The following is a 57061-nucleotide window of genomic DNA, read 5'->3' as shown; positions in this document are numbered from 1 at the left end:
AAAATCACTATTTTTGTTCAAACGAAGATTGTGATGTAGTCTATTTTGATACGAATAATAAAAAATACTTTGTATCTGACATAAAGGTAGCTGTAAATCAAAAAGATGACTCAGCAACTACACCAATTTGTTATTGTTTTGATTGGACAAAAGAAAAAATCAAACAATATGTGAAAAATGGACTTACTCCTAATCCAGTAGAGCATATTCGCGAAAACATAAGAGAAAATCGATGTGGTTGTGAAGTAAACAATCCACAAGGTAGTTGTTGTTTAGGCAATGTTACAACTTATATTAGAAAAATGTCATAAGGAACTTAAATGTTGCTTTTTTTCACCAAAATACTTTGGGGTATTTCAAAATCTCAAGTCGATGGGCATGTGACGTTGCCTCATGCTCACCAAGCTAGTTAGGGTATGTTAAGTAAACCTTATGGATTTGTATATCTCATCCATCCACTTTCAGATTGTTTCGCTTTATACTTCCCATAAGACAGAAGCTTCATTGCCGAGCGATTGGCCGCATGAAAAACCAAGTTCAGCTTCCATTCTTCCTCCATTTCACTGGGATAGGTGGTAGATTCATAAACATAATAACCCGCCATGATACAGGGGATTACTTGCTCCGGTTCAAATCCATAAGCAGTTGCATCATCCACAACCAAATCAATGATGCATCGGTTTCCATCTTTAACTTTTTTCTGTAGTAATTTTTTTACCGATCCTGGTACTAATTCTAATATTTTATCCTTCATGTCAGTCACCTCATCTTTTATCATGTCCAGATAGCCTGGGGATATGTGTCAAACAGAATGAAGTTCCAACCGTAATTACACTGGTTTAACAAGATCTTAAGGACTATATCACCCTAAAAGAGAAAATGGCTTTAAATAAAAGAAATCCCGATTGTCTGCGGGGCTCCTAAGGTTAATCGTCAAGTAATGACGTACTCGACTAATTAACGATATCATGAATTTTTTGGTAAAAATAATGGTAAATGTGTCCGAATTAATGAGGGCATTATTTGGAACAAAAACGCTATTTTAATTTCAAACAAAAGAACAGTCAGCAAAAGCTAACTGCTCGGTTCTCCAAGGGGGAACAAGGAGAAAGTAACTTAATCGGTTGTCTACAGTATTGACGGAATATTGAATTTTATTCAGGGGACTATGTTATATGATTGATAAAAAATCCCTTTATTAGCAGTAAAACTCCGAGGAGAGACAAGACTTCAATTGAGAACCAAAACATGCTTTTTTGAGGTTTTTTAAACTCCATTATTATGGAAGAAAATAAAAAGGTTGCAATCATCATGATAATTAAGAGACGGATTATATCAGACATTAATAGCACTCCTAATATTTAATCAGTTTCATTATATAGTTATTTCCAATGAGATGGAATTTAAGAATTGTTTTATTGAAATTCGAACAAAAAAGGTCCTGTTGTCTCCAACAGAACCTTTTCTAAAATGGCAAAGAGTAACTCTTACCTTACTCTTCTGCTATATAATACACAAAACACGTATAGATGTGTAGAACAAGAAATTCCAATATAATTATTTGAATAAAGTGTTTAAAAGTATCTTGTCGGGGTTTAATATAAGTAATTAAATTACAAACGTTGATTTATCAATGGATATTAATGATGAACTAGAAAATGGTAGTTAATAAAGAAATATTACAATAATTAAATATGAAATATTGCATATTCAATTGAAATAGAAATTTACAAGTAGAAAGCGAGGAATAACAATGGGGCTAGGAAACCATAGAACAGAAAATAGTTTGAGTGTAAATGACAGGTGTTCCGGGTTCTACTATGCATGCGAAGAATGTCATTGGGAATTCCATAGACACTTCGAAACAGTTAAATCACACGAGTATGTTACGGAGACACCTAAATATACAGAATTGATAGGATTATGGGAAGTATTGAATGATCCATTATCTATGAAAGAGTTCAAGGAACTTGTTTATAAAGGATTGGATTTAAAAAGAAATGTACAAAAATCATTTAATGAAGAAGAAATAGAAGCAAACAACAAACAATTAAAGTAGCGAATTCGCTGCTTTTTTATTTTACATAGAAAAAAGGAAACCGCAAAGGATCCTTTTTATATTAAGCTGCTTTATAATTTTTATTTTTAATCCTATTTCTAGTATCCATAAATGCGGCGAATGTCGCTATAGCACCACCTAAATCATAAACTTGGAATTTGTGGACAAAAGCAAGTCCTACAATGAAATTGTAGCTGTATATAAAGCATGTAATACCGAACAGCCATAACATGAACTTTAAATCTTTTAAGCTCAATCTATAATTCTTAATTTTTTTCCACATATGTATCAACTCCTATTGTTCTGAGGTTCTATAGTTTTTCTTGCAGATCTCTCGCATGTTTACGATAAAGAATAGAAAGAAGATAACAGCTGCGATGCCATTAACCCAGTAATACGTATGTCCCATCGTGAATCCATCATAGAAGGAATAGGCATTCCAAATTATAAGGATTATTGAGCAGATAGTAGAGATCATTAATGAGCCAAAACTTCTCATGCTTTTCACCTCGATCCAAAGTTTTAGAACTTTTCATACAATTATACATTTAAATAAAAAGATTTACAAAAGGAATTACCATAAGGAGGGGGGGATGACTATACGCTCTAACGGGACAAACTGTTGGGAATTGTGAAGGAAACGGCGGTTCTAATGTGGATATCAATATGTTAAGTCAGGTGGATTCGATACTAACTCCTTAGATGAAGCTATTCAAGCTATGGCAGAACGAGGAATAAAAGGTAGCGTTAATGTTGATTCACTTTCTGCACTGTGTTATATCCAAACCGATGTCCTACCTAATACAGAGTTAGATAAGATTACTTGGTGGGTGGATACTTGATCAGGTGGTAAATGGTGGTATGAATATATCAAAGTTAGATAATAGTTGAAGCCGTCCTTAATCGGGCGTTTTCAACTATTATCTAAATGCTTCTTTAGTTTTCTCTATTGTGTTCTGTTCCTCTTTTGTATTTGTAAATTCGATAACGATAACAGACAGTCCAAAACCTAAACAAACAGCCTTTATCTTGCTAATTCTCACAAGAACTTACACTTTTTCTCTATCTGTATTTAACCTAGAATACAAGATTCTTTCATTTTTATTCCTGGATATATTTGAAAAACTGTATGTTTTTTATCTCAAATCAATTACATCTATAAATTTAAGGAAAACTCTGTTATAAGATGCATCAGTGCAAGTTATTAAATTCTTTATCGGATTTATGTCAGTTACAGTCACATATCTAGTAAGTAAATGACCATCTCTATAATAAGTAATCAATACCTTCTCTTCAGAAAGAAATGAACATAGTAACTTGTTTTCAATAATTTCTTGTTCGTCTTGGGTTAATGTAGGGCGCTCCACTTTTGTTTGTTTTTTAACAATCTTACCAATACCGATGAATTTCTTCGGTATTGAAGTGAATGGAGTCCGCTTAATCATTCCTATTTCTTTTGGCATATGTGTATAGTTCATGCTGTATATCTCCCTGATTGCTATTAATAACTGTATCATTATATCAATTTTTGGAGATGTTAGGATTATTTATATAATTATAAAATAAACATTTAGAGGTTTTTGACTCCTTATAAAATCAACCCAATTTAACTAAGCATGATTTATATATATAATTGAGTAATGCACATGAATCAATTATTACCATAGATGTAAGCAACATTTATAATGCAAAAGAATTGCATTTACTTCTTAAAGAGAAGCTTGAGTTTCCTAATTTGTACGTGGAAAACTGGGATGCTTTTTGGGATTGTATTACAGGATTTGTGTGTCCTTTGCCAAACAAAATGATCTTCGACGGATGGTCAAAGTTTGAAAAAAGGTTACCGAGAGATACGAAAATAATGAAAGAGTGCCTTCTTGATTATAATGAAGAGGATAGAAAGGATCCTGCATGAGCGTCTTTTTTATTAAAATTTATTTTTTAAAGAGTTACCTAGAAGAGAACAAGCTATTAATTAACAAAAAAGAAAAGACACCCTAAGGTGCCTTTCTCCGACTTGAACCATCTTAATTTTAATAATATTGGACTCCCGTCCAAATATTATTTTACCATGTTAAGTTGTTTTTGGAAATATGCCATATCGATAATTACAATACACGTTTTAGTTTTTAAATTATTTATCTTTCTAAAAGTTGAAATTAATAAGAACCCCATAAATGATAAACCATTCCACTAACAAAAAACACTAATCCTAAAAACAAAACAATTAAAGCAAGTACTCCATTTTGATTATGTTCCATAAAATTAGCTCCTTTTAGATTTATTTTTATCCCGCTATTTGTGGGCAGTAAAACTCCCACCTCAAAATTCAGCTGGAGCAAAGACGTTAGGTGGGAGCCCTGCTGCCCGTAAACGCCCGATTGGTGAAGGCTAATACTCAGTGGGGGATGAACACCCCCCCCACTGAGTAAAGTTTCACTTTATATACAAAAAAGCCTTTAGTCGTAATTATGGCTAAAGGCTTTGATCATTATACTTTTTAGTTTATAAAATTTGAAACTGAAAATGTACTAGCTTGATAATGAAGCTTGGCTATTAGAATTGAAAAATTTTAGTTTTATTATAATTAACAGAAATGAGAGTAGTGTGAAAATGAATCCGCTCCAAATAAGCTGGTGAATACCTAAGTTTGAAATGAACCAGCCTCCAATAGTTGTTCCTAAAGTAATTCCGAGATTTGAGAATGAAACGAATAGGCTATTACCGAATTCAGGCGCTTCTTTTGCTTCGCTTATTAACCATGTTTGACCAACAATTAATCCACCAGCATGTACGATTCCCCAAATGAATACGATAAAAATCATTGGAACAAGGTAGGAACCTAAATAATAAACCAATATGTAAACAATAGAATATAGGATAGGGAATAATATTACTGTATTTACTATACTTTTTTGCAGGAGACTACCAAATAAATGATTGCCTAAAATCATAACTATGCCAAATATGAATAGCATGATACTGATGAGAGATCCATTCATGGAAGTTACTTTGGCAAGGTACTCAGCGAAGTAGCTGTATACGGAAAACATGGCTGCAAAAAGGAATGTGACGGTTAAAATATTCAACCATAATCCTGGTTTGCCGAGTATACGAATTTGTTTGCCGAAAGACATTTTTTCTTTAACAGGCATAGAAGGAATTAGGATTAGTATTCCAATGAATGCAAGAGTGTTAACAAGCGCTCCGAATAAGAAAGCAATTTCGAGTGAAAATTGGTCTGCAAGGTAAGAGGTTAGTGGTACACCTAAAGCAAAGCCAACAGTAATTCCCATGAAAACTTTTGTAACCGCTTGACCGCTCTTTTCTGGAGGGACAAGTTTAGCAGCTGTTACAAGAGCAATTGAAAAGAAGAGTGGGTGAAGTGCTGCCGGTAAAATACGAAAAATAAGCATGATTTCAAATTGTGTTGTATAAGCGTAGATTATATTTGAAATAACAAATGCAAAAATTGCTGTTAATAAAATTATTTTGCGATTAATACTAGAGACGAGCAGAATTAAAAACGGACCAGAAATAGCAACAACTAGTGCAAATATACTTACTAAAAAGCCAGCTTGTGTAGTTGAAATTCCAAATTTTTGAGTGATTTGTGGTAATACGCCGACAATACCCATCTCGGTAGTAATAATTCCGAACACACCTATTGCGAGTGTCAGAATAAGTAAAGGATTTACTTTTTTCATTTATAGAACTCTCCATTCGTATCAGTATTTTGAAAGTAAATTCATTAACAAAGAAGCATTATTACAAGCATGATTGGATGCCAATTTTATCAGGACTATGTAATCTTAAATACAATAACAGATATCCAGATAATTAGATGCGATATATTAAAAAATTTTCTCCTTTCTATGTTTCTTGCTTTTATAGGTAGTGCAATTTTATAAAAAAATAATTGGATACCTGTAAAAAAGCAGAATGTGTGAAAGCTAATAATCAATTGATATGCTGATTGATTATTAGCTTTCATTTTATAATTTGTTTTGGACGTATTCAGAAAACTCTCGTATTTTTTTTTCATTTCGGCGATAGTAGGTCCATTTTCCAATTCGGTCAGAGTCTAGTAATCCTGCCTTTTTCATAGTTAATAAATAACTAGAAATCACCGATTGGGCTAAGCCAGTTTTAAGCTGGATATCTCCTACGCACACTCCAACTTGAAAGCTAAGGCCTTGCTCTAGATAAGGTTTTTCATCGAAATAGTTTTCTGGATTTTTCAACCATGATAAAATTTGACATCTTGTTTCATTTGACAATGCTTTATAAATTAATAAAGGTTCCATAAGGATATTATATCTACTTTTATAGATTTGTAAATGGGTTTTGGTGATTTTAAGGGGAGAAGGTATACGTGAGCCCCTTAAATAGGAATGAGGTGCTCTTGATCTGTACCTTTTGTAAAGGACATTCTAAAAAAAGTTAGGCAACCTAAAAAAGATGATTTCGGTATGCAAACAGGAGTCATCTTCTTTAAATTCTATTGATAGCAAGAGTGATTATAGTACGTCATATATTTCTTAATTTCATGTTTTAACTGAACAAACGATTCACATGATTTTATATATGCTTCATCGGTTAAAGTACTACGAGGATTACGTGCAAAAATGATAATATTGTTAGGTTTAAGCATGTTGTTGCCTAGCTATCAATGGCGGATTCCTAAGAAGAGTAATAATAAAACCCAACTGAAGATTTAAGAAAAATTTTATGTTTACCCCATTTTTTATTTTAAAAGTTTTTCCTATCCTATAAATGAGTTACATCAAGAAGGAGATTAAAAACGATAAAGTCATAGATGAAAATGTAAAGTTAGGGGATTCTACATGCATACAGGAGTTTTGATGAGTTATTTGTATACTTATTTCTTTACTATTATTTTTTGTGTTGTGTTTCAAATTGGATTTTATTTTAAAGCGAAAAGAAATATATCTATTGAGCATTTTCTATGGGTATATGTTTTTCTATTTTACCTTTCGTTAGTGTATGGGGTGACGCAGATCGCAACTGTATGGGATATAAGTAGATATGAAACGTGGATTCGTGTCAGTCAAATTAACTTGACTCTATTTGATACGGCAGGTAGTACTACGTATCTTTTGAACATTGTACTGTTTATGCCGTTAGGTTTTTTATTACCGACTATTTGGCCACAGTTTAGAAAAATGAAAAACACCGTATGTGCGGGATTCTTGTTTTCATTGGCAATTGAGTTAAATCAATTACTAAATAATAGAATTACAGATATTGATGATCTATTTACGAATACCCTCGGGGCAATTGTTGGGTATGTAATATATAGAGTTTTATTTAAAATGTTTAAAATGATATGTAAAAGAGAGGGGAAAAAGCTTGATACGAACTCTTCTTTAGTCATAAAATACGAAGCTATTTTTTGTTTAGTTTGTTCATTTGTAGGTGCGATGTTAATTTATTATCCTGGAGACCTGTAAGCTTCCAATAAGATTACGATCTATTCTAGTTCTCCACGCTTAAACACGGTAAAATATGAATAATTCATTGCATTTTCTAACTTAATAGATATAGTTTATGTATTACATGATAGGTAGGTGTAAATATGTTACATGTTCAATTATCTCAATACTTACTAAAAGAGTATCGACCTGCTTTTCATACAGATGAAAAACGAGTGTATATGTTAAAAGATGAAGGATTATCACCGTATCCTATCTATTTAAATCGTCCTATTATGATAGGAGTGGGGACGAATTGGAATCAACATAAAGGATTTGAAGAAATCATTAAAGGATTTATAGGTGCACTTAACAAACTTCCTATGTATATGGTATTTGAAACTTATTTGCGCGGTGACTTTATTGAAGGGTTTTTAGAAGAGAATAAATTTCATTTTGAGCTGATTTTTACTAATAAGAAAAGGGATAGGAACTTTTTAACGTGTTAATTACTCATAGTGATGAGTGTTTTAATTATATAAGTTTTGGATCTAAGGAATTAAAGTTAGTTGAGCAACTTTGTGTAGGGGAAGGATTATTTGTATGTCACACTAAAGACCGAAAGTGATAAGGTGCTGTATAAATAACTAATTTGGATGACTTGAATGTATAAACCTAAAAACTTTCCTTTATGGAGAGTTTTTTATTACAAAGAAAAGACACCCATATAAGAGTGTCTTTTCCGATAGTTTGTTTAGCAGAAGCAAGAAGCTCCAACTATGATTAATAAAATAAACAATACTACTAATAAAGCAAAGCCGCCAGAAAATCCACAGCCGCCACAACTACCACCAAATCCCATAATAGTTCCTCCTTTAATAAGAGGGGAAAACAAGGGGTCACTCATGTATTTTAACGGATTCAATTTACTTTATGTTTTTTACGCAATAATTGAGCAGGTCCTTTTGAAAATAAAAAAAAGACACATTAAGGTGCCTTTCTCCGATTGGATAACCGCATTTCGAAACTGGTGGATAACTTGCAAATAGTATGTATGCTTCGATTTATTTACAGATACCTAAGATTTATACATTCTTCCATATAAGTCAGTACTTTTGATTACTAAACGTTCAATCATCATAAGGTTTAGTTTATTGTTACCAACCACTCGCTCCAACATCCGTCTTCAACCACTTCACCCAATCCGAATCTTCTATTTTAAGCAAACTGAGCGAAACACCTTTCATATCTAAGGAAGTGAGAAGGGTACCAACCTTTACGAACTTCACATGTAAGCCTTCCAGCTCACATAAACGGCGAATGTCGTTTGCGAAAATGTATTGTTCCATTAATGGTGTCGCACCGAGTCCGTTAATGAGGATGGCGAAGTTGTCACCTTTTCTCCAGCGATAAATGCTTTTTAGTTTGTTCATAAGTTCGATCGCTAATATTTCAGAAGAGGATAGTGCTTCTTTGCGGTAACCTTTTTCGCCATGAATACCAACGCCGTAAAAGACTTCATCGTCGTTTAATGTGAATGAAGCTTTTCCTTGTACTGGATCGTTTGCAGGTGAAAGGGCGACTCCTAATGTGTGTAAGTTTTTGATGACAGAACGGCCGAGTGCTGTTAGTTCGTCTAAAGAGTGATCTTCAAGAGCGGCCGCACCAAGTATTTTTTGAACGAAAACAGTACCAGCGACGCCGCGTCTTCTTTTATTAAACGAAGCATCATCTTCAATTGAAACGTCGTCATTTACGATGATGTGGTCAATTTGTCTTCCTTCTTCTTTTGCGATTTGTTCTGCCGCTAAAAAGTTTTCAACGTCATCTTTAAAGTTTTTGATGATGAATAAAATACTTTTATCTTTTGGCATGAGGCGAGTTGCCATTGTAATTTGTTCCACTGTAGGCGGAGTGAAAATATTGCCGTTTACGGCCGCTGTAAGCATTCCGTTTCCTACATAGCCAATATCAGCTGGTTCGTGTCCGCTACCACCGCCGCTTATAATGACAACGTTTTGCTTCAGTTTTTCGATATCTTTTACATAAATGATGTTATTTGTTTCATCGTAATTCACTTTGTCGTTATGTTCAAAATAAAAGCCATGCAGCATATCTTGAACAATATTTTCTACATCATTCATAATCTTTTTCATTGCTTTTGCCACCCTTTAATTACTTTGCTGATTGCTCCAGTAATAGTAGTAATTGATTGTTTATCATATTTTTCATGAGAGAAGACATAATGGAAGGATCTACTTCGCACTTGCTTTCAATCCAATCTTTTATCGTTCCAACGAAGCCGTGACTATAAAAGGAGGCAATCGTATTTTTTGTCTCATCAGAAAGGCTGAATCCACAGCTCATCGATAGTTCATCAATAATCTTCATATATAAGTTTTTCGTATGCTCAAATAAATAGTGATTAAACGAGTTTTGCTCAATGACTTTAAATGCATTTCGGTAAAATTTTTGATTTTCGTAAAAGTAATCAAATAATAAATCGAAAATGTTTTCCCATGTTTCATAATCAAGAAAGTCTATAATATTTTCTTTCGTTTCTTCTTTATAAATCCAGCTTAATAGTTCGAATTTATCTTTAAAATGATAATAAAAAGTTTGCCTACGCATTTGACAGTGTAACATAATATCGCTCACTGATATTTTATGAAACGACTCTGTTTCCATTAAATACTTCAATGAATTCGCGATTATCTTTTTAGAAATTATAGAAGAGGTCATCTGAATCATCCCTAGAATGTAGTAATATGAAAATCTTATCTATACAGTGAAACTTTAATCAGTGGGGAGGTTCATCCCCCACTGATTATTAGTTGAACCAATCGGGCATTTACGGGCAGTTGATCTCCCACCTAACTTCTTTGCTTTCATTGCATTTTGAGGTGGGGGTCTTACTGCCCGTTAATGCGGGATAAATGAGAGCGGTGTCTTTAGACAGATTGTCCATTTTGTCCGTTTACTATAAAACGCTTTCATTTTAACATGAGTAGTAAGAAGAAGATTTCAAATATATCACAATATATTAAAGGAATTGAGGGAGAAGCACAATGAAAAAAATTATAAACAAACCAGAAACATTAGTAATGGAAATGTGCAACGGAATGGTTATGGCTCATCCAGAGCTGGAGCTTTTGAAAAAATATAAAGTCATTAAGAAGAAAGAAATGAATGAAAATAAAGTAACGTTAATTAGTGGCGGCGGTAGTGGTCATGAGCCAGCGCATGCAGGTCTAGTCGGAAAAGGAATGCTGGATGCAGCAGTGTGCGGAGATGTGTTTGCTTCTCCTTCACAAATTCAGGTATATCAGGCGATTAAAGAGACAGCTAGTAAAAAAGGTACGTTATTAATTATTAAAAATTATAGCGGCGATATTATGAATTTCAAAAACGGTGCGCATTTAGCGACTGAAGATGGAATTGAAGTAGACTACGTAAAAGTAGACGATGATATTGCGGTAGAAGATAGTCTTTATACAGTAGGACGCCGCGGCGTTGCGGGAGTTATTTTAGTGCATAAAATTGCCGGCGCAGCAGCGGAAGCAGGAATGGATTTAGGAGCGGTGAAAGCTGTAGCGGAAAAAGCAGCGGCTAACGTGCGCACAATCGGTTTAGCATTAACTTCTTGTACAGTTCCAGCGAGCGGATCACCTACTTTTACACTTGAAGAAGATGAAATGGAATACGGCGTAGGTATTCACGGTGAACCAGGTATTAAACGTGAAAAAACGATGTCAGCAGATGAATTAGCTAACCGTATGACAAATGATTTAATAAAAGATTTAGGAGTAAAAGATGGCGATGAAATTGCGCTTCTTGTAAATGGTTTTGGCGGCACACCACTGCAAGAACTATACTTATTTAACAACGCAGTTACGAGAGAATTAGCTGCTAGAAACATTAAAATTAATAGAGTATTCGTCGGTAATTATATGACGAGTATCGATATGGCTGGTATGTCTTTAACAGTGATGAAGTTAGATGACGAGTTAAAAACGTTGTTATCGAAAGAGTGTAATACACCAGCGTTTAAAGTAGATGGACCAGTTCAAAGTGTAGAGTACGTGAATGTGCTTGAAGATGTAGAAGAGAAGGAAGTTTCCTTCGAAATAGAAACAGCGGAAGAGTACGCTGTTATTAAAGATAATGTCATTACATTAAATAACATGATTTATCTCGTTGATAAAATGAGTGACATTATTATTAAAAATGAAGTACCGTTCTGTGAGTTAGATACACATGCAGGTGACGGAGACTTCGGAATGAGTGTTGCAAAAGGATTTAAGCAATTAAAGCGTGAGTGGCATTCTATTGTAGATCAAGAGAATGTAACGATCGGATCATTCCTTGACGGTTGTTCAATGATTATTATGGAACATTGCGGCGGCGCTTCTGGTCCAATTTGGGGCGGAGCATTCCGCGCAGCTAGTAAAGCAGCAGGCGAAAAACGTGAGTTAACAGCCAAAGAGTTCGCTGAAATATTGCAAGCGGCACTTCAAGGCATACAATCTATCGGTGAAAGATCGTTCGGTAGAGGAGCGGTAGTTGGTGATAAAACACTTGTTGATGCACTTGCTCCATGTGTAGATTCTTGGATTGACAGTGCTTCAAACGGCACAGACGTGAAAACTGCCTTCGAAAAAGGTGCAGAAGCAGCGGTTAAAGGAGCAGAGTATACGAAAGAAATCGTAGCTCGCATGGGCCGCGCCGGTACAGTTGGTGAAAGAAGTTTAGGCTATCCTGATGCAGGTGCGCATGCACTTGGGGTGATCTTCACGGAGATTGCGGGTAGTTTGAAATAGAAATTAAAAGATCCCCTCTGCCTTATGGTGGAGGGGGTCTTTAATTATAACCATCATTCTTCCAGTGAAAAAATTTATTTGTTAGCCAATCTAGAAGCTGCTTCTTCAACTTCTTTATATGCATTTTGTAATACTTCATTTGGATCTAGTACTGCTGTTCCTTGTGCACGAACGATTTGATAATCTTCAATACCTAGGAAATTAAACATTGCTTTTAAATATTTATGAGAGTATTCCACTTCTGTATACCAATCATCATTTGTATAGATTCCTCCACTTGCTTGTATAACAAGCATTCTTCTTCCATCTTTAAGTAATCCCACTGATCCAGTTTCAGTATATTTAAATGTTTCACGTGCAATCATGATATTGTCCATGTAATCTTTTAACTTTGATGGAATATTAAAGTTGTGCAAAGGTAATACGATAACATACGTATTTGCACTTTTAAATTGTTGTAAAATTTCGGACATACGCTCTGTTACTTTTTGTTCTTCATCAGGTAACTTCTGTCCATTTCCTTGCTTTTCCCATGCGCTTAAAACAGTTTTATCTATCATTGGTACTACATCATCGTATAAATTAATCTGTTCAATCGTTTCATTATTAGGAATTAATTCTTTATAAGATACTAAAAAGTGGTTAAGAACCTTAATGCTGACTGATGATGTATCATCCACTTTCGGATGTGCGTTTATGATAAGTGTTTTGTTCATTTGTATTTCCCCTTTTTAAAAGTTTTTACGTTTTAATTATCGACTAAATTAATCGTCGATTAGTTCGGTCTTTAATATAAACTCTGAAATTATTTTTGTCAAATGAAATACATACTATTCTAAAAGAGCCTTTTTTTATTTGACTAAAATTCTAAATGGTCCTAAGATACAATTTGATAACCCTTAAAATAAAAAGCAGGTGATTTGTATATGCAATATAGTGTTGGGGTTGAATATGCCTTGCATTGCCTAGTTTATTTAATTAATACTCCTTCCAAGGAAAGTGTTGGAATAAAAGATTTGGCAGAGTTTCAAGGACTTTCTGAAACATTTCTTTCAAAAGTTTTCGGTAAATTATCTAAAGCTGACATTGTGAATTCTGTCCCAGGTGTAAAGGGAGGATATAGGTTAGCTAAGTCTCCAGAAGATATCTCTTTTTGGGATGTAATAGAAGCTGTCGAAGGTCCAAAACCTATTTTTCAATGTAAAAATATTGTGCAGAATGGCCTACTATATCGAGACGAGGCTTGTAATTCTTGTGAACCTAGCAATTCTTCTTGTACAATTAACTTAGTAATGCTTGAAGCAGAAGAACACATGCGTGAGTTTCTCCGTAAAAAGACTCTTGCATGGTTAGATAAAGAACTTGACATTGTTTTACCTGAAAAAATAAGGGTAGATACTCGTGAATACTTCAAACAAAAAAACTCTAACTAAATCGCCATGACGAATTAGTTAGAGTTTTTTTGTTTTTTAACATTAATTCCATCATGTGAGTACTTCATCATAAATTCCTTCTTTAAATATCACATTTAATTAACTCATAAAGTTTCAAATTGATTAATATTAAAATTCTAAAAAATACAATTTTATTTTCGTAAAAAGTAAATGAATTTATGTTTTCAGATATTTTAAACATAGTGAAAATCGCCTTTGAAAAAGGAGCAGAGTATACGAAAGAAATCGTAGCTCGTATGGGCCGCGCTGGTACAGTTGGTGAAAGAAGCTTAGGCTATCCAGATGCAGGTGCACATGCAATTGGGGTTATCTTTACGGAGATTGCGGGTAGTTTGAAATAGGAATTAGAAAGTCCCTCTGCCTTAAGGTGGAGGGAATTTTATATATTCTTCATTTGTATCTATATCAAATTTTTCAGCGCTTTTTGCTTATTTGAGACTTAGTTTTTTTGTGATTGCAGCTTATCGATTTTCCAGTGTGCTTCTAGAGATTCTAAAGAGCTTTCAATATAAAACATATATTCATCTGCGGTACTTGTTACTTCAAAAGCTATTTTTAATTCTACCGTTTCATTTGGTTTAACTTGTATATCAGAAGGGTTTTGGTCAAGCACCTTGCCTTCATAGGCCTTTCCGTCTTTTTCATCTTTTAAGTTATATTTTAATTCTGATAGTCCAATCATTTGACCTCGTACATTTTTTACAGAGACATTAACAACGACGGAATCGTTACTAGCATTTAAATATGCATTTTGAACGGTGGCCAAGTAATAGCCTCCCTTAACACTCTCACCAACTAATAAAATACCTTGTTCCAAGCGGCTCATATCTTCTTTTTCTTCAAAATTTATTAATTCTTCATTTTCATTTTTTGCGGTTGGTTCTTCTATTGGACCATTTTCAACGGCACTATCTTTTTTATCTTGTGTGCAAGCAGCCGTAACACTGGCTAATACTAGAATTAAAGTAAGTAATATGAATAATTTCTTCATAAAATTTATCTGTCTCCTTAAGTTTCTCAATTTTGTGCAACTATACATATAAGATTAACATAATGTCTCATTATTGGATCGAAATAGGGGGTCTTTTAGACACCTTATTCTTTTTACTTTTAATATACATTCGATTGGTTCTCTTCCATATTTTTCACGGTACTTGTTAATCTTTTGAATCATTAGCTTAGTAATACCAAGGGTTATTATAGATATATTAATCATATAATTTGTCCCTATCAAAATGAACGTTTCTTGCATCTAATATATTGTAAATATATTTTATTTTGAAAGGATGTGATTATATGGCTCATAAATCTACTGGAGTGTTTCGAGTTCCAGTTTCTGAAAATGGGATTATTCCAACTGCTCTCAACATTATGTTAAACAATGATTCACGCTGTCATACTAGTAATGTAACGATAAGTGTTAAGAGAAGTCGAAACATTTCTTTCCCGACTCAAAATGAGTTAGTTGAAATCTCTCGTACGTTTGTTTCTTTAGAACCAAACAGAACAACTAAGATTGTGTTGTTTACGCCAGAATTCGAAATAGAAGATTTTCTTGATGTCATCGTTAGTGGAAATAAAGATGATGTTAAGGATGTTCTTGTATATTCTTTCTTAGCAGATTCAGCAGGTCACAATCTGCCATCTACTGTTTTCAGAAATGCAGAATACACTTTTGCTTGCTGACACCGTGATGATGTATTCTTTACTGTCATATATCTGAAGGGAAATGTTAAATAGGAGTCGATTTAACTTTTATTTGGGTTCTCCAAAGAAGTCTGCTTTAGCTAAAAAAACAAGGAACCAACTAATAGGTTCCTTGTTTTTTTATTAATATGATTGGTGTATTTACTCTAGTTGTAGCGAAATCGTCCGTTGTTATCATTCCTACTGTATCATTAATAAACATCTGCATAATATGTAATTAGTATTATTTTATTCTTTAAATATCTCCGGTTTTTCAACTCTAAATGATTGCACCTCACCGCACTCTAAACAAAATGTGGTTAATAGTTTGGAACGTTTCCCTCCTGAAAAGAATCTACTAGATTCATCTTCACAAACATATGCATGATAAGCAGATCCAACTCTTCCTTCTTTAAATGTAGTAGAACCACAATTCTCGCATCGTTTATTTTTCATGTTACTAACACCTCTTTAGGTTGATATTTATTTTGGCGTATTCTCTATCTCCTTTACGATAGAAGTAAAGCAACTTGGTTATAAATGATGTTTTCGACATGATACAACATACCCCTTTATATATCCGCAAGTAAAACAACACCCTATAAATCTCTATAACAATATGATGTTTCATATATCATTTAATGTTTATCGGAAAAATAAGTATTAAAGTATTGAGTTTTATTATTCTGATGATTATAATAAATGGAAATCAAACAATTCTTATGTTGAGAAGTGGAGGGACGGGCCCTATGAAACTTCGGCAACCTCGTTTTAGACGAAAGGTGCCAAATCCTGCAGGTGAAAAAACACCTGAAAGATAAGAGCGGTTCACTTAGTCAAGAAGGCTACTCTTATTTCGATAAGAGTAGCTTTTTTTATGGCTAAAAGATAAAGGGGGAATAGGTAGTGGAGTATGGTTTTTGGTTGCCGATTTTTGGGGGATGGCTTCGAAATGTAGATGATGAATCTATGCCGCCTACGTTTGAGTATGCAAAACAAACAGCGCAAGCGGCAGAACAATTAGGTTTTTCAACAACACTTATAGCAGAATTAAATTTAAATGATATAAAAGGTGTTTCAGCACCAAGTTTAGAAGCGTGGACAACTGCGGCAGCACTTGCAGCAGTAACGGATAAATTAGAGATTATGACAGCTGTAAGACCTGGCTTCCACAATCCAGCAGTTACAGCGAAAATGGCAGCAAATATCGATCAATTAAGTAATGGCCGTTTTACATTGAATGTAGTTTCAGCATGGTGGGAAGAAGAAGCGAGACAGTACGGCGGGATATTTACCGCACATGATGAACGATATGATCGCACAGAGGAATTTGTAACAATTTTGAAGGAACTTTGGAAAGAAGAAGAGTTTTCTTATAAAGGGAACTTTTATGAGCTTCATCATACACATTTAAGTCCAAAACCTGTGCAGAAACAAGGCATTAAGATCTATGCAGGTGGTGAGAGTGAGCGAGGAAAAGAGGTCATTGTAAATCACGCGGATGCATATGTAATGCATGGCGGAACAGTGGAAGAAGTATTTGTGAAAATAGAAGATATGAAGAATCGTAGAAAGAAAGTCACAGAGGAGCCATTGCAGTCATTCGGGCTCGCGGCTTATGTCATTTGTCGTGATACAGAAGAAGAGGCGTTAGAAGAATGGAGACGTATAACGGATGTGAAAGACGATGCTCTAGGTTATGCGGGTTACCAAGATTTTATTAGTAAATCGCATTTGGAACAGCAAGTGAAGCTAAATGATTATTCCGTATCTAATCGCGGATTACGTCCTAATTTAATCGGAACACCAGAACAAATTGCAGAAAGGATACTTGCTTTTGAAAAAGTGGGTGTTACGTTATTACTTTTACAATTTTCACCGCAGCTTGAAGAGATGAAACGATTTTCTGAAAAAGTGATGCCGTTAGTTGAAGCAAAAAGAAAGGAATTGATTACAAATGAGTAAAATTTACATATTACATGAGAATAAGGAATGGACGGATCATTTAGTGAAAAGATTGGAAGAACTGGAGTTACCTTATGAGGAATGGTTTTTAGATGAAGGAACAATTTCGTTAGAACAAGAACCTCCCCAAGGTGTTTTTTATAGCCGTATGAGTGCCTCTTCACATACGAGAGGGCATCGATATGCACCTGAATTGACTGAAGGGGTTCTTGCTTGGCTAGAGGGATACGGACGAACAGTATTTAATGGGTCTCGAGCGTTACGTCTTGAAGTAAGTAAATTGAATCAATATGCAGCATTAAGAAATTTTGGGATACAAGTGCCGAAAACAATTGGTGCTGTTGGCCGTGATAATATAGTAAAAGCAGCAAGGGAGTTAGGGGAAGTACCGTTCATTACAAAGCATAACCGTGCAGGTAAAGGCCTTGGTGTTCAACTGTTTCATTCCATTGATGCTTTAGAACAATATTTGGATGGTCCGACATTTGAAGAACCTATTGATGGAATTACTTTAATCCAGCAATATATTGAAGCGCCAGAACCATATATTACACGTTGTGAGTTTGTAGGCGGTCAGTTTGTATATGCAGTTAAAGTAGATACATCAGAAGGATTTGAGCTTTGCCCGGCAGATGTATGCTCTATTCAAGATGCTTTTTGCCCAGTAGGAGAAGAGAGTAAGAAAGAGTCGTCAACAAAATTTGAAATTATATCGGACTTCCAAGAGCCAATTATTGAAAAGTACAAAGAGTTTTTGAAAGAAAATAAAATTACCGTTGCTGGTATTGAATTTATTCGCAGTTCGGATGGAACAATTTATACGTATGATATTAATACAAACACAAACTATAATTCTGACGCAGAGTCTGTAGCGAATCAATTTGGTATGCTTGAGCTTGCTAAATTCCTTGGAATAGAATTAGAAAAACAAGTAGAGTCAGTTAAATAACGTTGATTAAAAAATAAGGTTCTGGTGCAAATATAGGAAAAAAGAAGAGATAGCACATCTTATCGGTGAAAGATCGTTCGGTAGAGGAGCTGTAGTTGGTGGGAAAAGTTTAGGATACCCTGATGCAGGTTGGGGTTATCTTAACGGAGATTTCGGGTAGTTTGAAATGAAAATTAGAAAATCCTCTCTACCTTAAGGTGGAGGGGTTTTTAAATTTAGTGAAATGGTATATTAATGTGGCTTAGAAGCAAATAATTTCGGCGCAGAGTTTAAGGTTAAATGGGCTGAAGTTAATAAGTAGTCTGCTATATGTTGTTTAAGAAAGGGCACCCCATTGAGGTAGTGCCCTTTTCGTAATTAATGATGTTAACGGATAAAAAAACTCTTTATATTACCAGGAGTCACCGTGACTGGATTGCATGTACATAATTGTACTAGATTTAGTCGAATTAACCTGTTCTTTAGAATCTGATTGTGAAGGGAATGCTAACCCTATAGATAAAACAGCTGAAAGTGCTAAGCCTAAAATCGTTCCAAAAAGTTTTTTCATTATTTTAACGCTCCTTTTTCGAAAGTTTTTTCTTTAGCTTGATGACTAATATAAAAGTATTTACTAGCTTTTACAGTGTCGCTTTCTTCGTAAAACTTGATTGCTAATTTTTCAGTGTATTCTTGTGTGTAATTATAGAGTTGTTGTGTGTCGAAAAATGAGATAGCTTCCAAAGATAATTCTTCGAGAATAACAGCTGGAACACCTTTATTCATACAATCTAAAAGTTTGAAATGATATAGGTATTCTTTATTGTCTAATTGCTCGCAGATCGCCAATCCTCGTTCGATCAACTCGGCCGATTGATTAACTTCACCGAGTTTGAAATGTTCTCTAGCTTCAAGGAAAAGGGCTTTAAAATGCTCCGGAGTTTTAGTTGTTACTTCTGATAAGTGTCGGATTGCTAAAGTGGATAGGTTTTGGCTACTATATAAAAACCCTAAATTATTACGGACTCTTAATATTAGGGAATCCTCATTATTTTTACGTAAAAAATCTATTGCAGAATTAAATTTTTCTTCTGCTACAGGGAATTGTTTTATATCAATACATGCTAAACCGTATAAGTTCTCACACGCGGCAACATTATTTTCATAACCATTATGTTTAGAGAAAATCTCTTTAGCTTTAGTCACATGTTGAATTGCTAATAGAGGTTGATAGGTATGAAGATAGAAGTTAGCAAAACGATAGCTAAACTCGGCTATTTCAAGATCGTCATGAATATGTTGTAATAGCGTTTCGGCTTGTTCGTAGTTTTCCCAGGCTTCATTGTTGTTTGAAATTAGTGTGGCGTGAATCCCTTTGAAAAAGTGATAATAATAAGACAACGATTCATTTTTTGGTATATTCAGTGAATCAATTGCCTGGAAGCTTGTTGGTGTAATGCTTAAATGATCAAGCAGAACTTTAAAGCGAAAAGTAAGAAGTGAGTAATGGAATAGTAAATTTGAATCTTCATTAATACTATTTATGTATTTATCAATTTCGTCTTTTAAGTGTTTTGCTTCTTTTAGGTGCTGGGCACGTATCTCTTGATACCAATTATTTAAAAGTTGTGTGATCATATCTTTTGTTTTTAGGTGACTTACCATAATTCTCCCCGCTTTCTACTATATTTATTTGTATATTGGTATGTATATACTAGCAAGAAATTAAGTGTGATAGAGTGATATATTGAAAGAAAAAAACTTTTTCAATAATTTTCTGATAATTTAAAAGGTAATTAGAATATAAATAGAAAAAGAATTCAATCGGATTCCTTAGGTGGTGATCATTTACTTATTGCAAAAAAAAATAAGTGAATCGAGCGAATATGACTATTGCACTTAAAATAAATAACAGCCTTTTTGTAAAGTGAATCTACATAAACTGATTCGAAATTTTATAAGAATCCATATGGAAAGCATTCATTCAAATAACAAACAGCCCGAGTTCCAATGAGGAACTTGGGCTGTTTGTTATTTCCTTTCCTTTCCTAGCACTACTCTATCGCCATCAAAACAAAAGAACGAGTGATCCCACTTTATGGTTATGTGTAAAACATAAACTAGTAGAAGTTTTGTATTTTCTTATCCTACGTATCCCACCCTGCACAAAAAAATATTTCTCAACATTTTATCTATTGAAAAATATTGAATATTCTTATTATAAAGAATATTATGTTGCTATCGGCAAAAAAAACGATAATTCGCAGACACTGGGGAGGAAATGCATTGAAAAAGAATAAGAAGTTAAAACCATTATCAGTTTTAGCAACAGCAGCAGTACTAAGTAGTAGTTTTGCTTTTGGAAGTCATGCAGCGTATGCTGATTCGCCATCATCTCTACCAATAGATGAGCATTTAATACCGGAGGAGCGTTTGGCAGAAGCGCTAAAACAACGGGGCGTAATTGATCAATCTGCATCACAAGCTGAGACGTCAAAGGCTGTCGAGAAATATGTTGAGAAAAAGAAAGGGGAAAACCCTGGTAAAGAAATCTTGACAGGAGATAGTCTTACGCAAGAAGCTTCTGATTTTATGAAAAAAGTAAAAGATGCAAAAATGAAGGAAAATGAACAGGCGCAGCAGCCAACAGTAGGGCCAGTAGCTGGACAAGGTGCAGGATTGAATTCTAGTAAATTAAATGGAAAAGTACCTACTGCACCAGCGAAGCAAGAAGAGTACAACGGTGCTGTTCGAAAAGATAAAGTACTTGTTTTACTTGTAGAATTTAGCGATTTTAAGCATAACAATATTGATCAAGAGCCAGGATACATGTATTCTAAGGACTTCAATCGTGAACATTATCAAAAAATGTTATTTGGTGATGAACCATTTACGTTATTTGATGGATCGAAGATTAACACATTTAAACAATATTATGAAGAACAATCTGGCGGCAGCTATACAGTTGATGGAACTGTAACGGAATGGCTTACTGTTCCAGGGAAAGCTTCAGATTACGGTTCGGATGCAGGAACTGGCCATGATAATAAGGGTCCTTTAGGGCCACGTGATTTTGTGAAAGAAGCATTAAAAGCAGCGGTAGCAAAAGGAATTAATTTAGCAGATTATGATCAATTTGATCAATACGATCAAAATGGTGATGGAAATAAAAACGAGCCAGATGGCATTATTGATCATTTAATGGTTGTACATGCTGGCGTTGGTCAAGAAGCTGGCGGCGGTAAATTGAAAGATGATGCGATTTGGTCTCATCGTTCAAAACTTGGATCAAAACCATATGCGATTGATGGCACAAAATCTTCTGTTTCGAATTGGGGCGGAAAGATGGCTGCATACGATTATACAATCGAGCCTGAAGATGGAGCAGTTGGTGTGTTTGCGCATGAGTATGGTCATGATTTAGGCTTACCAGATGAGTACGATACAAAGTATTCAGGACAAGGTGAACCTGTTGAGTCATGGTCTATTATGAGCGGCGGTAGCTGGGCTGGGAAAATTGCAGGAACAGAGCCAACAAGTTTCTCACCACAAAATAAAGAGTTTTTCCAAAAGAATATGAAGGGCAACTGGGCGAATATCGTTGAGGTAGATTATGATAAACTTCGCACGGGAGTCGGTGTTGCAACATATTTAGATCAAAGTGTTACAAAATCAAAACGACCAGGAATCGTTCGTGTTAACTTACCAGACAAAGATATTAAAAATATTGAGTCAGCATTTGGTAAGAAGTTTTATTACAGTACAAAAGGAAATGACATTCATACAACACTTGAGACACCAGTATTTGACTTAACAAATGCAAAGGATGCTAAGTTCGATTATAAGGCATTCTATGAACTTGAAGCGAAGTATGATTTCCTTGACGTATATGCGATTGCAGAAGATGGAACGAAGACACGTATTGATAGAATGGGCGAAAAAGATGTAAAAGGCGGCGTGGATACAACTGATGGTAAGTGGGTTGATAAATCATACGATTTAAGCCAATTCAAAGGGAAAAAAGTAAAACTGCAATTTGAGTATTTAACAGATATTGCAGTAGCTTATAAAGGATTTGCGTTAGATAATGCTGCATTAACTGTAGATGGCAAAGTTGTTTTCTCAGATGATGCAGAAGGCGGGCCAGCAATGACGTTAAAAGGATTTACTGTATCTAACGGATTGGAACAGAAAAAAAATAACTACTACGTAGAGTGGAGAAATTACGCTGGTTCTGACACGGCGTTAAAACATGCGCGTGGTCCAGTCTTTAATACAGGAATGGTTGTATGGTATGCGGATCAAAGCTTTACAGATAACTGGGTAGGTGTTCATCCAGGTGAAGGATTCTTAGGAGTAGTAGATTCTCATCCAGAGGCAATCGTAGGTACATTAAACGGACAACCGACTGTGAAGAGCAGTACGCGTTATCAAATTGCCGATGCGGCATTCTCATTTGATCAAGCGCCAGCATGGAGAGTAGATTCGCCAACTCGCGGTATCTTTGACTATAAAGGATTACCAGGCGTTGCAAAATTTGATGATTCTAAGCAGTACATCAACAGCGCTATTCCAGATGCAGGACGTAAGTTGCCGAAACTAGGATTGAAGTTTGAAGTAGTAGGTCAAGCTGAAGACAAATCTGCAGGTGCAGTTTGGATTCATCGATAGAATAAGGTGAAACTATGAGAGCTGTCCATAAGTTGGTGAAACTGACTTATGGACAGCTCTTTTCTTATTCTAGAAACGTGGCAGTTTAGTTTAGGAACCAGTTCATTGGAAAGGAAGATATAAAATTTATTTTCAATAAAAACGAGAAATGATATCTCTAGAAAATTTCCTTTTCCTTCCATATTCGAGGTATAAAACAAAGGGAGAAAGTCAGTAGCGGTCCTGTTATATTCTGCATAGCAGCGATTTATATGTCGAGAAATCAAAATAGATTTATGTAGCATGCCGCTTTAGTTTTAAAAGTAGAAATAAATCAATAAATTACAATATAGCATGATTAAAATTAATTGAAATGCATGAGCAAAAATACATTCTCATACGAAATTTTTATTAAATTACAAAATACTTATCAGATTTGATTGTAAGAAATGATAAGTATAATTGATTTTTTATGATGTACAGAAAAAATTAATTATCACATCCCTTTATTTTCACACTAGAACCTAAAAAGAGGTTCTGTTACAAAGTTTTTTAACAAGAAAAAGTTATGTTGCAAAAAGGGTTGTGCCTATTAATTATATGAAGAGAGGCATGTAGTGTGTTACTAGACAAAAATACTTGATACACCAATGTTACCTTCACTCACCCTCCTCAGTATTATAAGCTAATAGTGGTTCGTACATCATTATAGCGTGATTCTCCGTTACATATTGGTCTTCTATAAACTGTTTCTGTTGAGTATATACTTTACGTTGAATAACATTATGTCGTATATAACCACCCCAGTATGCAGATTGGATTGAGTGTTCTTTTTCATATACTTCATATTGATAAAGCTGCGGATGGGCAATTCTCCACTCACCGACTAAATGCTTATCTGTAATATAAAGGTGAAGTTGATACGATTGGTCCGTTTCATTTTTGATTTGTAAATCCAAATAATTATAAGAACAAGTCGCTCCACTTCCAAATGGTTGGGTCCGCTTGGAATCAGGAAAGACATCAAAACTATGACGATATCGCTCTGTTACTGTCAATGGTGTATGTAAGGTCATCCAATATATTAAATTTGAAAGCTGACAAAGCCCTCCTCCAATGCCTGCTTGAAAAGATCCATAGTGTAGTATCATGCCCTCTACATACCCTTTTCTTCTCGTAGGCTTACCTATTAAACGCCAGTAAGAGAATGTTTCTCCCGGTCTAATGACGATACCATTTAGTTGTTTAATAGCAATCTTCAAATTAACAACTTTATTCTGTTGATACCACATATCTACATCTTTGAGCTTACGAAGTAGTATCGTTCGATGCTGAATCGCTGTATAGGGTAACTTTTCTTGTTGAAACGTTTTTGCATATGTTTTTCCATCTGCTAACCACTGAATGTACCTCTTTGTAGAGTAATACCATGTCCCTAGTAGAATGCGATACTTAGACCGCTGTTTAGGACGTAAGTTCACTAAATTCATTTTATTTCCTCTCTCCATCGTTTTCATATGTTATCATTTCCGTAATTACGATCCCAATCAATTGTCTTATTAATGCCTTTGAATTTACCCAAGTTTTCCCGCACAGAACTGTAATATTAATTGTCGCATTCTCTCGTTTTTTAACTACATTCTTATATGTATATCCATCAATAAATTGTACTTTTCTTAGCTGCATAGTAATTAACATAAATAGATAAGAGACGCAAAAAAACAGTATAATTAATCTAATGGGGACCTTGTTTTTTCCATTTTTCGAATTGCTTATAGTCATGTGAAACTCTGCCTCAATATGATAAATTCAAATAAACACATTATAAATATAAAGGATAACCTTAAATAAAGAATAATGAAAATTAAAGAAATTCTAAAGAATCAATATATTTTTACTAAATATTGATTGATAATAAGTTGTTTTTGAGACTTTACTAGGTTCTGTTGCAAAGTTTCTTAGCAAATAAAAAGTTAAGTTAATTACAATGAATCATGTTAAAAGGTATGTTCTCAGGATTATATTGTGATTTTAATGGAGATAGCATTGTTTTTTAGGCTACATTTTAGCGAAATAAAAGCTCAAAAAGCGATATGTATATTTACAATGTTACATTAGTATTTTTCTTTTTATTTATCCCGCTATTTGTGGGCAGTAAAACTCCCACCTTAAAATGCGGCTGGAGCAAAGAAGTTAGGTGGGAGATCAACTGCCCGTAAACCCCCACTGATTATTAGCCTTCACTTTATATATTCGCAAGTAAAATAGCATAATATCAGTATGAATCCCTATAGTGATATGAATTTTTGCATATTTTGAAATTCAGTATATCCTCCGAAAAGTTTTGATTGTATAATGTGTTTTGTTATATTATTTTAGATTTTTCGACAAAAAACAACAAAAAATAGAAGACGTATTGGGAGAATGCATTATGTACACAAAACTATTAAAATCAATTACATCATTATCACTTATTGGTGGTGCGTTATTATATACAAATGGCAGTGATGTGAAAGCTGCGGAAGCGGGCGTTTTTTCTGATGTACCAATATCGCACTGGTCCTATCCTGCGATTAAAGACTTAGCGAGTAAAAATATTATTTCAGGTTATGGAAATGGGATGTTTGGTTTTGGTGATGTTGCGACGAGGGAGCAAGTTGCAGCTTTAATTTATCGTGTGTTAGTACCGAATAAGCAAGGCGGTACGTTTAGTAATGATGGTGCTCGTTATGTATTACAAGATGGGTCTACTTTAAATAATCCGTATGGAGATATTCGCTCAGGTTCTACAATGTTTCCGGAAGAGGTTTTAACGTTAACGAAATTGGGGATTTTTAAAGGTGATGGAAATGGCGGTTTTAGACCGAAAGATTCTGTTAGTCGCGCAGAAATGGCGCAAATTATTAAAAATGCGTTCCAAGTTTCAGCTAAACAAAAACATACATTTAATGATGTTCCAAATGGATTTTGGGCAGAAAATGCGATTAGTGCGGTGCAGTCAAACGGGATTGCATCTGGTACAGGAGACGGGAAATTTGAACCAGCTAAAACGGTAACGCGTGAACAGTATGCACAGTTTTTATATAATGCATTGAAATATAAAAAGCCTGAGGTTGCGGTGCAAGATACAGGAGATGCGGCATTATTAGCAGTATTCAAAAATGAAGTACAAACGCGTATTAATACGTATGAAACGAATATTACACTTCCATATAAAACGAAAAACAGTAATACAAAAGAAGTGATGAATACACTTTTCACCGCATATAAAGAAGTCGCAAGTAAAAATGAGTATACAAATTATAATAGATCGAATGTTTCATACTCACTATCTGGATCGCCAGGGAATTATACGTTTACGCTAAATATTACATATCGTGAAACGAAAGAACAAACAGAATATGTGATGAAACAAGCGAAAGCGATCGTTTCTTCTATTATTCAAGTCGGGATGGATGATCATGAAAAAGTGAAGGCGATTCATGATTATGTTGTAAAACATGTTTCTTACGATACGTCTTATAAAGCGTATACAGCATATGAGGCACTCGCGAATCGTTCTGCCGTTTGCCAAGGTTACACACTATTAACCTATCAATTATTAAAAGAAGCTGGAATTGAGAATCATTTTGTAGTAGGAACTGGAGACGGTCAGCCTCATGCTTGGAATTTAGTGAAAATCGATAACAAGTGGTACCATCTTGATACAACATTTGATGATCCAGTGCCAGATGAACAAGGCCGCGTAACATATTCTTATTTCAACTTATCTGACGAGCAAATTGCAAGAAATCATGAGTGGAACCGCGTGGACTATTCGCAAGCTACAACAAACTATTATAGTACATTAACAAATAAAATTGCGACAGGTGGTACGAAAGCACCTGCATATCAGCAAATATTGAAAGATACAAAGTTAAATTATTTAGGAAATGAATATATCGCAAATAACTATAATGAATTCAAAAATAAAATGCAGCAGCGTTATAGCACAAAGTCAGCAAAGATTGAAATTCTTTATAAACAATCAATGGATGGCGCATTGCAAGATGTGAAAAAAGTAATTGGAGAAATCGGTTATCCGCAAGGAGCGAACCGTGTTTCTTATAAAGCTGAGCCGTATAATGCGAAAGAAGGGTATTCTTTGGTGACGATTACGTTTATGTATTGATAATGAAAAAAGCATCTATTTCAGATGCTTTTTTATTATTTTAGTTCGACATAATGTGATAACGGAACATAATTGCATCTGTTATGATAACTTTTGAAATTTTACATTTTGGAGGATTAGCAATGGACAAAAAGAAGATTTTTGCTGTGTTAATAGGAATCGTGGTTTTACTTGCTTTTGTTATCTATCCAGGCGTCCCAGACAAACGTGTTCCTCTAAAAAATAAACTTGCAGTAATCCTTCTATTTATTGTTATATCTGGTTTAATTTCCTTGTATATATAATTAAAACAAGTACTTATCAAGTAACGTTAAGGTAGGTAGAGAAGTATATATATCTACTTTTCTACCTATGCGTAGTTTAGTAAAAAACCTCACAAACACTTCCACTGCGGCTTCTCCTTCACGATAATTACTTACTAATTCTTTTGGCTTAATATATAAGATATACAGTATGAATTATATTGATATGTTACGCCGTTCAAAAAAATCTGCTTTATAGAGCGTGCCCCATGCCCATCAAGCTAAAAATTTAGAATTACTCCAAAACGAAAAAATGAACTTTTTGTCTCGTTAGAAGAACATGCTGCTAATCCCATAAATAAAGCGCAACAAATAAGTGTTTTTAATAGTTTATTGTTCATAATATGTATCCCCCAGTGTGTAAAATGTTAGATTTCCTGAACTAACATAACAAATGTGGTTACAACTATTTTGTTATGTTTTGTCGAATGAAAATAAAAAAAGAGAAATTAAGCTTATATGAAGATCATTTATCTAGTATTGAGCATTTAATAATTATGATAAGTACAAGCATCGTAAGGAGGTGTGTACATGAATGAAAAAAATGAGTTTTTGAGTGGAGCAGCATTTGATCCAAATTTACTGGGTCCTACATTACCACCTATTCCACCATTTACTTTACCTACAGGACCTACTGGTCCGACTGGGATTACAGGAGAAACCGGACCGATGGGAACAACAGGACCTCCTGGGCCAACAGGAGGACCTGGAATCACAGGCCCAACCGGAATTACCGGACCAACAGGAGCAACAGGAGCAACAGGGGAAACAGGAGCAACAGGAGCAACAGGAGCAACAGGAGCAACAGGAGCAACAGGAGCAACTGGGACAACTGGGGAAACAGGAGCAACAGGAGCAACTGGGGAAACAGGAGCAACTGGAACACTCTCAACTGCTAGTGCTAGTGTTATAACAATTACATCACAAACTCTTACTAATCTTGCTCTAGTCAATTTTAGCACTGGAGCTGTTATATTAAACAATGTTTTATTTGATGGAATTTCCACATTTACAATTCAAGTGCCTGGTATTTATTATTTTATTGGTGCACTAATGACTTCTGCAAATCAAGCAGGACCTGTTGGAGTAACTATATCTCTTAATAATCTTCCTCCAGGATTGGATGGAGTAAATTATGGAACTGCAGCAGGCCAAGAAGTTGTTGCTTTTGGATTTCTTCAAGTCGTTGCTGGGGATACAATTACTCTTAATAATGTTAGTGGGCAGTCAATTACGATAGGAGGTAATACAGGTAGTAATCAACCAGCCGCTCGATTGTCTTTTTTCAAAATCTCATAAGACTTAATTTTGTATAGGTTTAGAGATACATTGACTGCTGATAATGAGAATTATGTAAATGAGCTGTCCATATGGGCAGCTTATTTTATTTTTTGTTTAGCCTGGTTTTTTTCGGAAATGCTGGCGGTACCCCATTGCCATCAAGCTAAGATTTTAAAGTACCCCCTAAATGGAATTTTTTTATAGCACCGAAGTTCATTTTTATGATTTTTGGGGAAGAATGTGCTTCTTAACTTGATACCGCAAAAAAACAAACAGGAATGACTATTAAGTCATTCCTGTTCCTTAAAGAAACCTTCTATGGTACTAGTAACTTCCTTGAATGCTTCACCTTGGACACTAGAAATTGATAATCCTCCAATTATATTTTTCCACTGTGAATTTACACTATCCCAGTTATCATCCCAGTTTTCAGTAATATGCTTATAAGCTTTAAAAGGTTTATCACGACTTGGTGAAACATATTTTAAAGCATCTATCAACTCTACAAACTCCAAAACACTTCAGGCCCTTCTTTTAGAATTGGAGTTACCTCTTCGTTTCGAGATAAAACTTCCATTTAGGTGGTGCTATTAAATTTAAAAAGCTAAAACAAGCATAACCCCGTTCTAAATTTAGGACGGGGTTAAAATATAGTTGTTTAATTTCCGATATAAGATACTTCACTGTACTCAAAAATATAACAATAAAGTCGATTGATAATCTAAGGTTTATTCAGCAATAGCGCCCGATTGCGGAAGACCAAGAAAATGATTATGATTGCTGCTTATAGCTTGTTGAACTAACGCACACGTTACTTTAAGTGAATTGATTCACAATCTTACTGGGAATTTACCTAAAAAAGCTGAATTAACTTAATAAAAAAAAGGACTCCCTTTTGGGAATCCAATTCATTCAGTGTCACTTTGGTTAAAGTCTAATCTTCTCGGTTCGCAACACTGTCATTAGCCTCATCGGCACCTTCGCCGACTTTGTTACCCATCGCTCCTCCTGCAACAGCTCCTGCAACGGTACCAAGTGGACCAAGAACAGAACCCAAAGCAGCTCCAGCGACAGCACCGACACCAGTTCCTACCGCTTCGCCAGTATCATTATCAACACGGTTACGTTCGTTTTTATCAGCCATTCATCTCACTCCTTATTTAGAATAGGCAAGTGCATTCCAGCACAATACCTTACATATTTTGACCTATAAGGACAGATTTATGCGAAGTGTTAGAATCCTGAGGATTTAGCAAACCGGCGCTTTACATAGCGATGATCTTGTTCTATGTAATTATTGAAATGTTTGATTGTAGAATGAGTAGTACTTTTATAAAAGTCATTCACCTTTAATTTTTTGAGTGAACAAAGTAAAGAAAGGGCCTTATCTGTTGTCAGAACCGTTGGTTCTCCAAAAGTTTGAACGAGTCGTTTCATAAAAGCATACGCAGATTGTGTATTCCGTTTCTTAAGTTGATGGGCATATGGCGATATCCTTTAATCGTAATCAGCATTATGATAATCGTTATTTAAGCTGGGCACTCTTCCATGGGGACGATATTCTATGTGAAAGGTATTATGTTATTACTTGTACTGAGGCTCTTCATGTTCAATTTGTTGAAGACGAGGATTTAAAGATTCAATAATTTCTTGAGTTTGTTGTGCTGCACCTTTATATAATTGTTTTGCTTGCTTGTTATCAGTATCAAGAACAAATCCTTCTAGGCATGCTTGAGCACTCTTTAATCCAGCGATAGTTTGTTTAAGTTTAGTACTTACTGTCATGTAGTATTCCTCCTTGTAAATGTACTTCAAAATATAGAATGCCTATTTTGTTATCATAGTACGATTTCCAATTTTAGGGATATGTGAATGAGAAATTTTATAGTTAATCATTCAAAGGAGAATTTTTTAGCTAATAGATGTATGGAATAGTTTTGTCCCAATAACAAAAACTAACAGAAATAAAACGATAATATATAAAGGAGATTAAATATGCTGAAAAAGATAGGAAGAATTTTCCGAGTATTCCTCTTTTTATTTATCGGTGGATGTTTAGTTCTGTTTGTTTGGGGGGAAATTGACAGAACAATAGCCGAAAAAAATGGGGTATTTAGCCAGAATTCTAGTCAATACCCTATGCGTCAAAGTGATATTACTATGTATACAGATGGGAAACAGTTAAACAATCAATTATTCTCAGATATAGAGAAAGCAAAGCATTACGTGCATATTAACTTTTTTTCTATTGCTGATGATAAAGTAAGTCATCAGTTTCTAGAGCTATTGCGGAAAAAAAGTCAGGAAGGTGTAGAAGTATACTATGCAGTGGACAGGTTAGGTGGAATTTTACTAAAGAAAAAGGAAAGAGAATTATTAGTTAAAAAAGGAGTTCATTTTACATATTACAATAAACCTGTTTTCCCTTATCTTTTTTCTTCTTTGGATCATCGGAATCATCGTCGTATTTCAGTTATTGATGGAAAGGTTGGTTACATTGGCGGATTCAACATCGGAAAGAAGTATTTGGGGGAAAAAGAAAAACTTGGTTATTGGAGAGATTATCATCTTCAAATACGAGGAGAAGGAGTTCAAGATTTAGAACACCAATTTGTATTAGACTGGAATAAAAACTCAGAGAAACCGATTCCGATACACAATGCGGTAAAGGAAAAGGGAGCAACCTCGCAACGATTTACTGCATATTATAGTGGAAAAAAACTTGGGCAAGATTATGCAATGTTGTTTCAACAAGCAAAAGAATCCATCATTATATTAACACCTTATTTTATACCAAAAGACAGAACTATTTGGAACGCATTAGTAGATGCAAGAAAGAGGGGAGTCCGTGTCAAAATTCTATTCTCACCTCATTCGGATGCACTATTAGTTAAAGAAGCAGCATATCCATATATCCGAAAAGCATTAAAACAGGGGATGGAAGTATATGGTTATAAAAATGGGGTGTTACACGGTAAAGTATTTTTGATTGATGAAAAAGTATTGATGGTTGGGACCGTGAATTTTGATTCACGCTCGTTTCATTTAAATGAAGAAATGAACTGTTATATTCATGACCCTATCTATATTTCGAGAATAAAACCAGTGATTAATGCAGACTTACAAAATTCAAAGCAAGTAACATCCTCTGATGTAAATCAATTATCTATAAAAGAAAAAATGAAAGAAAAGGTTGCAAAAATGTTTGAGTATTATTTGTAAAGACAAAGTATTTTTATATTAGGGATAGTTTCACATTGCCATCAAGATAAGAAATGCAAATACCCCATATCCATCAAGCTAACAAGGACGAGTTACTCCAAAACGATAAAAACGATCAACATGCATCAAAAAAACCACGCTAAGAAAAAATACAATAAGCTGTCCATATGGACAGCTCATTTACATAATTACCGTTATCAGAAGTAAAATTTAACTCGAAAATAGCTAATTTTATCAGTTGTTGAATGTCTGAAGAAAATCAAACCAATGATATTGTTGAGATCCTTTGGCAATTTCTTGCTGTGATGACTATCATAGTGACTTTTTCTCCAGCAACAACTATTAGTAGCTAATTACCATAAGGACTTATTTTTGAAATTTGCTATTTTTTAGAAAGTATGTTAATTTAAGAAAGACCTATTTTTGTTCGGTTTGAGATTAAGAATAAATTTTGTTTTTTGTCTAAGGTATTTGAGCAAGGATAGTAACATATGTGTGGGTATCCACACTAGGAGGCAACAATTATGGAACAAGGTAAAGTAAAATGGTTTAATGCAGAAAAAGGTTTTGGATTCATCGAGCGTGAAGGTGGAGAAGACGTATTCGTACATTTCTCAGCTATCCAAATCGACGGTTTCAAATCTTTAGACGAAGGACAAAGTGTAACATTTGAAGTAGAAAAAGGACAACGTGGCCTACAAGCTACTAATGTTCAAAAAGCTTAATATTAGCTGATGAAAGACCCTCTTGCAGGGTCTTTTTTTTATTTTTTTACAATATTCCGAATACAACTTTTTTAAGGGGATTTGGGGTGCTTAACTTTTAATGAAAAAGAAGATGTTAGAAATCATAGTTTTAGCATAATGGGCTTTTTATTTTAGTTATCTTGCAATTATATTAGGAATACCAAAAAACGGATTATATATAGTCGTAGGATTTTCAATCTTATTTGTTGGTGGAATTTTGATTGTGCATCTATTTTAAAATAAGAATAAAAATGGAAAAAAATTTTGTTTGATTGTATATCTCATACACGTCTAGTTAACATAACGTCTCATTATCAGTAGCAAGAATAAGGAGGAACCCTAATCTCATAAGTAAATCTCCTTTTTTTGTTCTATGGATCTATGCATTTTTTTATACATTCCTATCCTGGCATGGTTTTTAGGTTACTGGATTAGCAGAAAAACTGTATAAAATCTTGCATACTCTTAGCCTGGTTTTTTTCCGAAATGCTGGCGGTACCCCATCGCTATCAAGCTAAAAAAATAGGTCACCCCCAAAACGCAAAAAACGAGCTGAATTCACATAAATAACTGTAGAGAGAGAAAAATTTCGTTATGGGGGTACTTTAAAATCTTAGCTTGATAGACATGCGATAAGACCCCCAATTAAATATAAAAAAGAGCACTGATTTTTAGTTCTCTTTTTGTAAGCATTAAATAATGAAATTTGAATACGCTTATTCTTTAGAATAGCGAATAATTATTAATTAGCCCCCTCTAGTTGTTGAACGTAATGAGCAAATTCTAAAGGCTGTTGCTTTTTTAAATAATAATCTTCTGCTACTCAATATCTATTTTGGTATTTCTTTAATCGCTCTTCCAAATCCCCTATGTATGTATCACGATGAAGTACACGCTCGTATCTTATATCCCTAGGACAATCTAAGAATACTGCGTAATCATGAAATGTTTTCCATTCTTCCCTCAAAAGAAAAATGCCTTCAATGATTACAATACTTTTAGGTGTTATCTTTATCGTTCTCTGTGTAAATGTATCTTTTTCCTTGTTGTAAAATGGCAAAGATAGATACTTTTCATTTTGATACAATTTGTCGTATAAGTGTTCTTTTAGATAATTAGTATCCCATTGTAACTGATAATATTCAAACCATTCATCGTGCCCTGTATTATACCTCTTAGCTTTCTCAACAATATGATCATCTATATGGATAATTACTATATTATCTAAGATATTTTTTAGTTGATGTACTAGTGTCGTTTTCCTAGCACCACTTAAACCATCTATCGCAAGAACAAAGGACCTATCTACATAATGCTTTTTATACTTTTCTTTTATTTGTTGCTTTAAACATTCCCATTTATCCATTCAATTCATTATCCTTTCTGCCTTTTTTAAACTAAGACAACTTAATTTCCCTTTCACCATATATTCTTATGACAAAATGCTATAGAAAGCTTAAGAATTCTTAAGAACTTTTTCCCCTTTTTCTTAAGATTTGGATGCTAGTGTATGATTATGAATTCAAACCTGTGAGGAGTTAAGTATGAAAATAGTTAACTTTCTTATTTCATGTATATAATGAACTAGAAATCAGTTGTTGCAGCCCTTTCAAATTCAAGGTTTATTGGAGACGAAATAATTGAAGGAATTAATTTGAAGAAAGTAAGATAGAAATGTCTCCCCTGCTTATGTCTTTAGTTGTTCAATACGAGAAAAAATATGGAGGAATAATATGGATTCAAGAATTCTTATTGTTGATGATGATAAAGAGATTAGAAATCTTATCTCTGTTTACTTGGAAAATGAAGGACTGAAAACTCAAAAGACAGAAGATGCTATGGAAGCTTTACAACTGTTAGAAGAAAAGGAGTTTGATCTTATTATTTTAGATATTATGATGCCAGATATGGATGGTATTGAAGCTTGCATGAAGATTAGAGAAGACCGCAATATGCCTATCATTATGCTATCTGCAAAATCAGAGGATATAGACAAAATTCAGGGTCTAGCCTCTGGTGCCGACGATTATTTATCAAAACCGTTTAACCCATTGGAATTAATCGCTAGGGTAAAATCCCAATTAAGAAGGTTTAAAAAATACAATACGTCAATAGATCATAATAAAAGTATCCTAGAAATTGGTGATTTAGCCGTGAATACAGATACACGTCAAGTATGGGTAAGGGGAAAGGAAACAAGGCTAACTCCAAAAGAGTTTGATATACTCGAACTACTTGCCCGTAACAAAGGGATTGTCCTGAGTGTAGCAAAAATATATGAAGCAGTTTGGAAAGATGCTTTTTATAAATCGGATAATACCGTCATGGTGCATATTACAAAAATAAGAGACAAAATTGAAGAGGATTCTAAACATCCTATTTATATTAAAACTGTTTGGGGAATTGGATATAAAATATGAAGAATGTTAGTTTTAGAAATAAGATCATTATAAAACTTCTTGGTGCTGTTGCAGTTAGTTTTTTTATTTCATTTGGTTTAACAATCCTCATTTTGGTATACGTCATAGATCCATTTTTTGTAAAATACGAAGAATTTGGTATGTTTGAATTCAATTTGGCATTGTTGTTCTTATTCGCGTTCGCAATCTTTAACTTTATAATAATTTTTTTGATATTGGTTCGAAAGAAAATAGTATATTTGAAGCTCATTTCGGATAATGTAAATGATATTGCAAATGGAAAACTAGGTTTGACAATTGGGATTAAGGGGAAGGACGAATTGACCCAACTTGCTCAAAATATCAACTATATGTCCAAGGAATTGGAAAATACATTTGAACAAGAAAGACGATTAGAACGTACAAAAAATGAACTTATAACCAATGTATCTCATGACTTACGCACACCGTTAACATCTATTATTGGCTATATAGATTTATTAAAAAGAGGGCAATACAACAGTAAAACACAATTACAGGAATACCTTGAAACCACTTATTCAAAGTCACAGAGACTGAAATATTTAATTGATGAGCTGTTTGAATATACTCGTTTATCAGGCATAGATGCTAAGTTAAACTTTAATGAAGTTGATTTATCAGGTTTGTTGGAGCAAATAGTTGGAGAATACATTCCCATATTTGAAAAGGAAAGTTTAATCGTTCAAAAATCAATAACGGAAGAAACAATACCTATTTTCATGGATGTAGAAAAAATGGTACGTGTATATGAAAATCTGTTTATGAATGCGATAAAGTACAGCATGAAACCATCCGAATTATCCGTATGTCTTGAACTAATAGGTAACAAAGCAATTTTGAAAGTATCAAATAAAGTCGAGAAGCCGCCTGTTAGCGAACCAAATAAATTGTTTGAAAGATTTTTCAGGGGTGATAAGGCAAGAAAAGGTGATCAAGGAAATGGACTGGGACTTGCTATCTCAAAAAGAATTGTTGAACTTCATCAAGGTAATATATATGCAGAATATAAAGAAGGTTGGATATCCTTTATTGTTGAACATCCAATCAAATAGATTGGCTTATGGAATTACAGGTTCCATAAGCTTTTTTTTATAAAACTTAAGAATTCTTAAGGATTCTTCAGGGTGTTTCCTAATTTTTATAGTTTATCATGTATGTATTCAAAGCGATGAGGTGAGTGGAGAAATTAAAATAAAATTTTCTTTACAGCTTTCAATTGGATACATCGTGACAGCCTTATGGAAAAGGTAGATGCAACATGACTATTTTGTTAGTAGCAAATATGAATAGCAGCTTATTTTAAAGAAATGAAAAAACAAACATAGGAGGATATATATGATAAAACCAGTTGTAGATGTAAAAAACATTCAAAAATTGTACGGTAAAAAAGGTGAGAATCAATCGCATGCGTTAAAAGGTGTATCATTCTCAATTCAAGAGGGGGAGTTTGTCGGTATTATGGGGCCATCTGGTTCTGGTAAAACAACATTATTAAATGTAATTTCAACGTTAGATAAAGCGACAGGCGGCGTTGTTGAAATTGCAGGAACGGATATTACGAAAATGAAGCAAGGTGAGCTTTCTGATTTCCGTTCGCAAAAATTAGGATTCATTTTCCAAGACTTTAACTTATTAGAGAATTTATCTATTTACGAAAATATTGCACTTCCACTTTCACTTCAAGGTGTCCCATCACGAAATATTGGACAGAAAGTAGAAAAGGTAGCTGATATGTTAGGGATCTCAGCAATCCTTCAAAAGTATCCATCTGAAGTATCTGGTGGACAAAAGCAGCGTTCAGCAGCAGCTCGTGCGTTAGTGCATGAGCCAGCAATTATTTTAGGGGATGAGCCAACAGGAGCGCTTGATTCTAAAAATGCAACAAGTTTACTGGATGCGATGACAAACTTAAATAAAGAACAAGGTGTATCTATCATGATGGTTACGCATGATCCGTACAGTGCAAGTTACTGTCAGCGTATTTTATTCATTCAAGATGGTGAGCTATATAAAGAAATTTATCGCGGTGGTACACGTGAAGAGTTCTATAAAGAAATTTTAGACGTGCTTGCAAACATTGGCACACAAAAAGCGTAAGGAAGGAAGTTCAATCATGCTATTTAAGCTTTCCATGTCAGGCCTAAAAAGTAAGTTCCAAGATTACATTGTCTTACTTGTTGGCCTTATTGTCTCTATTTCAACTTTTTATATGTTTCAAACGCTAGCATCCAATAAAACGTTCCTTGAATCTAACTCTTCTATTAGGGATATTGTGTCTGTATTTAAAATTGGTTCCTTTTTGTTAGCGGTTATCACATTTTTCTATATTTTATATGCAAACTCTTTCTTATCAGCTCTTCGCCAAAAAGAATTTGGTATGTATATGATGTTAGGAGCAAAAAAGCATAAAGTTACCTTACTTATGTTTATCGAAACAATCATATTAGGTGCCACATCTCTTTTGATTGGAATTACAATTGGTGTAGGACTTGCAGAAGGTATCGGTCAGTTATTAATGAAACAACTCGAGTTTGCTGGTGAAGGTTATAAATCATTTTATCTGCCATCTATGACTATTACTTGTGCCTTCTTCTTTGCACTATTTGTATTATCAGCAATTATGAATAGTATTAAATTATCGCGTATTTCTGTATTACAACTTGTACATGCAGATGCACAAACAGAACGTGTCGCCGTAAAAGGAAAAATGACAGTTGTAGTTGCATTCCTTGGTATTCTTTTATTAGGTATTGGTTATGCATCACTGATTTATATTTCTCATGCAAATTCGCTAATTGTTTTGGGATTAATGGCCCTTGGATTAATCACAGCAACCGTTGGTACTTACCTTATATTTGGATCACTTCTCCCAGTTATGATAAACAAGTTAAAGAGTAATAAAAAACGTAGTGAAAAGGGCCTCAATGCTTTTACTTTTGCACAATTAAATTTCCGCATTAATGGTCTAACAAATGTGCTTGCAACAGTAGCAATCTTAGTGGCTCTTGGTGCTGGTGGAATTGCTTGTGGTATGGCATTTAAAAACAACATCCTAAAAATGACAGATCAAATGCGAATTTACGATTCAGTCATTCATAATCCAACAGCGGAAGAAAAGAAAATTTTGGGTGGTATCTTATTTCAAGAAAAACTTGAATATCATTACAAAGTTGATGATAGGTATGTTTATTATCTTAAAGAAGATTTAGAAAAAAATCGCCCTTTCTTGCAAGGTATGAAAATAGAAAAAGTTTCAGAGAGATTACCCATTGGTGCATTTTCAATAAAATGGGTTAAAGGAGAGACCGACACAAAACAATGGATCCAGGCTTTCAGAACGATCCAGCCAAATTATTTATATCCTGATTATGAAATGAAAATTGTAGATCAAAACATATACGATGGGTTGAAGGGTAAAGAAAGTACTGTGTTTATCGGGAAAACAGATGATTTTGGATCATACATAAAAGAATGGAAAAAACTTGATGAATTACAGATATCAAAATATAAAAATGTGAAGGCGGAAGAATTGGATAGTAAGTATCAAGCGTATATTGTGAGTCATGATTTTTCCAGCGGACTAATGTTTATGGGTTTTTTCGTTGGGGTTGCATTTTTAGCAATGATGGCAAGCTGCTTAATGTTTAAAATTCTATCCGGTGCATCCAAAGATAGTACACGTTATCAAATGCTTCGTAAAATCGGTGTTCGCCGGGAGTTATTAATAAAATCGATTTATAAGGAGTTATTCTTTATATTTTTAGTCCCAGCAATTGTGGGTATTGTTCACGTATTAATTGGTATGAACATGTTCAGCGTTCTTTTGGCTGATCCGTACTTTCGTATTTGGCTACCAATTATTATTTTCGTAGTGATTTACTCGATTTACTATTTGATTACAGTTCAATTGTACAAAGGAATTGTACTTCCGAAAGAAAATTAATGTAATGATATTATTTATACGGAATATCAACATAATCTGCCCCCATTTATTGAACATTCTAAATGGATTTGGAAATAATAAATGGGGTACCACCACATGCCCATCAATCTAATATTTTGAAGTGTACCAAAAAAAATTCCATCTCACTTTTTTGTTTTATAGATGAGAGCTGTGTAGCAATGATTTAGGTATCTACAAATCAAGAGTTTTTAACTATTCTCTCTATAGCGATGTTTTGCCATAGTATAATAAGATTCAGGATTTTGAGAAATGACAGAAATAAAAATTTCTTATATAAAAATGTAAAAATCCACAATATTTAATTTAGTTGTTATGATAATTCATATATCCTCTTAGCACCCTTAACTTGCTGGCGATGGGGTACCGCCAGCATTTTGGAAAAAACCCACGCTAAGAGCATGCAAGGTTTTATACAGCTTTGCGGCTAATCCAGTAACAAATGAAAAACTTATAACCATGCCAGGATAGGAATATATATAATCAATAGAGTCATAGAAAAAGAAAAAGGAGTTTCCTTGTGAGAGTAGGGAATCTCCTTTTTCTTTGCTACCGATAGTGGGACGTTATGTTAACTTCATATGAATAAAGTATACAAATCCCAAAATAGAAATATTTTTTATATTGTATAAAAAGCGATATAAAATATGAAATTAGTTTATTAAAGAAAAATTGTTTATATATATCATTCTTCATAAAAATGATTTAACGTATTTTTATTGATGTCATTTTTTCCCCTAATACATTTACTAATTATGATAAAAGTTTTTTAGGGGTGAAATATGTTAAATGAAAAAAATGGAAAGATCTAATACCGGATGATTTTTTGAGTGGTGCTGCATTAGATCCAAATTTAATTGGTCCTACATTACCACCAATTCCTTCTTTTACATTTCCAACAGGACCAACAGGAGAAACGGGGCCAACAGGACCAACAGGATCAACAGGAGAAACGGGACCAACAGGAGAAACGGGGCCAACAGGATTAACAGGACCAATAGGAGCAACGGGACCAACAGGAGAAACAGGATTAACAGGATCAACAGGAGAAACGGGGCCAACAGGACCAACAGGACCAACAGGACCAACAGGACCAACAGGACCAACAGGACCAACAGGATCAACAGGAGAAACGGGGCCAACAGGATTAACAGGACCAATAGGATCAACAGGAGAAACGGGGCCAACAGGATTAACAGGACCAATAGGATCAACAGGAGCAACGGGACCAACAGGATTAACAGGACCAACAGGAGAAACGGGGCCAACAGGACCAACAGCAACAAGCTGTATTAGAACTGACCCCGATAACGGATGTTCTGTGGCAGAAGGAAATAGTACTGTTGCAAATGGATTTGCCTCCCATGCCGAAGGAAGTGGCACAACAGCAAGTGGAGATTTCTCCCATGCCGAAGGAAGTGGCACAATAGCAAGTGGAGATTTCTCCCATGCCGAAGGAGTTGGCACAACAGCAAGCGGAAGTGCCTCCCATGCCGAAGGAAGTGGCACAATAGCAAGTGCAACTACCTCCCATGCCGAAGGATTTAGCACAACAGCAAATGGACTTTTTTCCCACGCTGAAGGTCTAAATACCATTGTAAATATAATTCATCCAGGTTCTCATATTATGGGACACGATGGAACTACACGATTCCCTTTTTCTTGGCATTTAGCAAATGGTGTTGGTATTGGACCATCATTAAATTCCGCTGTAATTGAAGGAGCAACAGGAAATCTTTACCTTGACGGTGTTGTATTATCTCCTGCTGCTGCGGATTATGCAGAAATGTTTGAAACCGTTGATGGAAACTCGATTGATGTTGGATACTTTGTAACTTTAGATGGAGATGGTGACAAAATACGAAAAGCGAATGCAAATGATGATTATATTCTAGGGGTAGTGAGTGCAACTCCAGCAATGATTGCAGATTCAAGTGATTTACGTTGGCATAATCTCTTCGTAAAAGATGAATGGGGAAGAACTCAATATCATGAAGTTATTGTACCAGAAAAAAAAGATGACGATGGAAAAGTGATTCACCCCTCCTTTACAAAACTCGAACCTATATTAAATCCTGAATGGGACTCCTCACAAGAGTATATCCCACGTTTGCAAAGACCTGAATGGGTACCTGTTGGTCTTGTTGGAAAACTTCTGGTTCGAGATGATGGAACATGTCAGCCAAAGAAATATTGTAAACCTAATAGTGAAGGTATCGCAACTGCGTCAAGTGAAGGATATCGAGTAATGAAGCGCACAGGACCAAATCAAATTATGATTTTAGTTCGCTAAAAGACAAACGACCATATAACATATTGAGTTCTAATGTAACCCAATCAACATTAGTGACATTAGAACAATGATAACTGGATTTGAATTGAGGCTTTTCACTTCCAATAATGATAATTATGTAAATGCGCTGTCCATATGGACAGCTTATTTTATTTTTTGTTTAGCACGGGGATTCTTTCATGAAGAAAAGACACCTTATAAGGTGTCTTCCTTCGATTTGAAACATTTCAAGTTTAATAATATACGGTCTCGCCACTGACCTATTAGGCTGGAATTTTATAGTGTTTCTGAACAAAATTTTGTGCTAATTTTGAATCCTTAAGTTGATGGGGATTCTTTTACCTTTTGTCATTTTTAAAGAAATCCTTCATCATTTTAGCGTCTTCAATGTTCAATGTCACACCTTCTACTTTATCTTTCTTCTCATCTTTAACAATCGTAATTTGTTCCTTATTATCAACCCACACAAGAAACTCTTCTTTTGAGTCATCTTTATATGTAACGGTTATAGTAGAATGCGCAGATTGTTTCTTTTTTTGATCTAGTTTGATTGTTTTAGGAGTGCCTTTTTGAACTGCTGAAACGATAGATTTTATCATTTCCTCGTTATCTGTTTGAGATTTGGAACTAGTATTACTTGTTGTTCTAAGCATCTCAATGTTGGTAATGTCTGCAGAGTTTAATTGAATGGTATTTTTCGTATTTTCTTGCTTAGTTGTTGGAGTATTATTTGTAGTAGAAGTGCTTGTACAACCTATTAAAGTGAAAGATAGAGCGGTTAGAGCGCATATAGATATGATTTTTTTCATAGTATCCCTCCTTACGTTTAATTATAACAATTTTCTGTTATTTTAGGTAGTTATTGTAAGGAGATCATTTTGTAAGTCGTAGGGAGACATGTTTACTAGTTTTAATGATGTTCGTATGAATAATATGAAGCGTATATATGAAAAATATGCGGTTCATTCTCTATCAAAATCAAAATTCACATAATTTTTTTCATATTTTATGTTTAACATTTCGAAAATGGGTGTATTACATATAATATAACAAATAATTCATTTTAGAGGAGGAAGTTAAAGATGGAAACGAAGTATAGTAAACCTTTTGTATATGAATTTATTACGGAGAAAGAGGTCATGAATGCGGCGAATGATCTAGTGAAGAAAGGAATCGACCAAAAAGATATTTACGTATTAACACATGAGAAAGAAAGGACAGATAGAATCGCAGACAATGCAGACGTGAATACAATTGGAATAAAAGAAGAGGGACTTGGGACAAGTATTATTAATGTCTTTCAAAAAACGGGAAATCAGTTAAGAAATAAGATGCAAGAGTTAGGACTTAATGAGGAAGAAGCTAACTTTTATGAAGAAAAACTGGATGAAGGGAAAATCTTATTATTCGTTAAGGATTTAGAAAGAGTCGGTGAATGGTTACAAGAAAGAAGATGCACGTATTCTATTTAAATTCATACTCTTTAAATCTACAAATCTATTACGAAAAGGAGATTGGAAATATGAGTGAGAGCGGGCTAAAAGAACAAATTACTGGTAAAGTTGAAAAGAAAAAGGGGCAAGTAAAAGAAGGAATTGGTGAAGTTACAGAAGATAGAGAGTTGAAAAATGAAGGGAAGTGGGAGAAGACGAAGGGAACTGTAAAAGAAAAAGTCGGAAAAGTGAAACAAAAGATAAGTGATGGATTGGATAACAAAGAGTAATACATGTTTATCAAGCTTTGGTTAAACGCCAAAGCTTGATAAATCCATTATAAAAATAATATAGGAGGTCTAATTGTGGGACTTATTATTACGTGTATTGTAGGTGGACTTATTGGTATGTTAGCTGGAATGATTACGGGAAAAGATTTTCCTTTAGGTATAGTTGGTAATGTTATTGCCGGATTAATCGGATCTTGGGTAGGTAGTGCGTTATTTGGTCACTGGGGCCCTGAATGGGGAGGCATCTTTATTCTTCCAGCTTTATTAGGTGCAATCGTCTTTATTTTAATCGTTACATTCTTTTCTAGAATGCTACGGAAAGCGTAAGTATGATAATGAATAGTAATCTTAAGTTTATTATATATAGCTATAAAGTTAAAAAACTAATAAATATACATAAAAAAGCATCCAATTAAAATGATTTGGATGCTTTTTTAATGTATTTTACATAGGAATCAGTGAGGATGGCCCCACTGATTGAGATTACATATTAAGCTATCGTTACTTTTTTACAATTATTTATTCTTACGACCTGCCTCGGTTCTATATGAGATAAGTCCTCGCTATTACCTATATCAACTACAATTGTATTCGTTAGTATGTTAATAATGGAACCAATTAATTTTGTAGCATGATCGTGTCGATAAGAAAATTGAACAAAATCTCCCTTTTTAAAGCTGTGCTCTTCCATAGATAGATCCCCCTAAAAATAATGTTTATACATTATACATACACAAATTTATAAGGTTTAAACATTTGGTAGTATTTTTTTTAGTGTTAAGCTGAGAAAGGTGTAGAAAATTTATTTATAATTAAAATGAAAAAATATGTTTAAAACTAATTTTTATGGGTAATTAAATAGTAGTAGTTTGAGATAAGGGGGCGGAAATGATGAATTTGGCAATAAATATTTTGCAAAATGATTTAGGTTATACAGTACAACTTAATGGTGAGATTGATGCGTATACGGCATCAGATTTAAAAAATAAGGTAATGCCTATTGCAAGTGAGAAAGAGGTTTATATAGTAGTAGATTTTAATAAGGTAGATTATATGGATAGTACAGGTTTAGGCGTTTTTATAGCGCTATTAAAAGCAATTAAGAAAAATGATGGGAAACTAGAGTTTATTGGTGTATCTAAAAGGTTAAAAAGATTATTCGATATTACAGGACTAACAGAAATATTAAATTTGAATTCAGATTTTGAAAAAGTAGAAAGAAGGTGACTAGGGATGATGGAGAAATTTGAAAAGATAGAAATGAAAATTCCTGCAAAAGCAGAATATGTGGCTATTATTCGTTTAACAATGGCTGGTGTTGCGAATCGAATGGGCTTTGCTTATGACGATATAGAAGATATGAAAATTGCTATTAGTGAAGCATGTACAAATATTGTACAACATGCATATAAAGAAGACGTTGGAGAAATTATAATTGTCTTTGGTCTATATGAAAATCGATTAGAAATTATGGTTGCGGATAATGGGGTTAGCTTTGATTTTAGCACCTTAAAAAGTAAAGTTGGTCCGTATGATATTAATAAACCAGTAGAACATTTGCCGGAAAATGGTTTAGGTTTATATTTAATAAATACGTTAATGGATGATATACAAATTATGCATGATGAGGGCATGACAGTTTTAATGACAAAATATATACAAAGAGAGCAGGTGGAGAATGATGGAAATCCAATCTCAACCTACAAATCTTACTAAAGAAGACGTTATTAAACTAATTGCAGAATTCCAACAAAACCAATGTGATGAAGCGCAGGAAAGGTTGGTTAATCACTATAAAAATCTCGTATATTCCATTGCATATCGCTATTCAAAAGGTGGGCCGATGCATGAGGATATTATACAAGTAGGGATGTTAGGGCTCTTAGGCGCAATAAGAAGGTATGATTATTCGATAGGGAATGCTTTTGAACCGTTTGCAATACCTACGATAGTAGGGGAAATAAAGAAGTATTTACGTGATAAAACTTGGGGCGTTCATGTTCCAAGGCGAATTAAAGATTTAGGCGGGAAAATTAAACTTGCGATAGAGGAGCTAACAGATCACCTACAACGTTCACCGAAGATTATAGAGATTGCGAATCATTTAGGACTATCCGAAGAGGAAGTTCTAGAAATTATGGATGCTAAAAATAATTATCAAGTATCTTCCTTAGATGATGTAGTTGAAAATTCATCTGATGGAAGTTCGGTAGCGAGAATTGAATCTGTAGGTGAAGTAGAGCAAGGGTATGAACAGACAGAAAGACGTCTCGTTTTAGATGATATTTTTAACGTATTAAATGATACGGAAAAGAGTGTTATTCATTATATATTTGGAGAAAATTTAAATCAAAAGGATACAGGGGAACGGTTAGGTATTTCACAAATGCACGTTTCTCGTATTAAAAGACAAGCGATAAGTAAATTGAAGCAAGCGGCGTTTTTAGATACATAAAAAATTTAAAATAATTATGTTTAAAACATGAGAAAAGGGGTAGTTATTAAGTATAGGAGGAGATATTAAAATGTCACACGATGTGAAAGAACTAATCGAAGGATTGAATGAAGATTTAGCAGGAGAATACTCGGCAATTATTATGTATAACCATAATGCAGCTACGGTTTCTGGTATATATAGACAAGTGTTAAAACCTTTCTTTGAATCTGAAATTAGTGATGAACAAGGACATGCCCTATATTTAGCGGAGAAAATTAAGACGCTAGGGGGTACACCTACTACGATCCCTTTACCAGTGAAACAAGTAGAAGATGTTAGAGAAATGTTAGAATACGCTAGACAATCAGAATATGAAACAATTAAGCGTTATGAAACGAGAAAAGAACAGGCAGCGAAATTAAATATGACAGAGTTAGTTGTAAAGTTAGAAGATATGATCGCAGATGAAACAAATCATATGGAAGAATTAGATCGCCTTTTAAATGACAAAGCAATGGTGTTAAATTAAAAGTGGAAATTTACCCCACTTTAATGGGCAGTAAGACCCCCACCTCAAAATGCAGCGAAAGCAAAGAATTTAGGTGGGGGATCAACTGCCCATAAAAGTCCGATTGGTTCAACTAATAATCAGTGGGGGGATGAAGAAAACCCCCACTGATTAAAGTTTCACTTTATAGAGTGAAAGAACAAACTCTCATTTCTAGGGGGTTTGTTCTTTTGCTGTATAAATACGTATGAGTAGGAAATTTTTATTTTATAACTGAGTATGCAATACTAGAAAAATAGAGAATGATAATAGATTTACATTTTAAATAAGAAAAGGGGAAATAACTTGTGTCCATTTTAATTGTCGATGATAATCCGGTTAACATTTTTGTAATTGAAAAAATTTTAAAACAAGCCGGATATCAGGATCTTGTATCGCTTAATTCTGCACAAGAGCTTTTCGAATACACCCATTTTGGAAAAGATTCTTCCAGGCATAATGAAATTGATTTAATACTATTAGATATCATGATGCCTGAGATTGATGGACTTGAAGTTTGTAGGCGATTACAAAACGAGGAGAAGTTTAAAGATATTCCTATTATTTTTGTAACAGCTTTAGAAGATGCGAATAAATTAGCTGAAGCGCTTGATATAGGCGCAATGGATTATATTACGAAACCTATAAATAAAGTTGAATTGTTAGCTCGTATGCGTGTGGCATTACGCTTGAAATCGGAATTGAATTGGCATAAAGAACAAGAGGAAAATCTTCGTAATGAATTAGATTTAGCTACACAAGTACAAAGAAACTTATTAAGTAGCCCATTAAGAGAAGATCATATAAAAATTGAAGCAAGTTACTTACCTTCATTCAAACTAGCTGGAGATATGTATTATTGGTATAAAATCGATGAAAACCGCTACGGTATTATATTATTAGATGTGATGGGACATGGTGTATCTGCTTCATTAGTTTGTATGTTTATTTCGTCTGTATTACGTGAATCGATTAAATATTTAATCGATCCGGAACTTGTCATTAAAGACTTAAATAAATATATGACTCTTTTACATAATGAGAATGACAATATTCCATATTATTTTACAGCGATATACTTAGTAGTTGATACAGAAAAGAGAACAATTGAATATGTAAATGCAGGACATCCTTCTGGATACGTTTTAGTTGATGAAGAGAATGTAGTGGAACTAAATCGCGGGAGTTGTGCGGTAGGATTTTTTGATGAAATAAAAGTCGAGAAGACAGTCATACCTTTTGAGAAGAACGCTCAAATTGTATTATTTACAGATGGTGTTCTTGAAGCAATTGCACATGATGAATTTGAGTCTGAAGAGAAATTACGTGCTTTTACAGAAAGAAAATGGGGAGATTTAGAAGGAGAGATAGAAGGGTTTTATAAGGAAGAACAGAAGAAAACACAATCAGATGATATGTGTCTAATTATGATACAAACGAATGCGAAATAAAAAGCGTATGAAATCCAAACATAGGATTTCATACGCTTTTTATTGTATTTTTTGATAGATTTGTTCGTTAGGATTAAATTGGATATAATGCGGCATTATATGTGAAAAACGAAGAGTTTCTTTATTTCCTAAACATAGGAATCCATTGTGGCCTAAACTTTCATAAAATAGTTGCTGTACTTGGTTTTGAAGTTTACTCGTAAAGTAAATTAAAACGTTACGGCAAAGTATAATATGAAATTCGTTAAAAGATTGATCGGTTACTAAATTATGTTGCGCAAAAATAATGTTTTGTAACAGGGATGGATTAAAATAAGCAAAACGATTATCTGTTGAATAATAGTTAGAAAATGCTTGTGTACCGCCAGCTTGTAAATAGTTTTTCGTATAAGTTTGCATTTTATTTAACGGAAGGATGCCTTGTTTTGCTTTTTCTAACACATTTGTATTCATATCTGTTGCGTAAATAACAGCTTTTTCACTTAATCCTTCTTCGTGAAGTAAGATGGACATTGATAACACTTCTTCACCAGTTGCGCATCCAGCATGCCAAATTCTAATTTCAGGATACTTTTTTAATTCAGGAATAACATGCTCTCTTAACGCTTTAAAAAAAGTAGGGTTACGGAACATTTCAGTTACATTAATGGAGAAATCATTTAATAACTGTTCTAAAAACCCTTCCTCATGAATTACTTTTTCAATTAATTTTGAAATGGTAGGGATATTAGAGAGCTGCATTCTATTACAAATTCTTCTATAAATAGATGTGCGAGCATATTGGCGAAAATCAAATCCTGACAGTTTAAATACCGCTTCCAATAGTAATTCAATTTCTAAGTTCGTACGCTTATCCATATCTACGGATGGATCAAAATTATAATACTTATTTTCCACTTAAATTAAACCTCACTTATTTTATTAACCATACACTCATTACCGAATAGAGTTGATGTAAATTTAATGGTTTACTTATATAATCTGAAGCGCCAGCAGATAAACATTTTTCCTTATCATTTGGCATTGCTTTAGCAGTTAATGCGATAATAGGTATTTCATGGAACCCTAAGTTCATTCGGATATGTTCCATCGTTTCATAACCGTCCATATTCGGCATCATAATATCCATTAAAATAAGGTCAATATTTGTATTGTTTTTTAGTATTTCTAAACACTCTATGCCGTTTTGTGCAGTAATAATGTTGGCATGTTGTTTTTCTAATGCGTTTTGTAATGCAAATATATTTCGATGATCATCATCGACAATTAAAATAGTTTTCTCTTGGAAGACGTTATTTGTTTCCGGCGTCACGATAGTTTCCTCAATAACTTCAGCAGGAATAACATCTTCTATCGTTGCTGCGACTTCTAAATTGGATACTTGTATATCAGTTAACCCATTTGGAAGGTTAGGAATATATACTGTGAAAGTACTGCCTTCTCCTACATTACTCTCTAACGTAATCCAACCACCTAATAATCTAGCAAACTCTTTACAAATAGATAATCCTAAGCCTGTACCACCATATTTCCGAATCGTTGCTCCATCTGCCTGTTGAAAAGCTTCGAAAATAAGTTGATGCTGTTCTGTAGCGATACCAATACCAGTATCTTTTACTGAAATTGTAATCCAATCATTACTTATAGACTGCATTTCATTACTCAAATTGGTTGTTTCTATCGGATCGAAATGTAAAGAGACGGATCCTTTTTCCGTGAATTTAAATGCATTGGATAATAAATTTTTAATAATTTGCTCAATCCGCTTTGCATCTGTATAAAATAAATCAGGAATAATATCACTGTCTTCAATAGTAAATTCGACATTTTTTTGTGCAGCTATATGTAAAAAGTTTTGATGCATATTTGCTGCCATGTCACTTATGTTCGTTGCTTCAAAAATAACATCTAGTTTCCCAGCTTCTACTTTAGATAAATCTAGTATGTCATTAATTAAAGTAAGTAAATCTTTCCCTGATGAATGAATGACGGTTGCTAATTCAATTTCATCATCGGATAAATGATTATCATGATTTTCTCTTAACATTTCAGATAATAGTAAAATACTATTTAACGGTGTTCGTAATTCATGGGACATATTTGCTAGGAATTCTGATTTGTATTTTGAACTACGTAATATTTCGCTTGCTTTTTCTTCTAATTCTGATTTAGTAATTTCTAAATCAGTTGTCTTTTGTTCAGCCTCTTCCGTTCTAGACTCTAGTTGTTCATTCGTTGTTCGTAATTCTTCGGCTTGCATTTGTAGTTCTTCAGCTTGCGTTTGCAATTCTTCTGATTGAACTTGTAACTCCTCCGTCATTGCTTGTGATTCATGTAAAAGCGTTTGAATTCGCATACGTCCCATAATACTATGGATTGTTAGACCTAGGTTATCAACAGTTTGTTGAATTAAATCTTGATGTAAGTCTGAAATCTCAGTTACACTTACTAACTCCATTACTGCAATCACTTCATCTTCAAATAAGATAGGGATGACTAGTAGGTTTTGAGGGCGTATTTCTAATAAGCCACTAGTGACATAACGAAATTCTTCTGGTATTTCTCGAAGAATAAAGCTTTGTTTTTCTAAAGCACATTGCCCAATTAAACCTTCACCTATTTTAATGGATTGTTTTCCAATATCAGCACCTTGATCGGCGAAAGAAGCTTTCTTCACATAGTAGACAGTTTCTTCAATTTCTTCACGTACATAGAATGCACCGCAAGAGGTTTGCGTTTTTTGTATAACTCCACTAAGAATTTTTTTACCTAACATCTCAATAGAAGGTACACCTTGATACATTAAAATTAATTCTGCAAGCTCGGTTTGTAACCACTCTCTTTTAGATATTTCGTCTAGTAGGTGGTTCGTTGTATGAGCAAGATCTTTTATTTCATCCCGCGTGTTTACATGAATTCTTTCAGTAATTTTTTCTTTAGAAGAAATGGATTTAATAGCTTGAATTACGTTTTTAATCGTTTTTGTAATGGAATTCGAAATATAGAGTGAAATGATAATAGAAATACAAGAAAGTAAGAACAATAAACTGTATAACCAAATCTCTAATTTATTATTTTCAGTATCTAATTGTGCAGCTCTTTTTTTCGTTAGTTGCTCCTCTACACCACGGAAGTTAGTTAGCTGCGATTGTAATGACTGAATTTGAGTCGTGTCGATTGCTTGTATGTTATTACTATTATGATTTGTAATTAATGGATGAATCTCTTTATTAATCCAACTATTGATGTTTTCATTAATCTGTTTTAATTTTTCTTGCTGAGAGGGGTTATCCTCTAATAGAGCCAAAAGATCTTGATAATGTTTTTCGTAATCCTTTTCCGCAGTGTTAAGGGATTGCACGTAATTTGCATCATTAGAAGTAATAAATCCTTTCGCTTTATTTTCAATTGTTAGCAATTCTTTCTCCACTTGATTCGTTAAATTAAGAACTTTAAAATCGTGATCAATAATAAAATTACGAGATTTTTGTAAATTGGAAATCTCATTGTTTAACATAATGAAAGAAATAAGTAAGAACAAAATCATAACTAAATAACCAGCCATAATTTTGTAGCGAATACTAAATTTTGCTTTCGATTTCATTAAAAATTCCTACCTTCAAGGTTATTCAAAGTTTTCTATTGTAAAGAATGAAAAACGTAATATATATTATATCAGTTTTCATAAGGCCAAACTAGAAATCCCCCTATTGTATAAGGGGGTCTCGTTTTGAATAGAGGAAATCATTTTGAAATATAAACATATATGAAAAGTAACGATCGAGGGAATAGGGGGATAATAAAACTTTTAAGAAGGAAAGAGTGTGCTTAAAGCTTTTTTTGCATCTATTCCTTCAAAGATAAATAATACAAGCTCTCTCTTTTTTACAGTAAGGAAAAAGGATATTAATGTGCTTAAGCTTTTAATAGAAGTAAGTGTTCCATGTTTACTTATAAATAAATTAGTTTGAAATGTTGTCATTAAAGCATAAAAATGATGAATCTGCTTTATTGTAGGTGTTTCATTATAAAGAATAGTAGTAGATTGGATTGCATTCATCGAAATATTCCTTTCTGTATAGTAAGCATAACAATATAAACATACCCGTTTTAAAAAATGTTAAACATATAAATAAGAAAAAATATAATTATAGTTTTTTACGTTTAGAAAGGGTTACGAAGGGTATACATATACTAGAAAGAGATTGACTGAAGATGAATTATAAGATTTCTAGCCTATAAAAATATACTTTTACTTTAAATAAAAAGGAGTCTGGTATACATGAATGAAATGATGATTGATATTACATTTGATTTAATTTACTTGTTAAGTAGTTCGCTTGTAATGCTGTTACTATTCGCTTTTTTCGTAAATGGTTATGTTAATAAGAAGGTTAGTGTATACAGAAATGAAGAAAGATAAAGATACATTATATAAAACTTTAGGAGGTTAATAGTTATGGATGTAGATAGAAAAATAGTAGGTATTTTTAGAACAATTGATGATGCGGCATTCGTTATTAATGAATTAAAAGATAAAGGATACTCGGCGGGTAACATTTCAGCTATTGCGAAGGATCAAAAGGAAATTGAACATCTGGAAGAAAAATCGGGTGAAAAAGTGAATAGTGAAACGGCACATAAAGCGGATATCTTTTCAGCGACAGGGCTTGTGGCAGGAGGAGTAGCAGGCGGACTCGGTGGTTTATTAACAGGTCTTGGTATACTTGCTGTTTCTGGAATGGGTCCAATCGTAGCAGCGGGACCTATCGCAGCAGCTATTGGAGGAGCCGGTATTGGCGGAGGAGCTGGAAGTTTAATAGGCGCATTTATCGGATTAGGAATTCCCGAAGAACATGCTAAAAAATATGAAGAATACATTTACGATGGAAATATATTAATTTTAGTAGATGCAAAATTAGATGATAAGTTAGAAATCTATAAAATATTTGATAAGCATAATGCCTATAACTCTGATTTCTTTAAATAATATTTACTTCACATATCAATTATGCAAAATGTAAACATAGTGAATATCGTTTTTTTGATCTTACAACTTTGGCGCGGCCGAGGAGTCGTATGACTATAAGAGAGGAAGGGCTTATAGTAAAAGATCAAGTTCTATTATGATATTAAAAAGGGAAGAGGTGTCTTTTCGTGATTGTAAAAATATTAAAGGATAGTAGTAATAGTTTTCTTTGTACGGTTCAAAATAAAAATGGGGAGAAGTATGTGAAGAAATGGTTTCGTAAACAGGAAAACAAGGAAGAGTTAGGGCGACCAACTTTTAAAGAAGTAGAAAAGGATTGGAAAGAAAATAGAGAATCGTTTATATATCCGAATGTTAAAGCGCTTTATTAAAAATAATAGGCGTTTCATTCTTACAAAATTGTCACATTCATGTAAGGTAATTCAATAGATTAGATACTTTTTCCATGTCATAATAAAGACATAAGAAAGCTAATCAAAAAACTATAAGTTATTAGGAGAGTGTCAGTCATGATTGTAACAACAACGTCTGGAATTCAAGGTAAAGAAATTATTGAGTATATTGATATTGTAAATGGTGAAGCTATTATGGGTGCAAATATTGTTCGTGATTTATTTGCGTCAGTTCGTGATGTTGTCGGTGGCCGTGCTGGTTCTTATGAAAGCAAGCTAAAAGAAGCTCGTGATATTGCAATGGATGAAATGAAAGAACTTGCAAAACAAAAAGGTGCGAACGCTATCGTTGGTATTGACGTAGATTATGAAGTTGTTCGTGATGGAATGTTAATGGTTGCTGTAAGTGGTACAGCTGTACGTATATAAGTAAGTAAAAATACAGGCTCACCCCTTGAAGCTTATGCTTTGAGGGGATTTTTTTGTTTCGTGATTAAAGTTAAAATGAAGAAGAGTGGACGGATTTTTATAAGTGGAAAAAATAAGATGAGGGCGGATGTACTAACTCGCTAAAATGATAAGTTGAAAAGTTATATTGTATATATGTTTAAAATGAGCAAAACGTTATTGTAAAAAATGCTAGGGTTGCTCCTAGCATTTCGTGAGGGGGTATTGCACGGGAATTTAGATAATAAGCAGACGTACCCGCTTATTTCAAATGTAGTATATATTGTTTTCAAGGAGAAAAGTAAGAAATACAACAATCTTTATATATGTTTAACGAGAGTGTTAACTTTATGATAAATAATAAAATTGTTATTTGAGGTAAGGGGAGAAATAATGGTATGAATAACTTTAGAGAGTGTATAGTTTATAGAAATAAACGATTGAGCATGTAAGGCGTTGTATTACATAAAATTTATAAAGCATTGGAGGCAGTCACATTATGTTTTGGTTAGGATGTTTTTTAGGATATATTGTAGGTTCAGTTATTACATGTGCTCTACTTTACTATGGGTATAGATCCAATGAAAATAAAAAAGTAGATATACAAAAGAGGGAGGAGAGGAAAATCAATAAAAAAGGTGTATAGGATGTGGAAGGTAAGGTAATAACGTTGATGCAAAAATAAAGGACAGTACATATTTTATATGACGACTATGTACTGTCCCGCTTATTCTTTTTGGATTAGGAAAAGTTGTTTCCTGTCTTGCAATAAATTTCATAGGCAAAAAAACCAAATAAATAGCCTATTCCAGATCCTAAACTAATGGAAAGCAGTGAGAAATCCGGAAAAAACATACCGAAAATCAAACCGATCATACAGCCAACAAGCATTCCCATAGGTATTAAACTATCTAATAACAGTTGAGCTTTTTGAGCTTTTTTCTTACCTAATTTTCCGTTCTTATATTTATGTTCCAATCTTTTAATTACAAATACTACAATTCCACCAACTATTACAACAGGCGCGATTGCCGAAATGAACCACATGTTAGAAGCTCCTTTCGTTTTTAATTAAATTATACCATATATTAACATTTTGAATTTAAGCGGAGACAAGATCTTCTGCATTTCTTTTCCTTTTATTCATGACTAAAGTTAATAGGAATAAAAGGAAGCTTAAAAGTGCCATTATAATAAAAATTTGCGTATAACTATTAAAATAGTCACGAGCGATTCCTGCTAGGACAGGAATGAATCCGCCCATAATATATCCTCCTGACTGCATCATAGCAGTCCATGCACTCGCATCTTCTGAAGTTTTTGTTTCATATAGCGGTAGCATAAGAGCGAGTGGAAATACGCCGCCAAGCCCGATACCTAGTAAAATAGAAGGGACCCATGGTGTAGTTAATGGGTAAATCATAAGCGATAAACCTACGAGTACAAAGCATATACTTCCTAATAACCAAAGTGCTCGGTTTTTATAAATATCCGCTAATGTTGGAATTAAAAAGCTGCATATCATTTGAATCACTGTAAAAACAGTTATAAGAGTACCAGCTTGTTCGCTACTGACACCCATACTTTGATTTGCTGGCGCAAGCCAAGTCGTAATGGAGTAAAAGATTCCTGATTGTAGTCCGAAAAAGATTGTGAACAACCATGCTTTTTTATTTCTTAAAGGTAAGCTATTATTCTTTTTATCTTGTGTACTCGTATTCTTTTTTCGTTTCATAACCGGATACCAAAATATAATAGCGATTATAGTAAGTACACCCCAAAAAGCGAGTGCCATATTCCAATCGTCTTTTAATACATGTTGTAAAGGAATCGTTAATCCTGCACTTAAAGAAGCGCCAGTTCCCATGCCTACTGAATATATTCCAATCATTAAGCCGATTTTCGTAGGGAATTTTTCTTTAATAAAACCTGATAGTAACGGACCTGCAAGTGCAATTCCAATGCCGATAAATAAAGAGCTCGCGAATAATGTGGAAATGGAAGAGGTAAAAGCCCTCATACATGTAGCAAAGCCAATTAAAATAAGACAAGCCATAATTGATTTTTCTGCCCCATATTTTTTAATTACCTTCCCAGTCAGTAAGGCGAATGTCCCCATACAAAAAACAGGAATAGCTGTTAAAAAACTAACGGAAAAATTGCTTATATTTAAGTCTTGTCGGATGGTTTCTAATAAAGGTGAAATAGATGTAATTCCGATACGTAAATTAATGGAAACAAAAAATAGTGCTAGTATATACAAATAAGTTCGTCCTTGATGTTTCAATTTGATTTTCTCCTCTCATAAACATCAGATGTTATTGAGTATATCATCTGATGTTTAAGTGTAATATATAAGGAGCTTATTTCAGCTCCAAATTTTGAACGGCGTATGTTCGTGCCTCTTCGGTATTTTGTTTTAAAATAGCTTGGAATAATTTTTCATGAATTTCAGAGTTATCTTCATAGTTCACTGTATTTAATATTAATTGGCTTAAAATGTGGCGAAGGGCAGGTACGAAAGATTGATACAAATCAAGTAGAACTTCGTTTTTGCTCGCCTTTGCAATTGCTAGATGAAACTGAATATCTGCATCTATGTATGCTACATAATTTCCTTCTTGAAGGGCATTTTTTCTTTTATTCAAATGTCCTTTTAAATATAAAAGATCCTCTTCGCTTCGGCGCTGTGCCGCTAACATCGCTACTTCTTTATCTAACATATTTCTTGCTTCATACACATGATTAATATTAGCTGCTTGCAGTCGTTTTTCAAATGAATCTTGCGCTGTATTTAGTGAGACAATACGAGTACCTTGTCCTTGTCGAACTTCTAATATGCCAGCATGTACTAATATCTTTATGCTTTCTCGCAGCGTTGAACGTCCTACCCCTAACTCTTCCATTAATTGCGGCTCTGTAGGGAGGCGATCACCAACTTCATACTCGCCAGAAAAGATTTTCTCTTGTAGACGTTCTAGCACTTCATCGACTAATTTCCGCCGAGAAACTTTTGAAAAAGATTTCTTTTCGTTTATATTCATCTGCTCATCTCCTGTTATATTTATTTTTATGATAACCAATTTAAGTTCTGTTGACAATGTTATTTTTTAGGTAGTTGAAGCCGGGATACTAAAATAGGGTTTATAAGACATAAAAAAATCTATTTTGAAAAAATCAATCAAAATAGATCTTTCAATAGCATTTACTAACTCGTCAAAAACACTTTCCCCTTCGTTTTCTCAGCAGACTGCACAATATCAACCGCACTTTTCACATCTGCTAAGTCATATGTAGAATGGACTGTCATGAAACGTAATTGCTCATTTTCCACTAGGCGAATTAAGTGACGAAACGTTTCTTGCCATTTATATGGTGATACTTCTTTATTCCAATGTCGTAAATGAAATATATTCGCGTGCACCTTTGCTTTCGTGACAATCTCTGCCCAGTTAACTTGTATTCCTGATAGAAGGCCGATCGTTAAAAAGCGCCCATTTGGACGTAAGGAGAAAGCTAATTCATTTCCATCCGGTCCCCCGATAGAATCAATCGCTGCATCTGCACCAAGCCCGTTTGTTAACTCCATAACTGTTTCATAAAGCGGGGCAGTGGAAGTATCTATTACATATTCGGCACCGAGGCGCAGTAATTCTTCTG

60 protein-coding genes, 6 pseudogenes and 1 riboswitch (2 of these 67 only partly in view) are annotated in these 57061 nt (G+C 34.0%); of the genes and pseudogenes, 35 read left to right on the top strand and 31 right to left on the bottom strand.

Annotated features, from left to right (window positions below; all coding sequences use genetic code 11):
* Positions 1–311: pseudogene (locus AC0IXC_RS21025) on the top strand (putative iron-sulfur cluster-binding metallochaperone) (it extends 148 nt beyond the left edge of the window).
* Positions 312–430: 119 nt separating this feature from the next.
* Here the strand turns inward: AC0IXC_RS21025 and AC0IXC_RS21020 are convergent.
* A complete protein-coding gene (locus tag AC0IXC_RS21020; RefSeq protein WP_002110670.1) occupies positions 431–754 on the bottom strand; it encodes a hypothetical protein in 324 nt (107 codons plus the stop codon).
* A 999-nt stretch (positions 755–1753) separates the two neighbouring features.
* On the opposite strand from AC0IXC_RS21020, the gene AC0IXC_RS21015 reads away from it, so the two are divergent.
* The gene (locus AC0IXC_RS21015) at positions 1754–2059 is read left to right on the top strand and encodes a hypothetical protein (protein ID WP_002140620.1); all 306 of its coding nucleotides are present in this window, start codon (positions 1754–1756) and stop codon (positions 2057–2059) included.
* Between the two features lie 61 nt (positions 2060–2120).
* On the opposite strand, the gene AC0IXC_RS21010 is transcribed toward AC0IXC_RS21015, so the two are convergent.
* Positions 2121–2342 (bottom strand): hypothetical protein, encoded by a 222-nt coding sequence (locus AC0IXC_RS21010; protein WP_002125677.1) that lies wholly within the window; start codon positions 2340–2342, stop codon positions 2121–2123.
* Positions 2343–2354: 12 nt separating this feature from the next.
* On the bottom strand, positions 2355–2558 hold the full coding sequence (locus AC0IXC_RS21005; protein WP_078176431.1) for a hypothetical protein: 204 nt from the start codon (positions 2556–2558) through the stop codon (positions 2355–2357).
* Between the two features lie 98 nt (positions 2559–2656).
* Here AC0IXC_RS21005 and AC0IXC_RS21000 point away from each other — a divergent pair.
* Positions 2657–2901 (top strand): annotated as a pseudogene (locus AC0IXC_RS21000) (N-acetylmuramoyl-L-alanine amidase C-terminal domain-containing protein); the annotation flags it as partial.
* Positions 2902–3195: 294 nt separating this feature from the next.
* Here the strand turns inward: AC0IXC_RS21000 and AC0IXC_RS20995 are convergent.
* Positions 3196–3537 carry a YolD-like family protein gene (locus tag AC0IXC_RS20995; RefSeq protein WP_159146308.1) on the bottom strand — a complete coding sequence of 114 codons (342 nt, stop codon included), beginning with the start codon at positions 3535–3537 and terminating at the stop codon, positions 3196–3198.
* A gap of 155 nt (positions 3538–3692) precedes the next feature.
* On the opposite strand from AC0IXC_RS20995, the gene AC0IXC_RS20990 reads away from it, so the two are divergent.
* On the top strand, positions 3693–3974 hold the full coding sequence (locus tag AC0IXC_RS20990; RefSeq protein WP_033715111.1) for a barstar family protein: 282 nt from the start codon (positions 3693–3695) through the stop codon (positions 3972–3974).
* Between the two features lie 616 nt (positions 3975–4590).
* On the opposite strand, the gene AC0IXC_RS20985 is transcribed toward AC0IXC_RS20990, so the two are convergent.
* The 3 genes and pseudogenes from AC0IXC_RS20985 to AC0IXC_RS20975 form a co-directional block, all read right to left on the bottom strand.
* On the bottom strand, positions 4591–5766 hold the full coding sequence (locus AC0IXC_RS20985; RefSeq protein ID WP_471653231.1) for an MFS transporter: 1176 nt from the start codon (positions 5764–5766) through the stop codon (positions 4591–4593).
* A gap of 288 nt (positions 5767–6054) precedes the next feature.
* Positions 6055–6366: an ArsR/SmtB family transcription factor gene (locus tag AC0IXC_RS20980; protein ID WP_471653230.1), complete on the bottom strand. Its 312-nt coding sequence runs from the start codon at positions 6364–6366 to the stop codon at positions 6055–6057.
* Between the two features lie 194 nt (positions 6367–6560).
* Positions 6561–6662: pseudogene (locus tag AC0IXC_RS20975) on the bottom strand (TetR family transcriptional regulator); the annotation flags it as partial.
* A gap of 244 nt (positions 6663–6906) precedes the next feature.
* Here AC0IXC_RS20975 and AC0IXC_RS20970 point away from each other — a divergent pair.
* The gene (locus tag AC0IXC_RS20970; RefSeq protein WP_471653229.1) at positions 6907–7533 is read left to right on the top strand and encodes a VanZ family protein; all 627 of its coding nucleotides are present in this window, start codon (positions 6907–6909) and stop codon (positions 7531–7533) included.
* A gap of 125 nt (positions 7534–7658) precedes the next feature.
* Positions 7659–8122, top strand: a pseudogene (locus AC0IXC_RS20965) (hypothetical protein).
* 126 nt (positions 8123–8248) lie between these two features.
* Here AC0IXC_RS20965 and AC0IXC_RS20960 read toward each other — a convergent pair.
* The 3 genes from AC0IXC_RS20960 to dhaS form a co-directional block, all read right to left on the bottom strand.
* The gene (locus AC0IXC_RS20960; RefSeq protein ID WP_000505673.1) at positions 8249–8356 is read right to left on the bottom strand and encodes a YjcZ family sporulation protein; all 108 of its coding nucleotides are present in this window, start codon (positions 8354–8356) and stop codon (positions 8249–8251) included.
* A 295-nt stretch (positions 8357–8651) separates the two neighbouring features.
* Complete coding sequence (dhaQ, locus tag AC0IXC_RS20955) at positions 8652–9650, bottom strand: DhaKLM operon coactivator DhaQ (protein WP_471653228.1); 999 nt, start codon at positions 9648–9650, stop codon at positions 8652–8654.
* A 19-nt stretch (positions 9651–9669) separates the two neighbouring features.
* On the bottom strand, positions 9670–10236 hold the full coding sequence (dhaS, locus tag AC0IXC_RS20950; RefSeq protein WP_002166228.1) for a dihydroxyacetone kinase transcriptional activator DhaS: 567 nt from the start codon (positions 10234–10236) through the stop codon (positions 9670–9672).
* A gap of 326 nt (positions 10237–10562) precedes the next feature.
* Here dhaS and dhaK point away from each other — a divergent pair, with 326 nt between their 5' ends.
* A complete protein-coding gene (gene dhaK / locus AC0IXC_RS20945; protein WP_471653227.1) occupies positions 10563–12314 on the top strand; it encodes a dihydroxyacetone kinase subunit DhaK in 1752 nt (583 codons plus the stop codon).
* A 74-nt stretch (positions 12315–12388) separates the two neighbouring features.
* Here dhaK and AC0IXC_RS20940 read toward each other — a convergent pair whose 3' ends face one another.
* The gene (locus AC0IXC_RS20940) at positions 12389–13030 is read right to left on the bottom strand and encodes an FMN-dependent NADH-azoreductase (RefSeq protein WP_471653226.1); all 642 of its coding nucleotides are present in this window, start codon (positions 13028–13030) and stop codon (positions 12389–12391) included.
* 210 nt (positions 13031–13240) lie between these two features.
* Between AC0IXC_RS20940 and AC0IXC_RS20935 the strand changes: the two genes are divergently transcribed.
* Positions 13241–13747 (top strand): RrF2 family transcriptional regulator, encoded by a 507-nt coding sequence (locus AC0IXC_RS20935; RefSeq protein WP_016101675.1) that lies wholly within the window; start codon positions 13241–13243, stop codon positions 13745–13747.
* 191 nt (positions 13748–13938) lie between these two features.
* Positions 13939–14109 (top strand): DAK2 domain-containing protein, encoded by a 171-nt coding sequence (locus AC0IXC_RS20930; protein ID WP_336619607.1) that lies wholly within the window; start codon positions 13939–13941, stop codon positions 14107–14109.
* Positions 14110–14207: 98 nt separating this feature from the next.
* On the opposite strand, the gene AC0IXC_RS20925 is transcribed toward AC0IXC_RS20930, so the two are convergent.
* Positions 14208–14759, bottom strand: coding sequence for a DUF4352 domain-containing protein (locus AC0IXC_RS20925; protein ID WP_215590839.1), 552 nt, complete (start codon positions 14757–14759; stop codon positions 14208–14210).
* Between the two features lie 305 nt (positions 14760–15064).
* On the opposite strand from AC0IXC_RS20925, the gene AC0IXC_RS20920 reads away from it, so the two are divergent.
* On the top strand, positions 15065–15454 hold the full coding sequence (locus AC0IXC_RS20920; RefSeq protein WP_060750949.1) for a hypothetical protein: 390 nt from the start codon (positions 15065–15067) through the stop codon (positions 15452–15454).
* A gap of 249 nt (positions 15455–15703) precedes the next feature.
* Here the strand turns inward: AC0IXC_RS20920 and AC0IXC_RS20915 are convergent, their stop codons facing one another.
* Positions 15704–15910, bottom strand: coding sequence for a hypothetical protein (locus AC0IXC_RS20915; protein WP_002035364.1), 207 nt, complete (start codon positions 15908–15910; stop codon positions 15704–15706).
* A 261-nt stretch (positions 15911–16171) separates the two neighbouring features.
* A riboswitch (SAM riboswitch) is annotated at positions 16172–16278 on the top strand.
* An 82-nt stretch (positions 16279–16360) separates the two neighbouring features.
* On the opposite strand from AC0IXC_RS20915, the gene AC0IXC_RS20910 reads away from it, so the two are divergent.
* Entirely contained in the window at positions 16361–17419 is a 1059-nt protein-coding gene (locus AC0IXC_RS20910) for an LLM class flavin-dependent oxidoreductase (RefSeq protein WP_215590840.1), read from the top strand.
* Complete coding sequence (locus AC0IXC_RS20905) at positions 17412–18368, top strand: ATP-grasp domain-containing protein (RefSeq protein ID WP_215590841.1); 957 nt, start codon at positions 17412–17414, stop codon at positions 18366–18368. Before AC0IXC_RS20910 ends, AC0IXC_RS20905 begins: the two co-directional genes overlap by 8 nt.
* A gap of 391 nt (positions 18369–18759) precedes the next feature.
* On the opposite strand, the gene AC0IXC_RS20900 is transcribed toward AC0IXC_RS20905, so the two are convergent.
* Complete coding sequence (locus AC0IXC_RS20900) at positions 18760–18918, bottom strand: Phr family secreted Rap phosphatase inhibitor (protein ID WP_000732340.1); 159 nt, start codon at positions 18916–18918, stop codon at positions 18760–18762.
* The gene (locus AC0IXC_RS20895; protein ID WP_471653225.1) at positions 18918–20012 is read right to left on the bottom strand and encodes a response regulator aspartate phosphatase; all 1095 of its coding nucleotides are present in this window, start codon (positions 20010–20012) and stop codon (positions 18918–18920) included. Before AC0IXC_RS20895 ends, AC0IXC_RS20900 begins: the two co-directional genes overlap by 1 nt.
* A gap of 621 nt (positions 20013–20633) precedes the next feature.
* Between AC0IXC_RS20895 and AC0IXC_RS20890 the strand changes: the two genes are divergently transcribed.
* Positions 20634–23018, top strand: a complete 2385-nt coding sequence (locus tag AC0IXC_RS20890; RefSeq protein ID WP_215588776.1) for an immune inhibitor A domain-containing protein — start codon at positions 20634–20636, stop codon at positions 23016–23018.
* Positions 23019–23656: 638 nt separating this feature from the next.
* Here AC0IXC_RS20890 and AC0IXC_RS20885 read toward each other — a convergent pair.
* The gene (locus tag AC0IXC_RS20885; RefSeq protein ID WP_098635059.1) at positions 23657–24487 is read right to left on the bottom strand and encodes a VanW family protein; all 831 of its coding nucleotides are present in this window, start codon (positions 24485–24487) and stop codon (positions 23657–23659) included.
* A gap of 88 nt (positions 24488–24575) precedes the next feature.
* Positions 24576–24779, bottom strand: a pseudogene (locus AC0IXC_RS20880) (hypothetical protein); the annotation flags it as partial.
* A 649-nt stretch (positions 24780–25428) separates the two neighbouring features.
* On the opposite strand from AC0IXC_RS20880, the gene AC0IXC_RS20875 reads away from it, so the two are divergent.
* From AC0IXC_RS20875 to AC0IXC_RS20865, 3 genes are all read left to right on the top strand, one after another.
* Positions 25429–27168 carry an S-layer homology domain-containing protein gene (locus AC0IXC_RS20875; protein ID WP_471653224.1) on the top strand — a complete coding sequence of 580 codons (1740 nt, stop codon included), beginning with the start codon at positions 25429–25431 and terminating at the stop codon, positions 27166–27168.
* Between the two features lie 122 nt (positions 27169–27290).
* Positions 27291–27452 (top strand): hypothetical protein, encoded by a 162-nt coding sequence (locus AC0IXC_RS20870; protein ID WP_471653223.1) that lies wholly within the window; start codon positions 27291–27293, stop codon positions 27450–27452.
* Positions 27453–28001: 549 nt separating this feature from the next.
* Positions 28002–28769, top strand: a complete 768-nt coding sequence (locus tag AC0IXC_RS20865; RefSeq protein WP_471653222.1) for an exosporium leader peptide-containing protein — start codon at positions 28002–28004, stop codon at positions 28767–28769.
* Positions 28770–29041: 272 nt separating this feature from the next.
* On the opposite strand, the gene AC0IXC_RS20860 is transcribed toward AC0IXC_RS20865, so the two are convergent.
* From AC0IXC_RS20860 to AC0IXC_RS20845, 4 genes and pseudogenes are all read right to left on the bottom strand, one after another.
* On the bottom strand, positions 29042–29266 hold the full coding sequence (locus tag AC0IXC_RS20860) for a hypothetical protein (RefSeq protein ID WP_002035172.1): 225 nt from the start codon (positions 29264–29266) through the stop codon (positions 29042–29044).
* Positions 29267–29685: 419 nt separating this feature from the next.
* Positions 29686–29895, bottom strand: coding sequence for a glycine zipper domain-containing protein (locus AC0IXC_RS20855; RefSeq protein ID WP_000764047.1), 210 nt, complete (start codon positions 29893–29895; stop codon positions 29686–29688).
* A gap of 92 nt (positions 29896–29987) precedes the next feature.
* Positions 29988–30221: pseudogene (locus AC0IXC_RS20850) on the bottom strand (DDE-type integrase/transposase/recombinase); the annotation flags it as partial.
* A 114-nt stretch (positions 30222–30335) separates the two neighbouring features.
* A complete protein-coding gene (locus tag AC0IXC_RS20845) occupies positions 30336–30536 on the bottom strand; it encodes a DUF1657 domain-containing protein (protein WP_000218933.1) in 201 nt (66 codons plus the stop codon).
* Between the two features lie 210 nt (positions 30537–30746).
* Between AC0IXC_RS20845 and AC0IXC_RS20840 the strand changes: the two genes are divergently transcribed.
* Positions 30747–31973, top strand: a complete 1227-nt coding sequence (locus tag AC0IXC_RS20840; protein ID WP_215590845.1) for a phospholipase D-like domain-containing protein — start codon at positions 30747–30749, stop codon at positions 31971–31973.
* 524 nt (positions 31974–32497) lie between these two features.
* On the top strand, positions 32498–32698 hold the full coding sequence (locus tag AC0IXC_RS20835; protein WP_060750964.1) for a cold-shock protein: 201 nt from the start codon (positions 32498–32500) through the stop codon (positions 32696–32698).
* An 844-nt stretch (positions 32699–33542) separates the two neighbouring features.
* Here AC0IXC_RS20835 and AC0IXC_RS20830 read toward each other — a convergent pair.
* Positions 33543–34085: a nucleoside/nucleotide kinase family protein gene (locus AC0IXC_RS20830; RefSeq protein WP_215590847.1), complete on the bottom strand. Its 543-nt coding sequence runs from the start codon at positions 34083–34085 to the stop codon at positions 33543–33545.
* 367 nt (positions 34086–34452) lie between these two features.
* On the opposite strand from AC0IXC_RS20830, the gene AC0IXC_RS20825 reads away from it, so the two are divergent.
* The 5 genes from AC0IXC_RS20825 to AC0IXC_RS20805 all read left to right on the top strand — a co-directional run bounded on the left by AC0IXC_RS20825 (position 34453) and on the right by AC0IXC_RS20805 (position 41414).
* Positions 34453–35139: a response regulator transcription factor gene (locus tag AC0IXC_RS20825; RefSeq protein WP_215590848.1), complete on the top strand. Its 687-nt coding sequence runs from the start codon at positions 34453–34455 to the stop codon at positions 35137–35139.
* Complete coding sequence (locus AC0IXC_RS20820) at positions 35136–36212, top strand: HAMP domain-containing sensor histidine kinase (RefSeq protein WP_341111826.1); 1077 nt, start codon at positions 35136–35138, stop codon at positions 36210–36212. The genes AC0IXC_RS20825 and AC0IXC_RS20820 overlap by 4 nt, the downstream gene beginning before the upstream one ends.
* Before the next feature lie 283 nt (positions 36213–36495).
* Positions 36496–37257 carry an ABC transporter ATP-binding protein gene (locus AC0IXC_RS20815; RefSeq protein ID WP_097890028.1) on the top strand — a complete coding sequence of 254 codons (762 nt, stop codon included), beginning with the start codon at positions 36496–36498 and terminating at the stop codon, positions 37255–37257.
* 16 nt (positions 37258–37273) lie between these two features.
* Positions 37274–39103: an FtsX-like permease family protein gene (locus AC0IXC_RS20810; RefSeq protein ID WP_471653221.1), complete on the top strand. Its 1830-nt coding sequence runs from the start codon at positions 37274–37276 to the stop codon at positions 39101–39103.
* A gap of 844 nt (positions 39104–39947) precedes the next feature.
* Positions 39948–41414 (top strand): peptidase G2 autoproteolytic cleavage domain-containing protein, encoded by a 1467-nt coding sequence (locus AC0IXC_RS20805; RefSeq protein ID WP_471653220.1) that lies wholly within the window; start codon positions 39948–39950, stop codon positions 41412–41414.
* 338 nt (positions 41415–41752) lie between these two features.
* Here the strand turns inward: AC0IXC_RS20805 and AC0IXC_RS20800 are convergent, their stop codons facing one another.
* Positions 41753–42223 (bottom strand): hypothetical protein, encoded by a 471-nt coding sequence (locus AC0IXC_RS20800; protein WP_215590852.1) that lies wholly within the window; start codon positions 42221–42223, stop codon positions 41753–41755.
* A gap of 273 nt (positions 42224–42496) precedes the next feature.
* On the opposite strand from AC0IXC_RS20800, the gene AC0IXC_RS20795 reads away from it, so the two are divergent.
* The 3 genes from AC0IXC_RS20795 to AC0IXC_RS20785 all read left to right on the top strand — a co-directional run bounded on the left by AC0IXC_RS20795 (position 42497) and on the right by AC0IXC_RS20785 (position 43464).
* On the top strand, positions 42497–42886 hold the full coding sequence (locus tag AC0IXC_RS20795) for a YflT domain-containing protein (RefSeq protein WP_471653219.1): 390 nt from the start codon (positions 42497–42499) through the stop codon (positions 42884–42886).
* Positions 42887–42936: 50 nt separating this feature from the next.
* Positions 42937–43137, top strand: coding sequence for a CsbD family protein (locus tag AC0IXC_RS20790; protein WP_000004264.1), 201 nt, complete (start codon positions 42937–42939; stop codon positions 43135–43137).
* Positions 43138–43212: 75 nt separating this feature from the next.
* Complete coding sequence (locus tag AC0IXC_RS20785) at positions 43213–43464, top strand: GlsB/YeaQ/YmgE family stress response membrane protein (protein WP_000522906.1); 252 nt, start codon at positions 43213–43215, stop codon at positions 43462–43464.
* A 163-nt stretch (positions 43465–43627) separates the two neighbouring features.
* On the opposite strand, the gene AC0IXC_RS20780 is transcribed toward AC0IXC_RS20785, so the two are convergent.
* The gene (locus AC0IXC_RS20780) at positions 43628–43828 is read right to left on the bottom strand and encodes a methyltransferase (protein ID WP_002140674.1); all 201 of its coding nucleotides are present in this window, start codon (positions 43826–43828) and stop codon (positions 43628–43630) included.
* Positions 43829–44025: 197 nt separating this feature from the next.
* On the opposite strand from AC0IXC_RS20780, the gene rsbV reads away from it, so the two are divergent.
* The 5 genes from rsbV to AC0IXC_RS20755 all read left to right on the top strand — a co-directional run bounded on the left by rsbV (position 44026) and on the right by AC0IXC_RS20755 (position 47572).
* The gene (gene rsbV, locus AC0IXC_RS20775; RefSeq protein ID WP_002011067.1) at positions 44026–44364 is read left to right on the top strand and encodes an anti sigma b factor antagonist RsbV; all 339 of its coding nucleotides are present in this window, start codon (positions 44026–44028) and stop codon (positions 44362–44364) included.
* A gap of 6 nt (positions 44365–44370) precedes the next feature.
* A complete protein-coding gene (gene rsbW / locus AC0IXC_RS20770) occupies positions 44371–44853 on the top strand; it encodes an anti-sigma B factor RsbW (RefSeq protein ID WP_340850908.1) in 483 nt (160 codons plus the stop codon).
* A complete protein-coding gene (gene sigB / locus AC0IXC_RS20765; protein WP_002188580.1) occupies positions 44816–45592 on the top strand; it encodes an RNA polymerase sigma factor SigB in 777 nt (258 codons plus the stop codon). Before rsbW ends, sigB begins: the two co-directional genes overlap by 38 nt.
* Positions 45593–45662: 70 nt before the next feature.
* Positions 45663–46103 carry a ferritin-like domain-containing protein gene (locus tag AC0IXC_RS20760; protein ID WP_000017756.1) on the top strand — a complete coding sequence of 147 codons (441 nt, stop codon included), beginning with the start codon at positions 45663–45665 and terminating at the stop codon, positions 46101–46103.
* Positions 46104–46429: 326 nt separating this feature from the next.
* A complete protein-coding gene (locus tag AC0IXC_RS20755) occupies positions 46430–47572 on the top strand; it encodes a SpoIIE family protein phosphatase (RefSeq protein WP_471653218.1) in 1143 nt (380 codons plus the stop codon).
* Between the two features lie 39 nt (positions 47573–47611).
* On the opposite strand, the gene AC0IXC_RS20750 is transcribed toward AC0IXC_RS20755, so the two are convergent.
* From AC0IXC_RS20750 to AC0IXC_RS20740, 3 genes are all read right to left on the bottom strand, one after another.
* A complete protein-coding gene (locus AC0IXC_RS20750; protein WP_002140680.1) occupies positions 47612–48469 on the bottom strand; it encodes a CheR family methyltransferase in 858 nt (285 codons plus the stop codon).
* Positions 48470–48485: 16 nt separating this feature from the next.
* A complete protein-coding gene (locus AC0IXC_RS20745; RefSeq protein ID WP_471653217.1) occupies positions 48486–51176 on the bottom strand; it encodes a response regulator in 2691 nt (896 codons plus the stop codon).
* 204 nt (positions 51177–51380) lie between these two features.
* Positions 51381–51632: a hypothetical protein gene (locus AC0IXC_RS20740; RefSeq protein WP_002140683.1), complete on the bottom strand. Its 252-nt coding sequence runs from the start codon at positions 51630–51632 to the stop codon at positions 51381–51383.
* A gap of 222 nt (positions 51633–51854) precedes the next feature.
* Between AC0IXC_RS20740 and AC0IXC_RS20735 the strand changes: the two genes are divergently transcribed.
* The 4 genes from AC0IXC_RS20735 to AC0IXC_RS20720 all read left to right on the top strand — a co-directional run bounded on the left by AC0IXC_RS20735 (position 51855) and on the right by AC0IXC_RS20720 (position 53383).
* Positions 51855–51995 carry a hypothetical protein gene (locus AC0IXC_RS20735; protein ID WP_002011076.1) on the top strand — a complete coding sequence of 47 codons (141 nt, stop codon included), beginning with the start codon at positions 51855–51857 and terminating at the stop codon, positions 51993–51995.
* A 36-nt stretch (positions 51996–52031) separates the two neighbouring features.
* Positions 52032–52562, top strand: coding sequence for a general stress protein (locus AC0IXC_RS20730; RefSeq protein ID WP_002011077.1), 531 nt, complete (start codon positions 52032–52034; stop codon positions 52560–52562).
* Positions 52563–52729: 167 nt separating this feature from the next.
* Positions 52730–52933: a DUF4028 family protein gene (locus AC0IXC_RS20725; RefSeq protein WP_215590856.1), complete on the top strand. Its 204-nt coding sequence runs from the start codon at positions 52730–52732 to the stop codon at positions 52931–52933.
* A gap of 138 nt (positions 52934–53071) precedes the next feature.
* Positions 53072–53383 (top strand): YbjQ family protein, encoded by a 312-nt coding sequence (locus tag AC0IXC_RS20720; RefSeq protein WP_000637510.1) that lies wholly within the window; start codon positions 53072–53074, stop codon positions 53381–53383.
* Between the two features lie 759 nt (positions 53384–54142).
* Here AC0IXC_RS20720 and AC0IXC_RS20715 read toward each other — a convergent pair.
* The 4 genes from AC0IXC_RS20715 to AC0IXC_RS20700 all read right to left on the bottom strand — a co-directional run.
* Positions 54143–54448: a hypothetical protein gene (locus tag AC0IXC_RS20715; RefSeq protein ID WP_471653216.1), complete on the bottom strand. Its 306-nt coding sequence runs from the start codon at positions 54446–54448 to the stop codon at positions 54143–54145.
* 55 nt (positions 54449–54503) lie between these two features.
* Complete coding sequence (locus tag AC0IXC_RS20710) at positions 54504–55688, bottom strand: MFS transporter (protein ID WP_471653215.1); 1185 nt, start codon at positions 55686–55688, stop codon at positions 54504–54506.
* Between the two features lie 76 nt (positions 55689–55764).
* On the bottom strand, positions 55765–56445 hold the full coding sequence (locus tag AC0IXC_RS20705; protein ID WP_471653214.1) for a FadR/GntR family transcriptional regulator: 681 nt from the start codon (positions 56443–56445) through the stop codon (positions 55765–55767).
* 164 nt (positions 56446–56609) lie between these two features.
* Positions 56610–57061, bottom strand: the 3' portion of a protein-coding gene (locus AC0IXC_RS20700) for a zinc-dependent alcohol dehydrogenase family protein (RefSeq protein WP_471653213.1). The gene runs 538 nt beyond the window's last position; the window shows 452 of its 990 coding nt (coding positions 539–990); the start codon falls outside the window, past its right edge; its stop codon occupies positions 56610–56612.

This window comes from Bacillus sp. AC266 (assembly GCF_979253805.1).
The sequence above is the reverse complement of the archived record's forward strand: the minus strand, read 5'-3'. Positions and strand labels throughout refer to the sequence as shown.

Coding starts and splice junctions, on each gene's coding strand:
- AC0IXC_RS21020 (WP_002110670.1), bottom strand. CDS start 754: ATGAAGGATAAAATATTAGAATTAGTACCAGGATCGGTAAAAAAATTA.
- AC0IXC_RS21015 (WP_002140620.1), top strand. CDS start 1,754: ATGGGGCTAGGAAACCATAGAACAGAAAATAGTTTGAGTGTAAATGAC.
- AC0IXC_RS21010 (WP_002125677.1), bottom strand. CDS start 2,342: ATGTGGAAAAAAATTAAGAATTATAGATTGAGCTTAAAAGATTTAAAG.
- AC0IXC_RS21005 (WP_078176431.1), bottom strand. CDS start 2,558: ATGAGAAGTTTTGGCTCATTAATGATCTCTACTATCTGCTCAATAATC.
- AC0IXC_RS20995 (WP_159146308.1), bottom strand. CDS start 3,537: ATGAACTATACACATATGCCAAAAGAAATAGGAATGATTAAGCGGACT.
- AC0IXC_RS20985 (WP_471653231.1), bottom strand. CDS start 5,766: ATGAAAAAAGTAAATCCTTTACTTATTCTGACACTCGCAATAGGTGTG.
- AC0IXC_RS20980 (WP_471653230.1), bottom strand. CDS start 6,366: ATGGAACCTTTATTAATTTATAAAGCATTGTCAAATGAAACAAGATGT.
- AC0IXC_RS20970 (WP_471653229.1), top strand. CDS start 6,907: ATGCATACAGGAGTTTTGATGAGTTATTTGTATACTTATTTCTTTACT.
- AC0IXC_RS20960 (WP_000505673.1), bottom strand. CDS start 8,356: ATGGGATTTGGTGGTAGTTGTGGCGGCTGTGGATTTTCTGGCGGCTTT.
- dhaQ (WP_471653228.1), bottom strand. CDS start 9,650: ATGAAAAAGATTATGAATGATGTAGAAAATATTGTTCAAGATATGCTG.
- dhaS (WP_002166228.1), bottom strand. CDS start 10,236: ATGACCTCTTCTATAATTTCTAAAAAGATAATCGCGAATTCATTGAAG.
- dhaK (WP_471653227.1), top strand. CDS start 10,563: ATGAAAAAAATTATAAACAAACCAGAAACATTAGTAATGGAAATGTGC.
- AC0IXC_RS20940 (WP_471653226.1), bottom strand. CDS start 13,030: ATGAACAAAACACTTATCATAAACGCACATCCGAAAGTGGATGATACA.
- AC0IXC_RS20935 (WP_016101675.1), top strand. CDS start 13,241: ATGCAATATAGTGTTGGGGTTGAATATGCCTTGCATTGCCTAGTTTAT.
- AC0IXC_RS20925 (WP_215590839.1), bottom strand. CDS start 14,759: ATGAAGAAATTATTCATATTACTTACTTTAATTCTAGTATTAGCCAGT.
- AC0IXC_RS20920 (WP_060750949.1), top strand. CDS start 15,065: ATGGCTCATAAATCTACTGGAGTGTTTCGAGTTCCAGTTTCTGAAAAT.
- AC0IXC_RS20915 (WP_002035364.1), bottom strand. CDS start 15,910: ATGAAAAATAAACGATGCGAGAATTGTGGTTCTACTACATTTAAAGAA.
- AC0IXC_RS20905 (WP_215590841.1), top strand. CDS start 17,412: ATGAGTAAAATTTACATATTACATGAGAATAAGGAATGGACGGATCAT.
- AC0IXC_RS20900 (WP_000732340.1), bottom strand. CDS start 18,918: ATGAAAAAACTTTTTGGAACGATTTTAGGCTTAGCACTTTCAGCTGTT.
- AC0IXC_RS20895 (WP_471653225.1), bottom strand. CDS start 20,012: ATGGTAAGTCACCTAAAAACAAAAGATATGATCACACAACTTTTAAAT.
- AC0IXC_RS20885 (WP_098635059.1), bottom strand. CDS start 24,487: ATGAATTTAGTGAACTTACGTCCTAAACAGCGGTCTAAGTATCGCATT.
- AC0IXC_RS20875 (WP_471653224.1), top strand. CDS start 25,429: ATGTACACAAAACTATTAAAATCAATTACATCATTATCACTTATTGGT.
- AC0IXC_RS20870 (WP_471653223.1), top strand. CDS start 27,291: ATGGACAAAAAGAAGATTTTTGCTGTGTTAATAGGAATCGTGGTTTTA.
- AC0IXC_RS20865 (WP_471653222.1), top strand. CDS start 28,002: ATGAATGAAAAAAATGAGTTTTTGAGTGGAGCAGCATTTGATCCAAAT.
- AC0IXC_RS20855 (WP_000764047.1), bottom strand. CDS start 29,895: ATGGCTGATAAAAACGAACGTAACCGTGTTGATAATGATACTGGCGAA.
- AC0IXC_RS20845 (WP_000218933.1), bottom strand. CDS start 30,536: ATGACAGTAAGTACTAAACTTAAACAAACTATCGCTGGATTAAAGAGT.
- AC0IXC_RS20840 (WP_215590845.1), top strand. CDS start 30,747: ATGCTGAAAAAGATAGGAAGAATTTTCCGAGTATTCCTCTTTTTATTT.
- AC0IXC_RS20835 (WP_060750964.1), top strand. CDS start 32,498: ATGGAACAAGGTAAAGTAAAATGGTTTAATGCAGAAAAAGGTTTTGGA.
- AC0IXC_RS20830 (WP_215590847.1), bottom strand. CDS start 34,085: ATGGATAAATGGGAATGTTTAAAGCAACAAATAAAAGAAAAGTATAAA.
- AC0IXC_RS20825 (WP_215590848.1), top strand. CDS start 34,453: ATGGATTCAAGAATTCTTATTGTTGATGATGATAAAGAGATTAGAAAT.
- AC0IXC_RS20820 (WP_341111826.1), top strand. CDS start 35,136: ATGAAGAATGTTAGTTTTAGAAATAAGATCATTATAAAACTTCTTGGT.
- AC0IXC_RS20815 (WP_097890028.1), top strand. CDS start 36,496: ATGATAAAACCAGTTGTAGATGTAAAAAACATTCAAAAATTGTACGGT.
- AC0IXC_RS20810 (WP_471653221.1), top strand. CDS start 37,274: ATGCTATTTAAGCTTTCCATGTCAGGCCTAAAAAGTAAGTTCCAAGAT.
- AC0IXC_RS20800 (WP_215590852.1), bottom strand. CDS start 42,223: ATGAAAAAAATCATATCTATATGCGCTCTAACCGCTCTATCTTTCACT.
- AC0IXC_RS20795 (WP_471653219.1), top strand. CDS start 42,497: ATGGAAACGAAGTATAGTAAACCTTTTGTATATGAATTTATTACGGAG.
- AC0IXC_RS20790 (WP_000004264.1), top strand. CDS start 42,937: ATGAGTGAGAGCGGGCTAAAAGAACAAATTACTGGTAAAGTTGAAAAG.
- AC0IXC_RS20780 (WP_002140674.1), bottom strand. CDS start 43,828: ATGGAAGAGCACAGCTTTAAAAAGGGAGATTTTGTTCAATTTTCTTAT.
- rsbV (WP_002011067.1), top strand. CDS start 44,026: ATGATGAATTTGGCAATAAATATTTTGCAAAATGATTTAGGTTATACA.
- rsbW (WP_340850908.1), top strand. CDS start 44,371: ATGATGGAGAAATTTGAAAAGATAGAAATGAAAATTCCTGCAAAAGCA.
- sigB (WP_002188580.1), top strand. CDS start 44,816: ATGATGGAAATCCAATCTCAACCTACAAATCTTACTAAAGAAGACGTT.
- AC0IXC_RS20760 (WP_000017756.1), top strand. CDS start 45,663: ATGTCACACGATGTGAAAGAACTAATCGAAGGATTGAATGAAGATTTA.
- AC0IXC_RS20745 (WP_471653217.1), bottom strand. CDS start 51,176: ATGAAATCGAAAGCAAAATTTAGTATTCGCTACAAAATTATGGCTGGT.
- AC0IXC_RS20740 (WP_002140683.1), bottom strand. CDS start 51,632: ATGAATGCAATCCAATCTACTACTATTCTTTATAATGAAACACCTACA.
- AC0IXC_RS20735 (WP_002011076.1), top strand. CDS start 51,855: ATGAATGAAATGATGATTGATATTACATTTGATTTAATTTACTTGTTA.
- AC0IXC_RS20730 (WP_002011077.1), top strand. CDS start 52,032: ATGGATGTAGATAGAAAAATAGTAGGTATTTTTAGAACAATTGATGAT.
- AC0IXC_RS20720 (WP_000637510.1), top strand. CDS start 53,072: ATGATTGTAACAACAACGTCTGGAATTCAAGGTAAAGAAATTATTGAG.
- AC0IXC_RS20715 (WP_471653216.1), bottom strand. CDS start 54,448: ATGTGGTTCATTTCGGCAATCGCGCCTGTTGTAATAGTTGGTGGAATT.
- AC0IXC_RS20705 (WP_471653214.1), bottom strand. CDS start 56,445: ATGAATATAAACGAAAAGAAATCTTTTTCAAAAGTTTCTCGGCGGAAA.